At 74.3% G+C, this 56,900-nt stretch carries 52 protein-coding genes, 2 tRNA genes and 1 riboswitch (2 of these 55 only partly in view); of the genes, 21 read left to right on the top strand and 33 right to left on the bottom strand.

Annotation, left to right across the window (positions count from 1 at the left end; translation table 11 throughout):
• From NL142_RS07650 to msrA, 4 genes are all read right to left on the bottom strand, one after another.
• Positions 1 to 518, bottom strand: the 5' portion of a protein-coding gene (locus NL142_RS07650; protein ID WP_435081545.1) for a MarR family winged helix-turn-helix transcriptional regulator. 46 nt of this gene lie to the left of the window's left edge; only the first 518 of its 564 coding nucleotides appear in the window; the start codon lies at positions 516 to 518; the stop codon falls past the left edge of the window.
• Positions 515 to 895: a hypothetical protein gene (locus NL142_RS07645; RefSeq protein WP_435081544.1), complete on the bottom strand. Its 381-nt coding sequence runs from the start codon at positions 893 to 895 to the stop codon at positions 515 to 517. The genes NL142_RS07650 and NL142_RS07645 overlap by 4 nt, the downstream gene beginning before the upstream one ends.
• Before the next feature lie 131 nt (positions 896 to 1,026).
• On the bottom strand, positions 1,027 to 1,251 hold the full coding sequence (locus NL142_RS07640; RefSeq protein WP_227267253.1) for a hypothetical protein: 225 nt from the start codon (positions 1,249 to 1,251) through the stop codon (positions 1,027 to 1,029).
• Between the two features lie 106 nt (positions 1,252 to 1,357).
• A complete protein-coding gene (gene msrA, locus NL142_RS07635) occupies positions 1,358 to 1,885 on the bottom strand; it encodes a peptide-methionine (S)-S-oxide reductase MsrA (protein ID WP_104236452.1) in 528 nt (175 codons plus the stop codon).
• Between the two features lie 170 nt (positions 1,886 to 2,055).
• Here msrA and NL142_RS07630 point away from each other — a divergent pair, with 170 nt between their 5' ends.
• Both NL142_RS07630 and NL142_RS07625 read left to right on the top strand, forming a co-directional pair.
• The gene (locus tag NL142_RS07630) at positions 2,056 to 2,292 is read left to right on the top strand and encodes a hypothetical protein (RefSeq protein WP_194682697.1); all 237 of its coding nucleotides are present in this window, start codon (positions 2,056 to 2,058) and stop codon (positions 2,290 to 2,292) included.
• 83 nt (positions 2,293 to 2,375) lie between these two features.
• Entirely contained in the window at positions 2,376 to 3,083 is a 708-nt protein-coding gene (locus tag NL142_RS07625) for a hypothetical protein (protein ID WP_435081543.1), read from the top strand.
• A 76-nt stretch (positions 3,084 to 3,159) separates the two neighbouring features.
• Here the strand turns inward: NL142_RS07625 and nadE are convergent, their stop codons facing one another.
• The 4 genes from nadE to NL142_RS07605 form a co-directional block, all read right to left on the bottom strand.
• Entirely contained in the window at positions 3,160 to 3,981 is an 822-nt protein-coding gene (nadE, locus tag NL142_RS07620; RefSeq protein WP_435081542.1) for an NAD(+) synthase, read from the bottom strand.
• Between the two features lie 40 nt (positions 3,982 to 4,021).
• Positions 4,022 to 4,094 (bottom strand) — tRNA-Arg (locus NL142_RS07615).
• Between the two features lie 14 nt (positions 4,095 to 4,108).
• Positions 4,109 to 4,420, bottom strand: coding sequence for a thioredoxin family protein (locus NL142_RS07610; protein WP_308726664.1), 312 nt, complete (start codon positions 4,418 to 4,420; stop codon positions 4,109 to 4,111).
• Between the two features lie 53 nt (positions 4,421 to 4,473).
• Positions 4,474 to 4,689 carry an SCO4848 family membrane protein gene (locus tag NL142_RS07605; protein ID WP_012038127.1) on the bottom strand — a complete coding sequence of 72 codons (216 nt, stop codon included), beginning with the start codon at positions 4,687 to 4,689 and terminating at the stop codon, positions 4,474 to 4,476.
• A 56-nt stretch (positions 4,690 to 4,745) separates the two neighbouring features.
• Between NL142_RS07605 and orn the strand changes: the two genes are divergently transcribed.
• The 3 genes from orn (at position 4,746) to NL142_RS07590 (ending at position 5,983) form a co-directional block, all read left to right on the top strand.
• Positions 4,746 to 5,366, top strand: coding sequence for an oligoribonuclease (gene orn, locus NL142_RS07600; RefSeq protein ID WP_194682701.1), 621 nt, complete (start codon positions 4,746 to 4,748; stop codon positions 5,364 to 5,366).
• Between the two features lie 44 nt (positions 5,367 to 5,410).
• A tRNA-His gene (locus NL142_RS07595) sits at positions 5,411 to 5,486 on the top strand.
• Positions 5,487 to 5,632: 146 nt separating this feature from the next.
• On the top strand, positions 5,633 to 5,983 hold the full coding sequence (locus NL142_RS07590) for a metallopeptidase family protein (RefSeq protein ID WP_043587918.1): 351 nt from the start codon (positions 5,633 to 5,635) through the stop codon (positions 5,981 to 5,983).
• A gap of 107 nt (positions 5,984 to 6,090) precedes the next feature.
• Here the strand turns inward: NL142_RS07590 and NL142_RS07585 are convergent, their stop codons facing one another.
• The 6 genes from NL142_RS07585 to NL142_RS07560 all read right to left on the bottom strand — a co-directional run bounded on the left by NL142_RS07585 (position 6,091) and on the right by NL142_RS07560 (position 10,514).
• A complete protein-coding gene (locus NL142_RS07585; RefSeq protein ID WP_012038124.1) occupies positions 6,091 to 6,363 on the bottom strand; it encodes a hypothetical protein in 273 nt (90 codons plus the stop codon).
• Between the two features lie 9 nt (positions 6,364 to 6,372).
• Positions 6,373 to 6,921, bottom strand: coding sequence for a nucleoside/nucleotide kinase family protein (locus NL142_RS07580; protein ID WP_435081541.1), 549 nt, complete (start codon positions 6,919 to 6,921; stop codon positions 6,373 to 6,375).
• On the bottom strand, positions 6,911 to 7,705 hold the full coding sequence (locus tag NL142_RS07575; protein WP_435081540.1) for an energy-coupling factor transporter transmembrane component T family protein: 795 nt from the start codon (positions 7,703 to 7,705) through the stop codon (positions 6,911 to 6,913). Before NL142_RS07575 ends, NL142_RS07580 begins: the two co-directional genes overlap by 11 nt.
• A complete protein-coding gene (locus NL142_RS07570) occupies positions 7,702 to 9,264 on the bottom strand; it encodes an ABC transporter ATP-binding protein (RefSeq protein ID WP_435081539.1) in 1,563 nt (520 codons plus the stop codon). The genes NL142_RS07575 and NL142_RS07570 overlap by 4 nt, the downstream gene beginning before the upstream one ends.
• A gap of 2 nt (positions 9,265 to 9,266) precedes the next feature.
• Positions 9,267 to 9,920 (bottom strand): ECF transporter S component, encoded by a 654-nt coding sequence (locus tag NL142_RS07565; protein WP_435081538.1) that lies wholly within the window; start codon positions 9,918 to 9,920, stop codon positions 9,267 to 9,269.
• Positions 9,921 to 9,955: 35 nt separating this feature from the next.
• Positions 9,956 to 10,056: riboswitch (TPP riboswitch) on the bottom strand.
• 125 nt (positions 10,057 to 10,181) lie between these two features.
• Complete coding sequence (locus NL142_RS07560; protein WP_043587919.1) at positions 10,182 to 10,514, bottom strand: hypothetical protein; 333 nt, start codon at positions 10,512 to 10,514, stop codon at positions 10,182 to 10,184.
• Between the two features lie 206 nt (positions 10,515 to 10,720).
• On the opposite strand from NL142_RS07560, the gene glgX reads away from it, so the two are divergent.
• From glgX to NL142_RS07540, 4 genes are all read left to right on the top strand, one after another.
• Positions 10,721 to 12,925, top strand: a complete 2,205-nt coding sequence (glgX, locus tag NL142_RS07555; RefSeq protein ID WP_194682707.1) for a glycogen debranching protein GlgX — start codon at positions 10,721 to 10,723, stop codon at positions 12,923 to 12,925.
• Positions 12,922 to 15,273, top strand: a complete 2,352-nt coding sequence (gene treY / locus NL142_RS07550) for a malto-oligosyltrehalose synthase (protein ID WP_435081537.1) — start codon at positions 12,922 to 12,924, stop codon at positions 15,271 to 15,273. Before glgX ends, treY begins: the two co-directional genes overlap by 4 nt.
• Complete coding sequence (gene treZ, locus NL142_RS07545) at positions 15,270 to 17,072, top strand: malto-oligosyltrehalose trehalohydrolase (RefSeq protein WP_435081536.1); 1,803 nt, start codon at positions 15,270 to 15,272, stop codon at positions 17,070 to 17,072. Before treY ends, treZ begins: the two co-directional genes overlap by 4 nt.
• Before the next feature lie 136 nt (positions 17,073 to 17,208).
• Positions 17,209 to 18,522, top strand: coding sequence for a UDP-glucose dehydrogenase family protein (locus tag NL142_RS07540; protein WP_194682710.1), 1,314 nt, complete (start codon positions 17,209 to 17,211; stop codon positions 18,520 to 18,522).
• A gap of 48 nt (positions 18,523 to 18,570) precedes the next feature.
• Here the strand turns inward: NL142_RS07540 and NL142_RS07535 are convergent, their stop codons facing one another.
• The 6 genes from NL142_RS07535 to NL142_RS07510 all read right to left on the bottom strand — a co-directional run bounded on the left by NL142_RS07535 (position 18,571) and on the right by NL142_RS07510 (position 23,546).
• Positions 18,571 to 19,089 carry a hypothetical protein gene (locus tag NL142_RS07535; RefSeq protein WP_435081535.1) on the bottom strand — a complete coding sequence of 173 codons (519 nt, stop codon included), beginning with the start codon at positions 19,087 to 19,089 and terminating at the stop codon, positions 18,571 to 18,573.
• An 11-nt stretch (positions 19,090 to 19,100) separates the two neighbouring features.
• Entirely contained in the window at positions 19,101 to 20,393 is a 1,293-nt protein-coding gene (locus NL142_RS07530; RefSeq protein WP_435081534.1) for a DNA polymerase IV, read from the bottom strand.
• Positions 20,394 to 20,475: 82 nt separating this feature from the next.
• A complete protein-coding gene (locus tag NL142_RS07525) occupies positions 20,476 to 21,468 on the bottom strand; it encodes an oxygenase MpaB family protein (RefSeq protein WP_435081533.1) in 993 nt (330 codons plus the stop codon).
• Between the two features lie 122 nt (positions 21,469 to 21,590).
• Positions 21,591 to 22,124 (bottom strand): DUF1697 domain-containing protein, encoded by a 534-nt coding sequence (locus NL142_RS07520; protein WP_435081532.1) that lies wholly within the window; start codon positions 22,122 to 22,124, stop codon positions 21,591 to 21,593.
• A 64-nt stretch (positions 22,125 to 22,188) separates the two neighbouring features.
• Positions 22,189 to 22,965: an FAD-binding oxidoreductase gene (locus tag NL142_RS07515; RefSeq protein ID WP_435081531.1), complete on the bottom strand. Its 777-nt coding sequence runs from the start codon at positions 22,963 to 22,965 to the stop codon at positions 22,189 to 22,191.
• Entirely contained in the window at positions 22,932 to 23,546 is a 615-nt protein-coding gene (locus NL142_RS07510; protein ID WP_435081530.1) for a sulfite oxidase-like oxidoreductase, read from the bottom strand. Before NL142_RS07510 ends, NL142_RS07515 begins: the two co-directional genes overlap by 34 nt.
• Before the next feature lie 76 nt (positions 23,547 to 23,622).
• On the opposite strand from NL142_RS07510, the gene NL142_RS07505 reads away from it, so the two are divergent.
• Entirely contained in the window at positions 23,623 to 24,129 is a 507-nt protein-coding gene (locus NL142_RS07505) for a metallophosphoesterase family protein (protein ID WP_194682715.1), read from the top strand.
• A 15-nt stretch (positions 24,130 to 24,144) separates the two neighbouring features.
• Here NL142_RS07505 and NL142_RS07500 read toward each other — a convergent pair whose 3' ends face one another.
• Both NL142_RS07500 and NL142_RS07495 read right to left on the bottom strand, forming a co-directional pair.
• The gene (locus NL142_RS07500; protein WP_308726666.1) at positions 24,145 to 25,350 is read right to left on the bottom strand and encodes a M20/M25/M40 family metallo-hydrolase; all 1,206 of its coding nucleotides are present in this window, start codon (positions 25,348 to 25,350) and stop codon (positions 24,145 to 24,147) included.
• Entirely contained in the window at positions 25,347 to 25,700 is a 354-nt protein-coding gene (locus NL142_RS07495; protein ID WP_194682716.1) for a hypothetical protein, read from the bottom strand. Before NL142_RS07495 ends, NL142_RS07500 begins: the two co-directional genes overlap by 4 nt.
• Positions 25,701 to 25,821: 121 nt before the next feature.
• On the opposite strand from NL142_RS07495, the gene NL142_RS07490 reads away from it, so the two are divergent.
• The 6 genes from NL142_RS07490 to NL142_RS07465 all read left to right on the top strand — a co-directional run bounded on the left by NL142_RS07490 (position 25,822) and on the right by NL142_RS07465 (position 33,362).
• Positions 25,822 to 26,751 (top strand): oxidoreductase, encoded by a 930-nt coding sequence (locus NL142_RS07490; RefSeq protein WP_435081529.1) that lies wholly within the window; start codon positions 25,822 to 25,824, stop codon positions 26,749 to 26,751.
• A 63-nt stretch (positions 26,752 to 26,814) separates the two neighbouring features.
• On the top strand, positions 26,815 to 28,503 hold the full coding sequence (locus NL142_RS07485; protein ID WP_435081528.1) for a long-chain-fatty-acid--CoA ligase: 1,689 nt from the start codon (positions 26,815 to 26,817) through the stop codon (positions 28,501 to 28,503).
• Positions 28,504 to 28,600: 97 nt separating this feature from the next.
• The gene (locus NL142_RS07480) at positions 28,601 to 29,599 is read left to right on the top strand and encodes an SDR family oxidoreductase (protein WP_435081527.1); all 999 of its coding nucleotides are present in this window, start codon (positions 28,601 to 28,603) and stop codon (positions 29,597 to 29,599) included.
• A gap of 9 nt (positions 29,600 to 29,608) precedes the next feature.
• Positions 29,609 to 31,057: a phytoene desaturase family protein gene (locus NL142_RS07475; protein WP_435081526.1), complete on the top strand. Its 1,449-nt coding sequence runs from the start codon at positions 29,609 to 29,611 to the stop codon at positions 31,055 to 31,057.
• A 73-nt stretch (positions 31,058 to 31,130) separates the two neighbouring features.
• On the top strand, positions 31,131 to 31,577 hold the full coding sequence (locus NL142_RS07470; RefSeq protein WP_435081525.1) for an SRPBCC family protein: 447 nt from the start codon (positions 31,131 to 31,133) through the stop codon (positions 31,575 to 31,577).
• 96 nt (positions 31,578 to 31,673) lie between these two features.
• A complete protein-coding gene (locus NL142_RS07465) occupies positions 31,674 to 33,362 on the top strand; it encodes a long-chain-fatty-acid--CoA ligase (protein ID WP_435081524.1) in 1,689 nt (562 codons plus the stop codon).
• 30 nt (positions 33,363 to 33,392) lie between these two features.
• Here the strand turns inward: NL142_RS07465 and NL142_RS07460 are convergent, their stop codons facing one another.
• Positions 33,393 to 34,010, bottom strand: a complete 618-nt coding sequence (locus NL142_RS07460; protein WP_435081523.1) for a hypothetical protein — start codon at positions 34,008 to 34,010, stop codon at positions 33,393 to 33,395.
• Between the two features lie 126 nt (positions 34,011 to 34,136).
• On the bottom strand, positions 34,137 to 34,826 hold the full coding sequence (locus NL142_RS07455; protein WP_435081584.1) for a DedA family protein: 690 nt from the start codon (positions 34,824 to 34,826) through the stop codon (positions 34,137 to 34,139).
• A gap of 202 nt (positions 34,827 to 35,028) precedes the next feature.
• On the opposite strand from NL142_RS07455, the gene NL142_RS07450 reads away from it, so the two are divergent.
• Positions 35,029 to 36,678: a hypothetical protein gene (locus NL142_RS07450; RefSeq protein WP_435081522.1), complete on the top strand. Its 1,650-nt coding sequence runs from the start codon at positions 35,029 to 35,031 to the stop codon at positions 36,676 to 36,678.
• Between the two features lie 27 nt (positions 36,679 to 36,705).
• On the opposite strand, the gene NL142_RS07445 is transcribed toward NL142_RS07450, so the two are convergent.
• The 4 genes from NL142_RS07445 to gatC are packed head-to-tail and all read right to left on the bottom strand — an operon-like array spanning position 36,706 to position 41,783.
• A complete protein-coding gene (locus NL142_RS07445) occupies positions 36,706 to 38,343 on the bottom strand; it encodes an ABC-F family ATP-binding cassette domain-containing protein (protein WP_435081521.1) in 1,638 nt (545 codons plus the stop codon).
• The gene (gene gatB / locus NL142_RS07440; protein ID WP_435081520.1) at positions 38,340 to 39,842 is read right to left on the bottom strand and encodes an Asp-tRNA(Asn)/Glu-tRNA(Gln) amidotransferase subunit GatB; all 1,503 of its coding nucleotides are present in this window, start codon (positions 39,840 to 39,842) and stop codon (positions 38,340 to 38,342) included. The genes NL142_RS07445 and gatB overlap by 4 nt, the downstream gene beginning before the upstream one ends.
• Positions 39,842 to 41,392: an Asp-tRNA(Asn)/Glu-tRNA(Gln) amidotransferase subunit GatA gene (gatA, locus tag NL142_RS07435; protein WP_435081519.1), complete on the bottom strand. Its 1,551-nt coding sequence runs from the start codon at positions 41,390 to 41,392 to the stop codon at positions 39,842 to 39,844. Before gatA ends, gatB begins: the two co-directional genes overlap by 1 nt.
• Before the next feature lie 7 nt (positions 41,393 to 41,399).
• On the bottom strand, positions 41,400 to 41,783 hold the full coding sequence (gatC, locus tag NL142_RS07430) for an Asp-tRNA(Asn)/Glu-tRNA(Gln) amidotransferase subunit GatC (protein WP_194682728.1): 384 nt from the start codon (positions 41,781 to 41,783) through the stop codon (positions 41,400 to 41,402).
• Between the two features lie 56 nt (positions 41,784 to 41,839).
• Between gatC and NL142_RS07425 the strand changes: the two genes are divergently transcribed.
• Complete coding sequence (locus tag NL142_RS07425; RefSeq protein WP_234424505.1) at positions 41,840 to 42,286, top strand: META domain-containing protein; 447 nt, start codon at positions 41,840 to 41,842, stop codon at positions 42,284 to 42,286.
• A gap of 70 nt (positions 42,287 to 42,356) precedes the next feature.
• Here the strand turns inward: NL142_RS07425 and NL142_RS07420 are convergent, their stop codons facing one another.
• From NL142_RS07420 to NL142_RS07405, 4 genes are all read right to left on the bottom strand, one after another.
• On the bottom strand, positions 42,357 to 43,739 hold the full coding sequence (locus tag NL142_RS07420; protein WP_435081518.1) for an alpha/beta hydrolase: 1,383 nt from the start codon (positions 43,737 to 43,739) through the stop codon (positions 42,357 to 42,359).
• 113 nt (positions 43,740 to 43,852) lie between these two features.
• Positions 43,853 to 46,450: an NAD-dependent DNA ligase LigA gene (gene ligA, locus NL142_RS07415; protein WP_435081517.1), complete on the bottom strand. Its 2,598-nt coding sequence runs from the start codon at positions 46,448 to 46,450 to the stop codon at positions 43,853 to 43,855.
• A gap of 7 nt (positions 46,451 to 46,457) precedes the next feature.
• Positions 46,458 to 47,648, bottom strand: coding sequence for a tRNA 2-thiouridine(34) synthase MnmA (gene mnmA, locus NL142_RS07410; protein WP_435081516.1), 1,191 nt, complete (start codon positions 47,646 to 47,648; stop codon positions 46,458 to 46,460).
• A complete protein-coding gene (locus tag NL142_RS07405) occupies positions 47,645 to 48,850 on the bottom strand; it encodes a cysteine desulfurase family protein (protein WP_435081515.1) in 1,206 nt (401 codons plus the stop codon). The genes mnmA and NL142_RS07405 overlap by 4 nt, the downstream gene beginning before the upstream one ends.
• Positions 48,851 to 48,869: 19 nt before the next feature.
• Here NL142_RS07405 and NL142_RS07400 point away from each other — a divergent pair, with 19 nt between their 5' ends.
• Both NL142_RS07400 and NL142_RS07395 read left to right on the top strand, forming a co-directional pair.
• Positions 48,870 to 50,927 carry a glycogen debranching protein gene (locus tag NL142_RS07400; RefSeq protein ID WP_435081514.1) on the top strand — a complete coding sequence of 686 codons (2,058 nt, stop codon included), beginning with the start codon at positions 48,870 to 48,872 and terminating at the stop codon, positions 50,925 to 50,927.
• A 177-nt stretch (positions 50,928 to 51,104) separates the two neighbouring features.
• Entirely contained in the window at positions 51,105 to 52,439 is a 1,335-nt protein-coding gene (locus tag NL142_RS07395; RefSeq protein WP_435081513.1) for an SGNH/GDSL hydrolase family protein, read from the top strand.
• Positions 52,440 to 52,491: 52 nt separating this feature from the next.
• Here the strand turns inward: NL142_RS07395 and glgP are convergent, their stop codons facing one another.
• The gene (gene glgP, locus NL142_RS07390; RefSeq protein ID WP_435081512.1) at positions 52,492 to 55,047 is read right to left on the bottom strand and encodes an alpha-glucan family phosphorylase; all 2,556 of its coding nucleotides are present in this window, start codon (positions 55,045 to 55,047) and stop codon (positions 52,492 to 52,494) included.
• Positions 55,048 to 55,647: 600 nt separating this feature from the next.
• On the opposite strand from glgP, the gene NL142_RS07385 reads away from it, so the two are divergent.
• Positions 55,648 to 56,900 carry the 5' portion of an alpha-1,4-glucan--maltose-1-phosphate maltosyltransferase gene (locus NL142_RS07385; protein ID WP_435081583.1) on the top strand. The gene runs 886 nt beyond the window's last position, so only the first 1,253 of its 2,139 coding nucleotides appear in the window; its start codon is at positions 55,648 to 55,650; its stop codon lies beyond the right edge, outside the window.

Here is a 56,900-nt window from a genome sequence, read left to right as displayed (position 1 = left end):
GGTGCCGGCGGGATGGCGAGCTCGTCGGCCCGGACGCCCACCTGGCCGTCGTCATGGGGGGATGCGCTCATGCTCGTGAGGATATCCCGCGCGATGGTCTCCAGCTGCGCGGTCTGCTCGTCGGTCAGCGGATCGAACACCGAGCGGAGCACCTCATCCGCGTGACCCGGTGCGGCGGCCTCCAGCGTCGCCCGGCCCTCGTCGGTGAGCTCCGCGAGCAGGCTCCTGCCGTCGTGCGGCGACCGCGTGCGGCGGACCCAGCGCAGCTGCTCCAGCCGCGTGACGGCGTGCGAGGTGCGGCTCGCCGATGCCTGGAGCGCCCGGGCGAGGACGCTCATGGGGAGCGCGCCGCCCTCCGCCTCGGAGAGCCGGACGAGGATCATGTAGTACGCGTGCGGCATGCCCGAGTGCCGGAGGAGCTGCCGCTCGATGCGCTCGCTGACGTTGTTCAGCGCGACGATGACCGTCCGCCAGGCGCGCTGCTGATCCGGCTCGAGCCACCGGGGGGATCCGCTCATGGTGCGATCCTAGGCTCCTCGGCCTGCGTGCCGACGGCGACGGTCCGGCGTCGGGCGAGCACCGCGTCCGCCGCGAGCTCGACCGCGTCGTCCTCGGGCCGGATGGCTCGACGAGGCTCCAGGTGACCCAGGACGATCACCTCATCCCCGACCGCCAGACGCCGCACGGTGCGGGACGAGCCGGCCCCCGTGCACACCACGAGGACGGCTCCGTGCTCCGGGCCGCGGACGGCGCCGGATCCGACGAGGAGGCTCGCGGCCTCCCAGCCCTCCGCCGTGCGGATGCACCGCGGCCGCCGCGCGACCAGACCGTGCAGCGCGACGCCCGTCCCGCTCCCGCCGCCGCCGCGCTCCTGCGACCTGCTCTCGTCGACCACCGGGCCGCCCCTCCCCGCGACCTCGTGACCGCGGGCCCAGGATGCGCCACAGGGGGCGCCGCGCAGGCGCACGGTGCGATCAGCGCGCGCGACACGTCAGCGCGGGCGCCTGGGGAGGAGACGGACGGGGCTCAGTGCTCCGAGAAGCGGAGGTCGTCGTCCCGGCCGGCACGGAGGGCCGCCTTCGCGATCTCCAGCGTCGGGTAGGTGCCCGCGACCACGCCGCGGTGCAGCGACCGCACCTCGTAGCCGTCGTCGTGGGAGTGGATGGAGGCGAGCGCCCCCGTGGCCCCGAAGGCCACCCAGGTCTTGCCCGCCGTGCGCGGGAGTCCGGTCGTGCTCGTGCTCGTCGTCATCGACATCGTCGTCGCCTCTCCTGGCCGGGCCTCGTCGCCCGGACGTGCCGATGGTACGCCGACGCCCCGCGGCCGTACAGGCCGCGGGGCGTCGACGAGGGGTGGATCAGGCGGCGCGCACGTACTGCGCGAACGACTTCCGCACCTTGTTCACCTTGGGCACGGCGACCGCGTTGCAGTAGCCCTGTCCCGGGTTCTTGGCGAAGAAGTCCTGGTGGTAGTCCTCCGCGTCGTGCCACGTGCCGAGCGGCTCGATCGTCGTGACGGGCGTACCGTCCCACAGCTCGCCCGCGCGGGAGATCGCGTCGCGGAACAGCTGTTCCTGCTCGGCGTCCGCGGGGAACATGGCCGACCGGTACTGGGTGCCGACGTCGGCGCCCTGTCGGTTGAGCTGCCGCGGGTCGTGCAGCGTGAAGAACACGTCGAGGATGACGTCGGCGGGGATGACCTCCTCGTCGAAGACCACCTTCACCGCCTCGGCGTGCCCGGTCGCGCCCGTGCACACGGCGTCGTAGGAGGGGTGGGCGGTGTGGCCGCCGATGTATCCGGAGATGACGTCCTGGACGCCGTCGAGCGTGCGGTAGACCGCATCGAGGCACCAGAAGCAGCCGCCGGCGAGGATGAATGTCTGCATGAGAGATGAACCTACTTCCCGTCGACGCGCGCGAGGTCCGCGGTGGTCGACATGGGAGGGAACCGTCACCGGACGGATCCCATTCCGCGCCTCCGCGATGTCGGTGGTCGCCCGTAGCTTCGGGGACATCGAGACATCGCCGGGCCGGCGGCGCACGGACGGAGGACACCATGCCCAGCATCACCTACACACCCCTGGCCCGCTCGGCCGTGCAGGTCCGCGAGCTGCACGACGGGCTGCTGCGCGTCACCCGTCCGGACGGCGCGGTCCTCGGCTACGTCGAGCGCATGCACGAGCCGCAGGGCGAGCGCTTCCGCGCCAAGCGGCTCCGGCGCGATGCGCAGGGGTTCCTGCCGCTCGGCGACTTCTGGTCGCTGCAGGACGCGGTCGACTGCCTGCGGTTCTGACCGGCTGCCGCCCGTGAGCAGGTGCGGCGACGCGCCCGCCCGGCCTCCCGGATCGGGCCCGGGGCGCGGGGTACGGTCGCCGCATGCAGTGGTGGAATGATCTCCTCGATGCCCTCGCGTCCGAGCGGGGCACGCAGCTCCTCTCCGGCGTCGTCGTCCCCTTCGTCGCCATCGTGGTCGCCGGCGTGCTCGCCGCCGTCATCGCGCGCGGCGCCACGCAGCGGATCCTCACGCGGCACGACCGCGAGGTGAAGGCGGCAGCCATCGGCGTCCTCGTGGACGCGGCGCGTCAGGCCTCCGTCTGGGACGGCCTCACGGCGCAGGAGCGCGTGCTCGCCGACCGCGCGGCGGGCGAGGCCGACATCCGCATCCGCCTCCTGCCGGTCAAGGGCGCCGCCACGGCCGCCACCTGGGCCGCGCACGAGATCACCGAGTTCAAGCGCGGCAGCGGCAGCTTCGGCTTCCAGTTCGACGCGCAGCTCGCCGAGTTCCGCGACCGCATGGTCGAGTGGCAGCACCACCCGGGTCGCGCGCGCAAGATCTTCCAGGGGGACATCTCGCGCTGGCAGTTCGAGGACGACCAGCCCGCCGACACGACCGCCGGGACCCGCACCGCGGCGCGCCCGGAGGAGCCGACCGCCGTCGCTCCCGTGCCGGTGCCGTGGCGCAGCGGATCCGACGACCAGCCCGCCGCCGAGCGCCGCGTCGAGTCCCCCGACGAGCAGTACAGCCCGCCCGTGCCCTCGTCGTCGGCCGCGAACTCGCGCGCCGCGGAGGCCGACCGGCGCTGACCGTCACCCCGCGTCACGCGACGACGCCCCGCACCTCCTGGGAGGTGCGGGGCGTCGTCGTCGGATCAGGCTGCGATCACTTCCACCAGTCGTCGAACATGCTCGCGGGCACGCGCCGCTTGTGCTCCGTGCTCGCGTAGCGCGCCTCGATCGCCTCGGCCACCTCGTCGTCGACGTCGCGGCCCTCGAGGAAGTCGTCGATGTCGGCGTAGGTGAGGCCGAGGTTGGCCTCGTCGGTCTGGCCGGGGGTGTCGTCGAGGAGGTCCGCCGTGGGCGCCTTGAGATAGAGCCGCTCCGGCGCCCCCAGGTGCTCGAGCAGCGCGCGCCCCTGGCGCTTGGTGAGGCCCGTGAGCGGGAGGACGTCCGCGCCGCCGTCGCCGTACTTCGTGAAGAAGCCCGTGACCGCCTCCGCCGCGTGGTCCGTGCCGATCACCAGCAGGCGCGCCTGTCCGGCCAGCGCGTACTGGGCGACCATGCGCGAGCGCGCCTTGACGTTGCCCTTGGTGAAGTCGGTCATCGCGTGCCCGGCCGCGTCGGCGTACTCCGCCTGGAAGCCGTCGACGGCGCGCTTGATGTCGAAGACGACGCTGGCCTTCGGCTGGATGAAGGTGAGCGCCAGCTGCGCGTCCTCCTCGTCGGCCTGCACGCCGTACGGCAGGCGGACGGCGATGAACTCGGCGAGGAGCCCCTCGGCCGCGAGCTCCTCGATCGCGAGCTGGGCCAGGCGCCCGGCGAGGGACGAATCCTGCCCGCCGCTCACGCCGAGGACGAAGCCCTCCGCGCCGGTGGACCTGAGGTAGGCCTTGAGGAAGTCGACGCGCTTCCGGACCTCGTCGGCGGGATCGATGGTCGGGCGCACCTCGAGGGCGGCGATGATCTGTGACTGGATGTCGCGCATGCGTCGAATCTACGGCCGATCCCGCGCTTCCGACAGTCGGTCCCCCCGGCGCGACTCGAACGCGCAACCGTCGGATTAGAAGGCCGATGCTCTATCCATTGAGCTACAGGGGGTCGAGACGAGGGTACTACGCGGGGTCCGGACGCCCCGAGGGGCCCGAGGGGCCGGCCGGCGCCGGCCCGTCCATGGCCCGCACGACCGCCTGCAGCACCTGCGGCGCGGTCGGCACGCCCTCGGCGCGGAGCACCTGCCGGTCTCCTGCCCGCACGAGGATCGTCGGCGTCGACCGGATGCGCTCCGCCTCGGCCAGATCCGGATGCGCCGCGACGTCGAGCTCCTCCACCGGGAGCCAGGGCAGGAGGCGCTGGACGTCCGCGAGGACCCGCCGGGTCGCCTGGCACGGGACGCAGAAGAGCGAGGTGAACATGACGACGCGCACAGTCTCCGCTCCCGCGGGCGCGGCGTCCGCCGCTGGCGCGCCCTCGCCGGGCGTCAGGAGAGGAACGCCGCGACGGCGGCGACGATCGACACGAGGGCGAGGAGCAGCGAGACCGAGACCAGCACGAGGTGCACGGTGAAGAACGGCGTGCGGGACCCGTCGGCGGCTCGGGCACGGGGATCCTTCGCGACGCGCTTGAGGAACTGCGGCCAGACGACGACGTTCCAGACGCCGTTGACGATGAGGAGGACGGCGAGGAGGGTGATCACTCCCCCATGGTAGGCGGCGCATCGGGGCCGCCCCGGCCCGCCGATAGGATCGGGGGATGGGCAACAACGCGGACCGGCTGGTGTGGATCGACTGCGAGATGACGGGGCTCGACCTCGCGATCGACGAGCTGGTGGAGGTCGCGGTGGTCGTCACCGACTTCGACCTCGTGCCCGTCGACGACGGCTTCACGATCGTGATCAACCCCGATCCCGCGGCGCTCGCCAACATGGGCGAGTTCGTCACCGAGATGCACCGCTCCTCGGGGCTGCTCGAGGAGATCCCGGCGGGCGTGAGCCTGGCCGACGCCGAGTTCGCGGTGCTCGAGTACCTGCTGCAGCACGTGCCGAACGGCGGCAAGGCCCCCATCGCGGGCAACACCATCGGCACCGACCGCGCGTTCCTCGCGAAGTACATGCCCCGCGTCGACGCGCACCTCCACTACCGCAGCGTCGACGTCTCCTCCATCAAGGTGCTCGCCAAGGAGTGGTTCCCCCGGATCTACTTCAACTCCCCCGCGAAGAACGGCGGACACCGCGCCCTCGCCGACATCCTCGAGTCGATCCGCGAGCTGGAGTACTACCGGCGCGCGGCGTTCGTCCCGGCGCCGGGACCCGCCACTGACGACGTGCAGGCCATCTCCGCGGACGTGACGTCCGCGTGGGCTCCGCGGCTGTAGTATCCTCTTCCATGGCCGTCCGCGAGAGCGGGATCGGCCGCATGGTGGGCGTAGCTCAGTTGGCAGAGCGCTGGCTTGTGGAGCCGGAAGTCGCGGGTTCGAGCCCCGTCGTCCACCCCACCGGGAAGGGCCGGGATCCGAGAGGGTCCCGGCCCTTTCGTCGTCTCACCCTCCGTCGTCTCCCCCTCCGTCGTCTCCTCCGGCCCGCATGGCCGGGCCTCGCCGCGACCGGGCTCCGCCGCATGCGCGTGTGCGAGGCTGGATCCGTGCTGCACTGCGAACCCGACGACTTCGAGCGACTGGTCGTCGACGAGCTCGACGCGCTGCCGGACGAGATGGTCGACGGGCTCGACAACGTCGTCTTCGTCGTCGAGGACCGGCCCGAGGACGGCTCGCTCGACCTGCTCGGCCTCTACGACGGCGTCGCCATGACGGAGCGCGGGCAGTACGGGTTCGGCGAGATGCCGGACCGCATCGTCGTCTACCGCGAGCCGCACCTGCACGAGGCGGAGGACCTGGACGCGCTGCGCGACCTCGTGCACGTCACGCTCGTGCACGAGATCGCGCACTTCCACGGCATCGACGACGACCGGCTGCACGAGCTCGGCTGGGCCTGAGGCCCCGAACCTGAGGCCCCGAAGCGGCCCGGACGCACGACGACCCCGGCTGCCGCATCGCGGTCCGGGGTCGTGGGGAGGCGCTCAGGCGCCGGGCGTGCCGGGTGTCAGAGCTCGAGGGACTCGTCGTCGCCCTCGCCGAGGACGTCGTCGCTGCCGTCGGCCACGTACGTGTAGGTGACCCGCTGCTCGCCCGCGACCTCGGACACCTCGCCCGCGCGGTACTGGAAGAGCGACTCCTTGCCCTCCACTGCCGACATCGTGCTGATGGTCTCGTCGTGCTGGCCGTCGACGAGGACGCGGGTCTCGGTGGTGCCCTCGAGGGGGCCGTCGGCGAAGACGGCGAGGTAGCGGACGTCGGACGGTGCGGAATCGGTCATGGCATCAGGCTACCCGGCCGCCGTGACGGCGTCCGTGCGGACGACGACGTCGGCCAAGGCCCGCGGATCCTCCCGGTCGACGTGCGCGAGCCACTGCGCGTCCCAGCGCTCCCACTCGACGGCGAAGGACTCGCCGTCGCGCGCGATGGCGCGGGCCCGGCGCACGGCGTCGTCGGCCTCGACCCAGATGCGGCGCGTGGCGAGGCCCGCGGCGATGCGCGTCAGGGATCCGCAGCCCTCGACCACGAGCGGGCGTGCCGGGTCGAGGTCGTGCCACTCCGCGGGCGCGTCGGAGGCCCAGTCCCAGCGGCGCCACCGGGGGCGTCCGCCGTGATGCATCTCCTGCAGCACGTGGCGCTCGAGGTGCCGGGACGCCGCCTCGAGGCCGTCCCAGCCGGGGTAGACGTCGTCGAGCCGCAGGAGCTGCGCTCCCGGCGGCAGCCCCGCGTCCGGCTCGCCGTCGCGGACGAGGACGTCGGCGAGGGTCGACTTGCCGGAGCCGGACGGGCCGTCGACGAGGACCAGCGCCGGGCGACGCTCCCCCGCGTCAGGCCGCAACGGAGCCCCACGTCCCGGCGGCGACGGCGGCCGTCACCGCGCAGGCGGCCACGAGCACGGCGACGGTCACGACGAGCACCTCGCGCCGACCGACGACGCTGGGCCTGGCCCACGTGCGCGCAATGGAGCCGCCGAACCCGCGGGCCTCCATCGCGGTGGCCAGCTTGCTGCCGCGGCGGATCGAGAGAACGAGGAGCGCGAAGGCCTGCCCGGCGAACCGGCGGATGCGGCCGCGGTCGGCGACGCCCCGTGCGCGCCGGGCGAGCTCGAGCGAGCGCCAGTCGTCGAGGAGGAGGCCGACGAGCCGGACGCCCGCGAGCGCTCCGAGGACGAACCGGGACGGCAGGCGCGCGACCTGGGCCAGGCCGTCGGCGAGGTCCGTGGGATCCACGTCCGTGAAGAGCACGAGCGACGCGACGCCGATCGCCAGCACGCGCAGCGTGGTCGCCACCGCGAGCAGCACCGAGCCCTCGCTGACGACAACGAGCAGGAACTGCGCGTACACCTCGCCGGACGTGCGTCCGTAGAGCAGGATCGTGAGGCCCGCACCGGGGGCCGCGATCCAGATCGGGATCCCTCGGACGAGGAGGGCGAGCGGCCGGATCCCCGCGAACGGCAGGAGGAGCAGCTCGAGCAGCAGCGCCGCGCCCGCGGAGACCACGTCGAGGCTCAGCACGAGGACCAGGGTCAGCACGAGGGCGGCTGCGAGGCGCGCGACGGGGTTGACGGCGGCGAGGCCGGTGGCGCGAGCGGTGGGGGCGACGACGGACGGGGCGGCGCTCATCGCACGACCTCCAGGCGGGCCGCCCGGCCGGAGGCGGCGTCGAGGAGGAGGACGTCGTCCGCCAGCGCGCGGACGAGGTCGGCGTCGTGCGTGACGGCGAGGACCCCGACGCCGTCGCGGTCGACGAGGTCGGCGAGGAGCGCGACGAGCTCGGCCCAGGTGCGGGCGTCCTGCCCGAACGTCGGCTCGTCGAGGACGAGGAGGCGCGGCGCGGTCGCGAGGGCGGTCGCCACCGACAGGCGTCGCTTCTCCCCGCCGGAGAGGGTGAAGGGGTTCGCCTGCGCGAGGCAGTCGAGTCGCAGGCGCACGAGCAGCTCGTCGACGCGGCGGGCGGCGTCGGCGGGATCCATGCCCACCGCACGCGGCCCCACCTCGAGCTCGGCGCGCACGGTGCCGGCGAGGAACTGGTGCTCCGGATCCTGGAACACAGTTCCGATGCGCGCCGCGAGCTCGCGCGAGCGCCAGGCGGCGGGATCCGCGCCGAGGCCGTCGGCGAGGGCCGGCTCGGCGAGGAGCCGGCCGGACAGCGCGGGCAGCAGGCCGCCGAGCGTGAGCGCGAGCGTGCTCTTGCCGCCGCCGTTCGGGCCGGTGAGGGCGGTGACGCGGCCGGACGCGAGCGCGACGCCGATCCCGTCGGCGACCGCGGTGCCGCGCGCGCCGCCCCTGCCGATCGTGAGGCCGTCCGCGCGGAGGAGCGGCGCGGACGCGGCACGCTCCCGGCCGGGCGCGGCGGGCTCTCGTCCCGGCACCCAGACGCCCGCGGCCGCGAGGGACGCACCCTGGTCGCGGAGGACGTCGTCCGGCGTGCCGTCGGCGAGGATCCCGCCGTCCGCTCCGAGCACGACGACCCGGTCGACGAGGTCCTGCCACACGGCGACCCGGTGCTCGATGACGACGAGGGTGGCGCCGCTCCGCTCGACCACGGACTCGACGGCGCGCCGCACCTCCCCGACGCCCTCGGGGTCGAGGTTGGCGGTCGGCTCGTCGAGGAGGAGGAGCCCGGGCCGCATCGCGAGGACGCCGGCGAGGGCGAGGCGCTGCTTCTGCCCGCCGGAGAGCGCGGTGGTCGAGCGGTCGAGGGCGACGTCGAGCCCGACGGCGTCGAGCGCGGCGCGGACGCGGATCCAGATCTCGTCGCGCGGGACGCCGAGGTTCTCGCAGCCGAACGCGACGTCGTCGCCGACGCGGGAGAGGATCACCTGCGCGTCCGGATCCTGCAGCACGAGCCCCGCGCGGCCCCGGCGGGCGGCCGGATCCTGCCCGTCGACGAGGAGGCTGCCGCGGGTCTCCCCCTCGTCGTCGCCGCCGAGGACACCCGCGAGGGCGTGCATGAGCGTCGTCTTCCCCGCGCCGGACGCTCCGAGGAGCAGCACCCGCTCCCCCGGCTCGATGACCAGGTCGACGTCGCGGACCGCCCAGGCGCTCCGGCCCGCGTGCCGCCAGCCCCAGCCCTCGGCCCGGACGGACGCTCCGCCCGCCGCGTCGGCCGTCGCCTCGGGTCCGGCGAGCGGGACGTGCGAGGCGGCGACCGACGGCGTGCGACGGCCCGGCCGCCGCACGGTCAGACGCGGGCCGCGGTGTCGCGGCCCGAGGCGAAGCGCGAGAGAGCGCCGGTGCGGGCGAGCGCCCGGGCGACGAGCCACGAGAGCAGCCCGGCGATGACCGCGCCCGAGACGAGCGCGGCGACCGTGTAGATCGTGGCGAAGAGCGGGGTGGATCCCGGGTAGTAGGTGATGAGGTCGGTGATCGCCATGCCGAGCCCGGCTCCCATGCCCGCGAGCACGGCGACGTAGGCGCGCCAGTTCGCGTAGAGGAAGACGAGGAGCACGAGCTCCGCGCCGAGGCCCTGCGTGAGGCCGGAGAGGAGCGTGCCGACGCCCCACACGTTGCCGACCAGCATGGAGACGAACGCGGCGAGCAGCTCGCCGTAGAGGGCGGCGCCGGGCTTGCGGATCACGATGCCCGTGAGGACGCCCGCGAAAAGCCAGCCGCCGCCGGCCAGCGCCTGGAGGCCGGGGAGCAGCGGCTGGAAGAAGCCGCCGACCGGCACGGACGCCGTGTTCCAGATGACGAAGACGAGGCCGGAGGCGACGCCGAGGACGCTGGCCACGACGATGTCGATGACGCGCCAGCGGGCGCGCAGGCCGGAGCGGGGCGCGCGGGCGCCGGCGTCGGCGGGGACGGCGGATGCCGTGGACGAGGGTGATGCGGTCATTGGACGTGCCCTTCGGATGAGTGGAAGAGGGCACGGGTGCGAGATGGAAGCCTCCCTGCGCTGGCATGATCCAGATCAGGTTCGACGGTCGAAGACTGGGTGTCTTCCTCTCAGCCCGGCTCACCGGACTCCCGTGTTCGAGGCGATCCTAGCGCGCGGTCGACGCGCCCGGGACGCGGGCTCGGGATGCGGCCCGCCCCGGACGCACGGGAGCGCGGGCGCCCGAGGGCACCCGCGCTCCGCGGTGGTCGTGCGAGCCGACTACCTCAGCGTCTTGATGAGCTTGACGAGGACCTTGCCGGAGATCCAGATGACGGGCGTGGCCACCGCGAGCAGCGCGATGACGTTGGGCTGGAACCGTACCTCGCCGTCGGTGGCGATGTACGCGCCGATGGGCCAGGTGGCGCCGCCGCCCCCGCCGCCGCCGGCGACGTTGCCGTCGGAGTCGGGGAGGTCGCTGCCCCCGCCGAATCCGTACCAGGCGAAGGCCACGGGCACGATGGTCGAGCCGTCGATGTCGAGGGGGTCGCCGTAGACCGTCCCCACTCCGGCGTTCTTCACGTTCTCTGCGAGCTGTGCGACGAGGTTGGTCATGCGTCCCACCGTACCCCGCGGCGCCCCGAGGATGCCGGGCGATCCGCGTCCTCGCGGTAACCTCGCCCCTGGTGCGTCGCTGCGTCGCATCCGGCCTCCTGCCGTCGCGGCCCACGCTGATCCACCGCCTGCCCCGCCCCCGACGGACCCCGCGCACGCACGCCCGCGCGCCGTCGGCGGACGAGTCGACCCAACTGGAGGACCACTTGCACACCTGGCCCGGAAACCCCTACCCGCTCGGCGCGACCTTCGACGGGAGCGGCACGAACTTCGCGCTCTTCAGCGAGATCGCCGAGCGCGTGCAGCTGTGCCTCATCGAGGAGGACGGCACCGAGACCCGCGTGGACGTGACGGAGGTCGACGCGCACGTCTGGCACTGCTACCTCCCGCACGTGCAGCCGGGTCAGCGCTACGGCTACCGGGTCACCGGTCCCTACGAGCCGGAGAACGGGCACCGGTCGAACCCCGCGAAGCTGCTGCTGGATCCCTACGCCAAGGCCACGTGCGGCGAGTTCGACTGGGACCCGTCGCTGTTCGCGTACGAGTTCGGCGACCCGTCGAGCCGCAACGACGAGGACTCGGGACCGCACATGATGCTCGGCGTCGTGGTCAACCCGTTCTTCGACTGGGACGGCGACCGCCTCCCCCGCACCCCGTACAGCGAGACCGTCGTGTACGAGGCGCACGTGAAGGGGCTCACGCAGCTGAACCCCCGGATACCCGAGGAGCTGCGCGGCACGTACGCGGGCATCGCGCACCCCGCCGTCATCGACCACCTGCAGAAGCTCGGCATCACCGCCATCGAGCTCATGCCCGTGCACCAGTTCGTGCAGGACAACACGCTCCTGGAGAAGGGCCTCCGCAACTACTGGGGCTACAACACGATCGGCTTCTTCGCGCCGCACAACGCCTACTCGTCCACTGGCGAGCTCGGCCAGCAGGTGCAGGAGTTCAAGTCCATGGTGCGCGCGCTCCACGCCGCCGGCATCGAGGTCATCCTCGACGTGGTCTACAACCACACGGCGGAGGGCAACCACCTCGGGCCGACGCTCTCCTTCAAGGGCATCGACAACCAGGCCTACTACCGACTCATGGAGGACGACCCCACCTACTACATGGACTACACGGGCACGGGGAACTCGCTCAACGTGCGCCACCCGCACGCGCTGCAGCTGATCATGGACTCGCTGCGCTACTGGGTCACCGAGATGCACGTCGACGGGTTCCGCTTCGACCTGGCCTCGGCGCTCGCGCGCGAGTTCTACGACGTCGACAAGCTCGCCACCTTCTTCGAGCTCGTGCAGCAGGATCCGGTGGTGTCGCAGGTCAAGCTCATCGCCGAGCCCTGGGACGTGGGCCCCGGCGGCTACCAGGTGGGCAACTTCCCGCCGCAGTGGACCGAGTGGAACGGCAAGTACCGCGACACCGTCCGCGACTTCTGGCGCGGCGAGGCCTCCTCGCTCGGCGAGTTCGCGGCGCGCATCACGGGATCCGCCGACCTCTACGAGCACTCGGGGCGCCGGCCGGTGGCGTCGATCAACTTCATCACCGCGCACGACGGCTTCACGATCGCCGACCTCGTCTCCTACAACGAGAAGCACAACGAGGCCAACGGCGAGGACAACAATGACGGCGAGAGCCACAACCGCTCCTGGAACATGGGCGTGGAGGGGCCGACCGACGACCCGACCATCGCCACCCTGCGGGGGCGCCAGCAGCGGAACATGCTCGCGACCATGATCCTGTCGCAGGGCGTGCCGATGATCCTGCACGGCGACGAGCTCGGCCGCACGCAGCAGGGCAACAACAACACGTACGCGCAGGACAACGAGATCAGCTGGGTGCACTGGGACCAGGCCGACCAGCCGCTCGTCGAGTTCACCGCGTCCGTCGTGCGACTCCGCAAGGAGCACCCGACGTTCCGTCGCGGGCGCTTCTTCGACGGACGGCCCGTGCGCCGCGGCGAGGGCGAGCCGCTGCCCGACATCGTGTGGCTGGACGCGGACGCGACGCCGATGGTGGACGACGACTGGGAGTCGGGCCTCCGCGCGATCGGCATGTTCCTCAACGGCAACGGGATCCGCGGACGCGACCGCCGCGGCGAGGACATCTACGACACGCACTTCCTCCTCTACTTCAACGCGCACGACGAGCCCGTGTCCTTCACGCTCCCGTCGGACGAGTACGCGGACGCGTGGGAGACCGTGATCGACACCGCGGGCGTCGGAGCCGACTCGACGGCCCTCCGCGCGAGTAGCGTCGTGGACGTGGCGGCCAAGGCGCTCGTGGTGCTGCGCGCCTACACCGAGCCCGAGGTGGAGCCCGACCACTCGGTCGCGGCGAGCCTCGCCGTACTCACCCACGCGCAGGCCGACCGGCCGGCCGCAGACCCAAGGAGCGACATCAGTTGAGAACCCCCATCTCCACCTACCGGTTCCAGGTGCGGGAGTCGTTCGACCTCGCCGCCGTGGCCGAGCAGCTGCCGTACGTGAAGGACCTCGGCGCGGACTGGGTGTACCTCAGCCCGATCCTCGCGGCCGAGCCGGGATCCGACCACGGCTACGACGTGGTCGACCACTCGCAGGTGGACCCGTCCCGCGGCGGCGCGGCGGGGCTGAAGCAGGTCGCGGATCGCGCGCACGAGCTGGGCCTCGGCGTGCTGGTGGACATCGTCCCGAACCACGTGGGCGTCGCGACCCCGGTGGAGAGCCTCTGGTGGTGGGACCTCCTCACGCACGGCACCGCGAGCCGCTACGCCGACGCGTTCGACGTGGACTGGGACTTCGGGCGGGGCAAGGTGCGGATCCCCGTGCTCGGCGACGGCGAGACCGAGCTCGACGAGCTGGAGCTCGTGCGCGGCGACGACGGCACCGTCGAGCTCCGCTACTACGACCAGCGCTTCCCCGTGGCGCCCGGCACGGCCGAGGACGACGCGAACGCGCGCACTGTGCATGAGCGCCAGTCCTACGAGCTGATCAACTGGCGTCGCGCCGACGCCGAGCTCAACTACCGCCGCTTCTTCGCGGTCAACACGCTCGCGGGCATCCGCGTCGAGCTGCCCCGGGTCTTCGAGGAGTCGCACGCGGAGATCTCGCGCTGGTTCCGCGAGGGCCTCGCCGACGGCCTCCGGGTCGACCACCCAGACGGTCTCCTCGACCCGAAGGGGTACCTCGACGACCTCGCGCGGATCACGGGCGGCGCGTACGTGCTCGTGGAGAAGATCCTCGAGCCCGGCGAGACGCTGCCCACCGACTGGGCGACCGCCGGCACCACCGGGTACGACGCCCTCGCCGAGATCGACCGCGTGCTCGTCGACCCCGACGGCCAGGTCGAGCTCGACCACCTCGAGGCGTCGCTGCGCGGCCTGCCGCAGGGCGAGCTCACCAGCTGGGCCGACATGATCCGCGGCACGAAGCGCGGGATCGCCGACGGGATCCTCCGCAGCGAGGTGCTCCGGCTCGAGCGCCTCGTGGAGGATGCGCCCGCCGACGCCGCCGACGCGCTCGCGGAGCTGCTCGCGACCTTCCCCGTCTACCGCAGCTACCTGCCGGGCGGGCTCCACCACCTCGAGGAGGCCGCAGAGGCCGCGCGCGCGAGCCGCCCCGACCTCGTCGCCACCATCGACGCGCTCTTGCCGCAGCTCGCGGATCCGTCCACGCTCGTGGCCCAGCGCTTCCAGCAGACGAGCGGCATGGTCATGGCGAAGGGCGTCGAGGACACCGCGTTCTACCGGTACTCGCGCCTGGTCTCGCTCAACGAGGTCGGCGCCGACCCGTCGATCTTCGCGATCGACGTCGACGACTTCCACGCGCGCCAGCAGGAGCGCCAGCGCATCGCGCCGCACGCGATGACCACGCTCTCCACGCACGACACCAAGCGCGGCGAGGACGTGCGCGCCCGCATCGACGTGCTCTCCGAGACGCCCGAGGCGTGGCGCGACGCGCTCGGCCAGCTCCGCGAGGTGGCCCCGACCGGCGATGGCCCGTTCGAGAACCTGCTCTGGCAGACGCTCGTCGGCACCTGGCCCGCGTCGCGCGAGCGCCTGCACGCGTACGCCGAGAAGGCGTCGCGCGAGGCCGGCGACTCGACCACGTGGACCGCGCCAGACGAGGCCTTCGAGGAGCGCATGCACGCGCTCGTCGACGCGGCCTTCGACGACCCGCGCGCCCGCACGATCGTCGCCGGGCTCTACGACCGGCTCTCCGGCCCGGGCTGGTCGAACTCGCTCGCGGCCAAGGCCATCCAGCTCACGGCCCCGGGAATGCCCGACGTCTACCAGGGCAGCGAGCTGTGGGAGACGAGCCTCGTGGATCCCGACAACCGCCGCGAGGTCGACTTCGGCATGCGCCGCGCCGCCCTCGACGCCGTGCTCAAGGGCGCGGAGCCCGCGATCGACGAGACGGGGGCCGCCAAGCTCCTCGTCACGGCACGCGCGCTCCGCCTCCGCCGCGAGCACCCGGAGCTGTTCACCGGCTACGAGCCCGTGCGCGCCACCGGCGACGCCGCCGCCCACGTGATCGCCTTCGACCGGGGCGGCGCGATCACCGTCGCGACCCGCCTGCCGGTCGGCCTCGAGACCGGCGGCGGATGGGGATCCACGTCCCTCACGCTGCCCGAGGGCGAGCTCGTCGACCACGTCAGCGGCCGGCGCCTCGACGGCGGGCGCGTGTCCGTCGCCGCGCTCCTCGCCGACTACCCGGTCGCGATCCTCGCGCCCGCATCCACCGCAGCCGACCTCACCCCCGGGAGCCGAGCATGACCGACGACCGCTTCGACATCTGGGCCCCGAAGGCCCGCACCCTCGCCCTCTCCGTGGGCGACGAGCGCCTGCCGCTCTCGCCCGTCGGCGACGGCTGGTGGACCCTCGACGCCGACCGCGCAGAGGCCCTGCCCTCCGGCGACCTCGACTACGGCTACCTCGTGGACGACGCGGACACGCCGCTGCCGGATCCGCGCTCGCGTCGCCAGCCCGAGGGCGTCCACGGCCGCTCGCGGACGTACGACCCGTCGTCGTTCGCGTGGACCGACCAGGCGTGGACCGGGCGCCAGCTCGCCGGCGCCGTCATCTACGAGATGCACGTCGGCACCTTCACGCCCGACGGCACGCTCGACTCCGCCATTGACCGGCTCGACCACCTGGTCGCGCTGGGCGTCGACCTCGTGGAGGTGCTGCCGGTCAACGGCTTCAACGGCACGCACAATTGGGGCTACGACGGGGTCCTCTGGTACACGGTGCAGGAGACGTACGGCGGACCCGAGGCCTACCAGCGCTTCGTCGACGCATGCCACGCGCGCGGCCTGGGCGTCGTGCAGGACGTCGTCTACAACCACCTCGGCCCGTCCGGCAACTACCTGCCCGTCTACGGCCCGTACCTCCACGAGGCGTCGGCGAACACGTGGGGATCCAGCCTCAACCTCGACGGCGAGGACTCCGGCCCCGTCCGCGAGTACATCATCGACAACGCGCTCATGTGGCTCGGCGACTACCACGTCGACGCGCTGCGCCTGGACGCGGTGCACGCGCTCGTGGACGACACGGCGACGCACCTCCTCGAGGAGCTCGCGGTGCAGGTGGACGTGCTGTCCGCGCACGTCGGGCGCCCGCTCACGCTCATCGCGGAGTCCGACCTCAACGACCCGAAGCTCATCACCTCGCGGGAGGCGCACGGCTACGGGCTCGACGCGCAGTGGAGCGACGACTTCCACCATGCCGTCCACGTCGCGCTCACGGGCGAGACCACCGGCTACTACGAGGACTTCGCATCGCTCGGGGCGCTCGCCAAGGTCATCACGCGCGGCTTCTTCCACGACGGCACGTGGTCGTCGTTCCGCGGACGGGTGCACGGGCGGCCGCTCGACACCGAGCGGATCCCGGCGCACCGCCTCGTGGTCGCGAACCAGAACCACGACCAGATCGGCAACCGCGCGACGGGAGACCGCCTCACGGCGACGCTCGACGAGGGCGGGCTCGCGCTGGCCGCGGTGCTCACGCTGACGTCGCCTTTCACGCCCATGCTCTTCATGGGCGAGGAGTGGGGCGCGATCACGCCGTGGCAGTTCTTCACGTCGCACCCCGAGCACGACCTCGGCGAGGCGACCGCGAAGGGGCGCATCGCGGAGTTCGCGAAGATGGGCTGGGACGAGTCGGTCGTGCCGAACCCGCAGGACCTCTCCACGTTCCAGGACTCCAAGCTCGACTGGTCGGAGCTCTACGGCGCCGCGGCAGCCGACTCGCAGCACGCCCGCCTCTTCGCGCTCTACTCCGAGCTGATCCGCCTGCGCCGCGCCCACCCCGACCTCACCGACCCCCGGTTCGCCGAGGTCGAGGTCGAGGTGCACGAGGAGGCGCGCCTGCTCGTGATGGACCGCGGCGAGCTGTCCATCGTCGTCAACCTGTCCGACGAGGAGCGGCGCGTGCCCGTCGTGGGCGAGCGCCCCGCGCTGCTGCTCGCGACGGCACCGGGCGTCGCGCTCGGCGACGACGAGGTCGTCCTGCCCGCGCGATCCGCCGCGATCCTCGGTCCGGTCGCGGACTCGGCGGAGGCGCTGCTGGCCTGATCCACCGCGCCAGGGGCGGGGACCGACGCGGCGCACGAGCGCACGTCGGGCCCCGCCCCTGGCGCGTCACATCACCGTGATACGGTGCCGACGCCGCGGCCCGGCGGCCCTCCCCTCGACGCGAAGGAACTCCCCCGTGCGCATCTCCGTCATCGGCTGCGGCTACCTCGGCACCGTCCACGCCGCGTGCATGAGCCGCCTCGGGCACGACGTGGTCGCCATCGACGTGGACGCCGCTAAGATCGCGTCGCTGCAGACCGGCGTCGCCCCGTTCTTCGAGCCGGGCCTGCCGGACCTCCTCACCGAGCAGCTGGCGACCGGCCGCCTCCGCTTCACCACCGACACGGCCGAGGCCGCCGGATCCCGCGTGCACTTCATCGCCGTCGGCACGCCGCAGAAGCGCGGCGAGAACGCGGCCGACCTGACCTACGTCGACGCCGCGGTGGACGCGCTCATCCCCCACCTCGCGCCGGGCGACGTCGTGGCGGGCAAGTCCACCGTGCCCGTGGGCACCGCGCGGCGGCTCGCGGAGCGCATCGAGGCAGGCGTCCCCGGCGCGATCCTCATGTGGAACCCGGAGTTCCTGCGCGAGGGCTTCGCGGTCGAGGACACGCTCACGCCCGACCGCTTCGTCTACGGCCTGCCCTCGGGCGACGCCGGCGAGGCCGCGCGCACCGCGCTCGACGAGGTCTACGCCGCAGCGCTCTCGACCGGCACGGCACGGGTCACGACCGACTACGAGACTGCCGAGCTCGTGAAGGTCTCCGCCAACGCGTTCCTCGCCACCAAGATCTCCTTCATCAACGCGATGGCGGAGGTGTGCGAGGCCACGGGCGCCGACGTCACGCAGCTGGCGGACGCCATCGGGTACGACGACCGCATCGGTCGCCGCTTCCTCAACGCCGGCATCGGCTTCGGCGGCGGCTGCCTGCCCAAGGACATCCGCGCCTTCATGGCGCGCGCGGGCGAGCTCGGCGCCGACCAGGCGCTCACGTTCCTGCGCGAGGTCGACTCCATCAACATGCGCCGACGCGTGCGCGCCGTCGACGTGGCGCGCGAGGTGTGCGGCGGATCCCTGCTCGGCCGCAACATCGCCGTGCTGGGCCTCGCCTTCAAGCCCGAGTCGGACGACGTACGCGACTCCCCTGCGCTCAGCATCTCCGCGCAGCTGCAGCTGCAGGGCGCGCGCGTGCTCGCGACGGATCCGTACGCCAACGAGAACTCGCGCCGTCGCTTCCCGGAGCTCACCTACGTCGACACGTGGCAGGAGGCGGCGCGCGACGCGGACGCCGTCATGGTGCTCACCGAGTGGAAGCAGTACCGGGCCATCGACCCCGCGGAGCTCAAGGCCATCGTGACGACGCCCGTCATCGTCGACGGCCGCAACTGCCTGGATCCCGTCGCGTGGCGCGCCGCCGGGTGGCGCTACCGCGGCATGGGCCGGCCCTAGGCGTCCGGCGCCGCCACGCGACCGGGTCCGAGGCGGCGCCTGCGCGGGTCAGCGCGGGGTGGTGGCCGCGATGCCGAAGAGCGTGCCGCCCGCGACGACGATCGAGAGCACGAACGCGACGGGGATGAGCAGGAGCAGGCCGTTGAGGATGAGGCCCGTGATGGCGAAGCCCCGGCCGGCCGGCTCCTTCCTGATGCCGATGATGCCGAACACGAGCCCGATGAGCGGGCAGAGGAACGTCCAGAAGAAGAAGACCGAGACGAGACCCAGGATCATCGACGTGAGGCTGAGGCCCTTGGGCGGCGCGGCCGCGTAGACCGGCTGGCCCCAGGCGACCGCCGCCGGGGAGGGCGGGACCGGCGCCGGCGCGAGGCCGTAGGGGGCGGCGGCCGGATGGGCGGCGGCAGGCGGGATCGGGGCCGGAGGGGTCAGGGCCGGAGGGGCCGGGGCCGGCGAGTAGGCGGGCGGAGTGGTCGCAGCCGGCGGCGTGGCGGCCGGCGGCGTCGGCGCCGCTCCCTCCGCCGCGGGGCTGTGGTCGTCGGATGCGGGCGCGGCGGGATCGGTCATGGTGGTCCTCGTCAGTCGGGCGGGTGTCCGGGGAGGGTACCGCGCGCGGCCGCCTCCGTGCGCGGATCCGACACGGTGGCCCCCTTCGCCCCGGGCTTCCGCAGGAGCGACGCCGGGCCGATGGCGCCGCGGCCGAACCGCGCGGCCGCCTGGTCGACCGTGCGCTCGGCCTCGCGCCAGCCCTCGTCCGCGTCCCAGAGCGCGACGGCGCGGTTGTCGGCGTCGTCGAGCTGCTCGGCGCGCACGCCCACCAGACGGATCCGGTCACCGGGTCGGGCGACCTGCTCGTAGACGTCGCGGATCTCGTCGTAGATGCGGCGCGCGACGTCGGTGGGCTCCGACAGGGTGCGGGATCGCGTGATGGTGCGGAAGTCGGAGTAGCGGAGCTTGAGCGAGACGGTGCGCGCAGTGAGCCCCGCGCGCCGCAGCCGCTCGGCCACGCGCGTGGCCTGGCCGAGGAGCTCGCGGCGGACGATCTCGGGATCCGTCACGTCGTCGTGGAACGTGTTCTCGTGCCCCATGCTCTTCTCCTCGCGGTGCGTGCTGACGCGCCGAGGATCCCGTCCCCAGGAGAGGTCGTGCAGCCGGGCGCCCGCCGACTCGCCGAGCATCGACTGCAGGGCGGGAAGCGGGGTGTCGGCGATGTCGGCGACCGTGCGGAGCCCGCGCCGGAGGAGGGCCTCCTCGGTCGTCTTCCCCACGCCCCAGAGCGCGCCGACCGGCAGCGCGTGCAGGAACGGCAGGGTCTCGGCGGCGGGGATGACGAGCAGGCCGTCGGGCTTGCAGCGCGTGCTCGCGAGCTTGGCGACGAACTTCGTGGAGGCCGCGCCGACCGAGCAGGTGAGGCCGGTCTCGGAATGGACGCGGCGGCGGATCATCGCGCCGATCTCGGCCGGCGAGCCGAAGAGGCCGCGCGCGCCCGCCACGTCGAGGAACGCCTCGTCGATGCTCAGCGGCTCGACGAGCGGCGTGACGTCGCGGAAGATGCCCATGACCACGCGTGACCAGTGCGCGTACTTCTCCATGTGGCCGCCGATGACCGTGGCCTGCGGGCAGAGGCGGAGCGCCTGCGCCATCGGCATGGCCGAGCGGACGCCGAAGCGCCTGGCCTCGTAGGTGGCGCTCGTGACCACTCCGCGACCCGACGACCCGCCGACGATGACCGGTGTGCCGCGGAGCTCCGGCCGCTCGAGCAGCTCGACGGCGGCGAAGAACGCGTCCATGTCGATGTGCAGGATGGTCGCCTCGGAGTCGTCCGCGCTCGCGTCGGACGTGCGCCTCGTCGATCCGTCCTGCCTGCTCATGTCGTCCCCACGCTAGCCCGGGCCGCCGACATCGGCCGCGCGAGCCGGGCTGCGACGGGTGCCTGCTCGAGGACGGGCTGGGTCAGGCCGCGGGCTGCGCGCGGTGCCCGGCGTCGTCGCCGCGACCGGGGCACGGCTCCGCCGCGCTGTCGGGCGTCGAGGCGTTCGACCCGCCCTCCAGCCGCGCGATGCGCTTGAGCGCCGCCTCGTGGCTGGTGGACTGCTCGCCCATCACGCGCCCGGCGACGCCGAGCATCACCCGGGTCGACGCGAGCGCGGGGAGCGGGAAGGGGCCGAACGAGGCCTTGTCGAGCCCGAGGAGCTCGCGGTACCGCGGCTCGAGGGAGGCGACGGCGCCCGCGAACAGCACGCGGTAGGCCGGCAGCATGGAGGCGCGGAGCGGGGGCTCGCGGAGGAAGGAGATCGTCTCGCGCGTGCGCTCGTCGGCGCGGAGGAGGCCCTGGTCGTGGAACGCGTCGATCTGTGCGTGCAGCTCGGCGTGCGAGCGCGGCGGCGCCTCGACGCCCATGAGCTCGCCCGCCTTCGCCCACTCGGCCACGTACCGGTCGGGCCCGCCCGGGATCGGCGGCCCCCACTGCATGTGCGTGCTGAGGAACGCGTCGGTGAAGACCATGTGCACCCAGGCGAGCAGGTCGGGGTCGTTCGCGCTGTAGGGGCGCTCGACGCCGTGGCCGTCGACGTAGGTGCCCTGCACCTTGCGGTGGTAGCCGCGGACGCGCCGGCTGACGTCGACGGCGGTGTCCCGATCGCCGAACGAGGTGGTGATGACCCAGCGCACGGTGCCGGCGAGCCGGCCGAGCGGATCCTCGCGGTAGCGCGACCAGTCGTGGACCCCGGCCATGGCGCCCGGGTGCAGCGTCTGCATGAGGAGGGCGCGGATCCCCGCGACGAGCGTCGGCATCCCGCCATGCACGGCCCAGACCGCGGAGCCGGGCCCGAACCAGCCGGCGTCCTCGCCGTCCTCCAGGTCCTGGATCCACTGGGGTCGCCCCTCGGAGTCCGCGGAGAACGTCTCCAGGATGTGGGACTTCCAGCGCTCCGCGAATCTGCTCACGTGATCGAACCTATCCCTCTGCCCGCGCCGTGAGGAGGCCGCGGCGCCCCCGATGCGGGCCGGATCCCCTCGGGTGCCCGAGCATCACCCCCGTACTGGGGGACGCGTGCCGGGCACGCGCGTCACGCGTCGAGCAGCGCCACCAGCGCGGCGACGGTGCGGGCGTTCCTGGCGGTGACGGACGCCCCGAGCCCGCGCCAGAACGCCGGGGGCACGCGCGACGCCGAGACGCCGTCGGGGTGCCAGGAGTACACGGCCTCGTGGCCGACCTCGACCAGGTCGGGTGCGATGTCGGCGGCGGGCGGCGGCGCGGGCAGCGGGTCCAGCGGCCGGTCGAGGAACGAGACGAGGAGGCGGGACGCGTCGTCGGCGACCGGGCCGAACGGGATGCCGGCCGCGATGCGCCTGAAGTCGTCGGCGGGCACGAGGTGGACGTCCGCGGTCACGCCCGTGGCGAGCCGCACGGCGTCCTCGATCGCCACCGCGGCGCCCCGGCCGACCGGCCGCTCGTGGTCGACGACGGCGTTCCCGCTCCGCAGGTGGGTGCGGACGCGCAGGTAGCCGAGGCCGTCGAGCGCCGCGGTCAGCTCCGCCATGGGCACCTGCTTGGCCCGCCCGACGTTGATCCCGCGCAGCAGAACGACCGATCGCTCCATGCGGCACCCGCTCCCCGCGGCTCCGTCGCCGTCCGCCCCAGTGTGGCCCGGCGGGACGCCGCCGTCACTCCCCCGACGGGCCGAACTGCTCGATGCGGATCGCGTCGCGGCCGACCCCGGCGTCGAGCAGCAGGCGCGTCGCCCCGCCCGCGAAGGCGGTGGATCCGCACACGAAGGCCACCTCCGCGCCGGCGACGAGCCCCGCGACCTCGTCGGAGCGGAGGCGCCCGAACCCGCGCGCGCCACGCCGCTCCCGGGTCGTGACGATGAGGGCGCCCGCGTCCTCGAGCTCCGCGCGGCACGGGACGTCGGCCGCGGTGCGCGCCGAGACGGCCACGCGGACGAGGTGCGGCACGTCGAGGTGCCGCGCGTGGCGGACCATCGCCACGAGCGGGACCGCGCCGGTCCCGCCCCCGAGCGCGACGGCCGGGGTCGCGCCGTCCCAGAGGAAGAAGCCGCCGATGGGCAGGCGCATCTCGATCTCGTCGCCGACCCGGGCGACGTCGGCGAAGAAGCCGCTCACCTCGCCGTCCTCGTAGCGCTCCATCAGCAGCTCGACGCCCTCCTCGTGCGGGGCGGACAGGATCGAGTACGAGCGCTGCGCGGTGTAGCCGTCCGCCGCGCGCAGCCGCACGACGCAGTGCTGGCCGGGCAGGTACGGGATCCGGTCGGGCACGTCGAAGCGCAGCAGGACGGTCGTAGGCGTCGGGTGCTCGAGCGCCGTGATCGTCGCCGTCCGCCACTCGCCGCCGACGGACGCGGGGACGGCGGGCTCGCGCGCAGGCCCGATCCCGGGCGCCGCGGCGCTCAGCGGTCGCCCTGGTAGCGCTGCTCGCGCCACGGGTCGCCGCGGTCGTGGTACCCGTTGCGCTCCCAGAAGCCCTGCTGGTCGCGGTCGAGGAGCGTGAGGCGGGCGATCCACTTGGCGCTCTTCCAGAAGTAGAGGTGCGGCACGAGGAGCCGCGCGGGTCCGCCGTGGTCTGCCGTGAGCGGGCGTCCGTCGGCCTCCCACGCGATCCACGCCCGCCCGCCGCGGAGGTCCTCCAGCGGGAGGTTGGTGGTGTAGCCGGAGTGCGAGGTCGCGAGGACGAAGCGCGCCTCCGGGAGCGGGCCCGCGGCGTCGAGCAGGGTGTCGACGCTGACGCCCGCGAACCGCGTGTCGAGCCGGGTCCACGTGGTGACGCAGTGGATGTCGCCCGCGTACTCGGACCGCGGCAGCGCGTGCGCCTCGTCCCAGTTCCAGGTGGTCGGGCGCTCGACGAGGCCGTCGACGGCGATCGACCATCGCGACTCCGGCAGGTTCGGCACGGCCTCGGCGGTGAGGACGGGCCAGCCGCCCTGGGTGTCGTACTGGCCGGGCGGGAGGCGGCCGGTCGGGCCCTTCCGCGGGCGGCCGACGAAGCCGCGGGTGATGCCGGTCATGGGCGCCTCCTCGAGGGGCGATGGGTGGGTGTCCGTCCATCATGCCGCGCCGGTCGGGCCGCGTAGCGTGGAGCGGGTGACCGCATCGCTCGTGATCCTCAGCGACACCCACCTCCCGAAGCGCGCGAAGGACCTGCCGCGGGCGCTCTGGCGGGCGGTCGACTCCGCCGACGTCGTGATCCACGCGGGCGACTGGGTCGACGAGGCCGCCCTCGACGCGCTCGAGGCGCGCTCCGCGCGGCTGCTCGCGTGCTGGGGGAACAACGACCCGGCGGGGCTGCGGGCTCGGCTGCCGGAGACGGCGCGCGCGGTGATCGAGGGGATCCGCTTCGCCGTCACGCACGAGACGGGCGCCTCCACGGGCCGTGAGCGGCGGATGGACGCGGCGTTCCCCGAGACCGACGTGCTCGTCTTCGGCCACAGCCACATCCCGTGGGACACCGTGACGCCCTCAGGGCTGCGCCTCCTCAACCCCGGCTCGCCCACCGACCGGCGCCGCCAGCCCGACTTCACGTGGATGACGGCGACGGCCGACGCGGGACGGCTCGACGTGGAGCTGCACCGGTCGGCGACGCGCGACTAGGAGGCCGGGCGGCGGCTAGTCGCCGTCGCTGCCGCAGAAGTCGAGGATCGCGCCCTCGAGCACGTCGGCCAGCTCCCGGATGGAGTCGACCTCGGCCCACTCCTCGTCGGCGTGCGCGCCGCCGCCCGTGACGCCCAGGAGGATGCACGGGATCCCGGCCTCGTGCACGAGGCCGGCGTCGGTCCAGAACGGCTCGCCGCGGTGCGGGACGGGCGATCCGGTGACACGCGCCCCGCTGTCGAGCACGGCGCGGGCGAGCGGCCCGTCGACGTCGGCCTCGAACGCCGCGCGGGCGACGAGCACCTCGAGGTCGACGTCCATCCCGGGTGCGCGGGCGGCGACCGAGTCGAGCGCCGTGCGCAGCTCGGCCTCGACGTCGGCCGTCGACTGGCCGGGGAGGAAGCGGCGCTCGATCGTGAGCACGCAGGAGTCGGCGACCGTCGCGGCGTCCGAGCCGCCGTGGATCCGGGAGACGCGCACGGCGCCCGTCCCGAGCAGTGGGTGGCGGTGTCCCGCGGAGAGGCGCTCGGCCAGCGCGTCGAGCTCGCGGAGCACGAGCCCCGCGTGCGCGATCGCGTCGACGCCCTGCTCCGGCATCGATCCATGGGCCGCGCGCCCGCGCAGGCGGATCTCGTACCAGCCGAAGCCGCGGTGGGCGACGATCGCCTCGGACTGGCTGGGCTCGGAGATCACGGCACCGTCGATGCGCGTGCCGTCGGCGGCGAGAGCACGGAGCGCCTCCTCGGTGCCGATGCTGGCGAACTCCTCGTCGGCGACGAGCGCGAGCACGACGTCGCCGCGCGTCCCGATCCGCCGGGCGCGGTCGGCGGCGACCATCATCGCGGCGAGGCCCGCCTTCATGTCGAAGGCGCCGCGGCCGAGGAGGCGTCCGTCCTCGATCCGCGGGAGCAGTCCGCCGCGCTCGGGGTCGCCGGGCGGCACGGTGTCGAGGTGCCCGTCCAGGAGGATCGTGCGGCCGCCGCCCGTGCCGCGCGCGGTCGCGAGGACGGTCGGACGACCCGGCGTCCCCTCGAGGACGCGGACGTCGAAGCCGCGGGCGCGGAGCCACGCGGCGACGTGCGCGGCGACGGCGGTCTCGCCCGCCGCCCCCGGCACGAGGTCGGGGTTGGTCGAGTCGATGCGGATCAGCTCGGCGGCGAGGTCCGCGGGATCCACGAGGCCCGCGGCGCCCGGGTCGGATCCCGGCACGGCGCCGCTCACGCGCGCGGCGGGAGGTCGTCGGCGGGCAGCGCGGGGACCGTATCGTCCGCGTCGTCCACCAGGCGCAGCGCGCTCTGCGGCACCACGACCCGTCGGCCGGCCGCGCCGTCGTCGTCCGAACCGAGCTCCACGACCCAGGCACGGCCGCGCGCGGTCGGCACGGGGCTGACGCTGCGCAGGCCGTCGGAGGCGGAGGCGACCACGAGGCCGACGGGCTCGCCGTCGAGCGCGGGGTCGCCCGTGGCGGCCGCGCCGTCGAGGATCACGACGACGGCGCCGACCCCGATCGCGTGCGAGCCGTCGCTCCCCCGCTCGCCCTCGGATCCGTCCCGGCCGCGTCTCATCCACATGCCCCGATCCTCCCATCGGCGGCCCCCGACGGCCTCTCGGCGCGCGGCCGGGCACCACCCGCACGGGCGACGCCCGGCCGACGTCGCTAGCGTGGGGATCCCACCCGCAAGAGGAGTCCGCGTGCCCCGTCCCACCGACATCATCATCAGCCCGCTCGACGGGAAGCGCGCCGTCGTCACCGGCGGCAACAGCGGCCTCGGCCTCGAGACCGCGCGCCGGCTCGCCGCGGCCGGCGCGTCCGTCGTCCTCACATCCCGCGACCCCGAGCGCGGCGAGGACGCGGCCGGCTCCATCCGCGACCGCCACCCCGGCGTCCACGTCGAGGTCGGATCCCTCGACCTCGCCGACCTCGCCTCCGTGCGCGCCTTCGCCGACCGCGAGATCGAGCGCGGGCCGATCGACATCCTCGTCGACAACGCCGGCGTCATGGCCCCGCCGGACCGGCGCGAGACCGCGGACGGCTTCGAGATCCAGCTCGGCACGAACCACCTCGGCCACTTCGCGCTGACCGGCCTGCTCCTGCCCGCGCTCCAGGCGGCCGACGCGCCGCGCGTGGTCGTCGTCTCGAGCCTCGCGCACTGGATGGGCCGCATCGCGTTCGGCGACCTCCAGTCCGAGCGCCGGTACAGCGCCTGGGCGGCCTACGGCCAGGCCAAGCTCGCGAACCTGCTGTTCATGCGGCGGCTGCAGACGCTCTCCGAGGAGCGCGGCTGGGGCCTCACGGCCGTCGCCGCCCACCCCGGCGTCACGTCGACGAACCTCGCCAAGAACGGCCCGGGATCCGGGCCCCAGGGCGTGATGAGCGACCTGGCCGCGAGGTTCGGGCCGGCCGCCCTGGGCCAGGACGTGCGCGTGGGCGCGCTCCCGCAGATCCAGGCCGCGACCGGCCTCGGCGTCCACCCGGGCGACTACTACGGTCCCGCGGGCCCAGGCGGGATGAGCGGCATGCCGCACCTGGCCGCGTCGAGCCCGTGGTCGAAGGACCCCGAGCTCGCCCGCCGCCTCTGGGACGCGTCCGAGCAGCTGACCGGGGTCGTCTACCCCGCGTAGCCCGCGACCGATGCACGCCGATGCGCCCGGGTTCCGCCCGGGCGCATTCCCTATGGTGGGGACATGAGCATCGACGCCGACCGCCCCTGGGTACGCAGCTACGCGGACGGGGTGTCGGCCGACATCCCGCCGGTCATCGGATCCCTGGTCGACATGGTCGAGCGCTCCATCCAGCGGCACGCGAAGGCCGTCGCCCTCGAGTTCTTCGGGCGCGAGACGACGTACCGCGAGATGGGCGACCAGATCTCCCGCGCCGCCGAGGGCCTCCGCCGCCTCGGCGTCCGCAAGGGCGACCGCGTCGCGCTCGTGCTGCCGAACTGCCCGCAGCACATCGTCGCCTTCTACGCCGTTCTGCGGCTCGGCGCGATCGTCGTCGAGCACAACCCGCTCTACACGCCCCGCGAGCTCCGCCACCAGTTCGAGGACCACGGCGCCCGCGTCGTCATCGCGTGGAACACGGTCGTCGGCACGATCCAGGACATGCCGCGCGACGTGCCCGTCGACACGATCGTCTCGGTCGACGTGCCCGCCGCGATGCCGCTCGCGACGCGCCTCAAGCTCCGCCTCCCGGTGCCCGCCGCCCGCCGCGCCCGCGCCGCGATCACCACGCCCGTGAAGGACACCGTCACGTGGGAGACGCTGGTCGACCACCGCCGCATCGCCGCATCCCGCCCCAAGCCCGAGCTCGACGACGTCGCGATCCTCCAGTACACGAGCGGCACGACGGCGAGCCCCAAGGGCGCGATCCTCACGCACAGGAACCTGCACGCGAACGCCATGCAGGGCCGCGCTTGGGTGCCCGGCCTCGCGGACGGCGGCGAGACCGTCTACGGCGTGCTGCCGATGTTCCACGCCTACGGCCTCACGCTCTGCCTCACGTTCGCCATGGCGATCGGGGCCCGCCTCGTGCTCTTCCCGAAGTTCGACGTGGACCTCGTGCTCGCCGCCGCGCGGAAGCACCCGCCGACGTTCCTGCCCGCCGTGCCGCCCATCTACGAGCGGCTGGCGCGCGCCGCGAAGGAGAAGGGGGTCGACCTCACGGGCGTGCGGTTCGCGATCTCCGGCGCCATGAACCTGCCCGTCTCCACGGTCGAGCTGTGGGAGGGCCTCACGGGCGGCTACCTCGTGGAGGGCTACGGCCTCACGGAGACGTCGCCCGTGGCGCTCGGCAACCCCATCGGCCCGTCGCGGCGGCCCGGCACCGTGGGCGTCCCGTTCCCGAGCACCGAGGTGCGCGTCGTGGATCCCGAGGACCCGATGGTCGACCGCGCCCCCGGCGAGGAGGGCGAGCTGCTCATCCGCGGGCCGCAGGTCTTCCAGGGCTACTGGCGCCGCCCCGACGAGACGCGCGCGGCGCTCCTCGACGGCGGCTGGTTCCGGACGGGCGACATCGTGCGCGTCGACGCCGAGGGCTTCACGACCATCGTCGACCGGATGAAGGAGCTCATCATCACGGGCGGCTTCAACGTCTCCCCCAGCGAAGTCGAGGACGTCGTGCGCGGCGCGCCGGGCGTGCAGGGCGTCGCCGTCGTCGGGCTGCCCTCGGCGGACGGCGGCGAGGACGTCACGGCAGCGGTCGTCCTGGATCCGGGCGCGACGCTCGACGAGGCCGCCATCCGCGCGTACTGCCGCGCCCACCTCACCGCCTACAAGGTCCCCCGTCGCGTGATCCAGGTGGACGCGCTGCCCACCTCGCTCATCGGCAAGGTGCTCCGCCGCCAGGTGCGCGAGGAGCTGCAGCGCGAAGGCTGACCGCCGCCTGGCAGGACGGGCCCCTGGCCGGGTCGGCGGACGCGACGGTCCTACGGTGGAGGAGCACGTTTCGTGCACCAACCATCGAAGGAGCCACATGACTCGAGGCATCGCCGTCGTCACCGGAGGATCGGCCGGACTGGGCCGCGCGACCGTGAGGGAGCTCGCGGACCGGGGCTGGGACGTCGCCGTCCTCGCGCGCGGCGAGGACGGTCTCGCGGGCGCCGTCGCCGACATCGAGGCGCGCGGCCGCCGCGGCCTCGGCATCTCCACCGACGTCGCCGACCGCCTGGCCGTCGAGGCCGCCGCCGACCGCGTCGAGGACGAGCTCGGCCCCATCGACCTGTGGGTCAACGACGCCATGGTGGGTGTGTTCGGCGAGTTCCTCACCACGGATCCGGCCGACTTCGAGCGCGCCACGGCCGTCAACTACTTCGGGTTCGTCAACGGCACGCGCGCCGCGCTCAGCCGCATGGTGCCGCGCGACCGCGGCCACGTGATCCAGGTGGGCTCCGCGCTCGCCCACCGCGGGATCCCGCTCCAGGCCGCGTACTGCGCCGCCAAGCACGCCGTGCAGGGCTTCACGGAGTCGGTGACGACAGAGCTGATCCACAACGAGAGCAAGGTCACGATCTCCACCGTGGACATGCCCGCGCTCAACACGATCCAGTTCAACTGGGTCAAGTCGCAGCTGCCGCACCACCCGCAGCCCGTGCCGCCGATCTTCGAGCCCGAGGTGGGCGCGCAGGCCATCGCCGCCGTCGCCGAGAAGCCGAAGCGCCGCAACTGGGTCGGCGAGCCGACCGTGATGACGGTGCTCGGGAACCGCTTCGTCGCGAACTGGCTCGACGGGTACCTCGCGAAGACGGGCTACAGCGGCCAGCAGGCCGAGGACAAGACGCAGCCCATGCTGACGACCAACCTCTACACGCCGACGGCGGGCGATCAGGGCGCGCGCGGCATCTTCAGCGACCGCGCGCGCATGATGAGCCCGCAGGTCTGGATCATCCGCAACCGCGCGAAGACCGTCGCGATCGGCGCGGGTGCCCTCCTGTCGGGCATCATCGCCGGCACCGCCGCGCTGCGTCGCCGATAGCCTCGACGCATGGGTGACATCGACGCGATCGTGGTCGGATCCGGACCGAACGGGCTGGCCGCGGCCGTGACGATGGCCCGCGCGGGCCTCCGGGTCGAGGTGCACGAACGGGCCGACACGATCGGCGGCGGCAGCCGCACGGCCGAGCTCACGCTCCCCGGCTTCCACCACGACATCTGCTCCGCCGTGCACCCGATGGCGCTGGCCTCCGGCTTCTTCCGCGCGTTCCAGCTCGACCGGCGCATCGACCTCGTCGTGCCCGAGATCTCCTACGCGCACCCGCTCGACGACGGCGTCTCGGGCATCGCCTACCGCGACATCGACCGCACGGCCGACGCGCTCGGGGTGGACGGCCCGGCGTGGCGGCAGCTGATGGGACCGCTCGCCGCATCCGCCGACCGGGTCGCCCAGTTCACGAACGGCCCGCTGCTCCAGGTCCCGCGGCATCCGCCGACCGCCATCCGCCTCGGCCTCCGCGCGCTCGAGCAGGGCTCGCCCGCCTGGAACGCGCGCTTCCGCGGCGACGTGGCGCCCGCCATGTTCACGGGGGTCGCCGCCCACGCCATCCAGACCATGCCGAGCGTCTCGACGGCCGCCGCCGCGCTCAGCCTCGGTGCCTACGCCCACGCGCGCGGCTGGCCGGTGCCGATCGGCGGGAGCCAGTCCATCGTCGACGCCCTGGTCGCCGACCTGCGCGCCCACGGCGGCGAGGTCGTCACGGGATCCGAGGTCCGGACCCTGCGCGAGCTACCCCCCGCCCGCGCCGTGCTCCTCGACACCAGCGCCCGGGCCCTCTCGCGCATCGCGAGCGACCGGCTGCCCGCGCGCTACCTCCGCGCCCTCCGCCGCTTCCGCTACGGCAACGCGGCGTCCAAGGTCGACTTCGCGCTCTCCGGACCGGTGCCGTGGACCGACCCCGAGCTCCGGAAGGCGGGCACGCTGCACGTCGGCGGCACCCGGGCCGAGATCCAGCGCGCCGAGAGGGATGTCGCCGCCGGCCGCCACAGCGACGACCCGTACGTGCTCGTCGCCCAGCCCTCCATCGACGACCCGGGCCGCGCGCCCGCCGGGAAGCACGTGCTGTGGGCCTACACGCACGTGCCGGCGGGATCCACCGTCGACCAGACCGAGGCCATCACGCGGCAGATCGAGCGCTTCGCGCCGGGCTTCCGCGACCTGATCCTCGCCTCCTCCAGCATCGATGCCGTGGGCATGGAGGAGCACGACCCCAACTACATCGGCGGCGACATCGCCGCGGGCGCCGCGAGCGTGTGGCAGCTGCTGGCGCGTCCGGTGCTGTCGCCGGATCCATGGCGCACCCCGGCCCGCGGCGTCTACCTGGCCTCGAGCTCGGCGACGCCCGGGCCCGGCGTGCACGGGATGGCCGGGTACCAGGCCGCTAGGAGCGCGCTGCGGCACGAATTCGGCATCGAGCGCGGGCCGGATCTCTCGCTGTAGCAGGGCGCCCCGGCGGGCGTCGAGCCCCGCCGGTCGATTACGCGAGCCTGGACACGCGCACCAGACTGGACGCATGTCCGTCACCCGCCGCCGCATGAAGTGCTCCCCCGCCGACGTCGCCGAGGTGGTCGCCGACGGCTGGCTGTTCCCCGCGTGGGTCGTCGGCGCCTCCCGGATGCGGGCCGTCGACGACGCGTGGCCCGCGGTCGGCGCGCAGCTGCACCACTCGTTCGGCTCCTGGCCCGTCCTCATCGACGACGAGACCACGATGCTCGCGTGGGATCCGCCGCGCCGCATGGTCATGCAGCCGAAGGGCTGGCCGATCGGCGAGGCGCGCGTGACCCTCGAGGTGCGCACTCTCCCCGACGGCTGCGAGGTGCGGATGACCGAGGAGGCCGTCCGCGGGCCGGGTCGCCTCGTCCCGGCGCCCGTGATGGACCTGCTGCTGCACGCGCGCAACGTGGAGACGCTGCGCCGGCTCGCGTACCTGGCCGAGGGGCGGCACGCCGGCCGAGGCTGATCGCCGCGACGACCGCGGGTGCGGCGCCGCCGGCATCCCCGCACGGTCGCCTCGGCGTCACCGGCGACGACACGCACGCGGCCTAGGGTGGGAGGGGTGACCACCCCCACCGACCGGCCCTGGCTGGCCAGCTACGCGCCCGACGTCCCTCACGAGATCGACCTGCCGCAGGGATCGCTCGTCGACATCGTCGACCAGTCCGTGCTGCGCTTCCCCGGCGGCACCGCGCTCGACTTCCTCGGGGCGGAGACGAGCTACCGGGATCTCGGCGAGCAGATCGCGCGCGCCGCCCAGGGGCTCGCCGACGCGGGCGTGCGCGCGGGCGACCCCGTCGCCATCGTCCTGCCGAACTGCCCGCAGCACGTCGTCGCGTTCTACGCGGTGCTGCGCCTGGGCGCGGTGGTCGTCGAGCACAACCCGCTCTACACGCCGCGCGAGCTGCAGCACCAGTTCGAGGACCACGGCGCGCGCACCGTCATCGCGTGGGACAAGTCGGTCGCGACCATCCAGGCGCTGCCCGACGGCGCGCGGCCGGAGCGCATCGTCTCGGTCGACGTGACGCGGGCCATGCCGACGCGCACCCGGCTGCTCCTCCGCCTCCCGGTCCCGAAGGCCCGCGCGGCCCGCGCCGCGATCGCCGCGAAGGTCACCGGCACGATCACCTGGGAGCGGATCTCCGCCGCCGCGCCCATGCCCGTCGACCACCCGCGCCCGGCGGCGACCGACCTCGCGGTGATCCAGTACACGAGCGGCACGACGGGTGCGCCGAAGGGCGCCGAGCTCACGCACCTCAACCTCAGCGCGAACGCCGCCCAGTCCCGCGCGTGGGTCCCCACGGTGTCCCGCGGCACGAGCGTCGTGTACGCCGTGCTGCCCATGTTCCACGCGTACGGGCTGACCCTCTGCCTCACCTTCGCGATGAGCATGGGATCCCGCCTGGTGCTGTTCCCCCGCTTCGAGCCCGACCTCGTGCTCCAGGCGATCCGCCGCCACCCGCCGACGTTCCTGCCCGCGGTGCCGCCCATCTACAAGCGGCTGCGCGAGGCCGCCGAGTCGGAGGGCGTGTCGCTCGCCGGCATCTCGATCTCCATCTCCGGCGCGATGGCGCTGCCCGAGTCGGTCGTCGTGCCGTGGGAGGAGCAGACCGGCGGCTGGCTCGTCGAGGGCTACGGCCTCTCGGAGTGCTCGCCCGTGCTGATGGCGAACCCGGTCGGCGACACGCGTCGCGCCGGGACGGTCGGGCTGCCGCTGCCGAACACGGAGGTGCGCGTCGTGGATCCCGAGGACCCGACGGTCGACCGGCCCGCGGGCGAGCCCGGCGAGCTCCTCGTGCGCGGACCCCAGGTGTTCCGCGGGTACCACGGCCGGCCCGACGAGACAGCCGCCGTGCTGCTCGAGGGCGGCTGGTTCCGCACGGGCGACGTGGTGACGATCGACGAGGACGGCTTCGTCCGCATCGCCGACCGGATCAAGGAGCTCATCATCACCGGCGGGTTCAACGTCTCGCCGAGCGAGGTCGAGGACGCCGTCCGCGAGCTCGACGGCGTGCGGGACGCGGCCGTGGTCGGGATCCCGCGCGACGGCGGCGACGAGGAGGTCGTGGCCGCCGTGGTGCTCGAGGAGGGCGCGACGCTCGACGAGCAGGCCGCGCGGACGACGCTGCGCGCGGAGCTCGCGGCCTACAAGGTGCCGCGGCGGATCGTGGTGCTCGACGAGCTGCCGACGTCGCTCCTCGGCAAGGTGCTGCGCCGGAAGGTGCGCGAGGGGATCGTCGAGGCGCGCTAGGCGCCCGGCCCGCGGCGACGCGGCAACGGGCTAGAAGAAGTCGCCGCCCCCGAAGTCCCCGCCGCCCATGTCGGCGCCGCCGCCGAAGTCGCCCGCACCGAAGTCGCCGCTGCCGAAGTCGCCGGCACCCGCGTCGGCACCGCCGTCGGCACCGTCCGCGCCGGCCTGGTCCTGGCCGACCGCGTCCGGGATGAGCGCCTGCGCGATGGCCGAGCCGACCACGACGCCGGCGATGGTGCCGAGCATGGATCCGGCGATCATGCCGCCCATGCCCATCCCGGCGCCTGCCCCGCCCGCGAGCCCGCCGCGCGGCCCGAGGGTGCGCTCGAGCGTGCCGGGCGCGCGCATCTCCGAGCGCGTGGCGGAGCGGGCGAGGGACTCGGGGCGGTCGTCCACGGGCGCGTCGCCCTCGGCGGCGTCCGAGCTGAGCTGCCGGAAGAGGATCTCGCGCTGCTCCGAGGTGAGCTTCCGGAACGCCTCGAGGTGCACCTCCTCGATCCGCTCCGGCGGCGCGGTGCGGAGCAGGTAGCGGTAGCGCTCGACGGCGATCTCGTCGGCGCTGCGCTCGCGCGGGGTGCCGTTCGAGGATCGGTCGCGTCGTCCGTCGGGCTGCTCGTCGCGGCCCAGGAGCCTGTCCAGGAATCCCATGGTGGTGCCTCTCGCCGGGGCCGGATCGGCGGGTGTCGCCGACCGCATCAGCCTCCGGCCACCGTAGGGGGCGGGCCCGGGAGCCCCGTGGGAGGCGGGTGCGCATCGCCCGCGCGGGGCACGGCGTCAGCGGTCGTCCGCGCCCCTGCCCTGCTGGAGGCGGCGGCGCACGGCGCGTCCGACCAGCGCGAGCAGCAGGATCCCGAGCACGGCGTACACCGCGTAGTCGAGGTAGTGCGCGTACGCGTCGATCAGCTCGTACTGGCTGCCGAGGGCGGCGCCCAGCCCGATGAGGGCACCGTTCCAGAGGCCGCTGCCGGCGATCGTGTAGAAGCTGAACTGGCCGATGGGCATGCCGGCGGCACCGGCAGGCAGGGAGATCAGGCTGCGGACGCCGGGCACGAGACGGCCGAAGAGCACCGCCGAGCGGCCGTGGCGGTGGAACCAGGCCGCGGCCACCTCGAAGTCATGACGCTCCACGAGCGGAAGCTTCGCGAGCACGCGGATCGTCCGCTCCTCCCCCGCCTTCCGGCCGAGCCAGTAGAGGAGGAGGGCGCCGAGGTAAGCCCCGAGCGTGCTGGCGACGATCACGAGCACCAGGTTCATGCGTCCCGTGGCGGCGACGAAGCCGGCGAGCGGCAGCACCACCTCGCTCGGGATCGGCGGGAACACCGTCTCGACGAACGTCATGGCGCCGACGCCCGCCTCGCCGAGCGCCTCGATCACGCGGGCCGCGGCGCCCACGAGCCCGTCGAGGCCCTGGAGCGGATCCTCGCCCGACGCGGCGGGACGGACCCCGGCGATCGTCGTCGGCAGGAGGGTCGTCGGCAGGAGGGTCGTCGGCAGGAGGGTCGTCGGCAGGAGAGCGGTCACCCGGACACGGTACCGGGCGGCTCGCGTCGGGTCCCGGCGTCGACGCCTCGCGGATGTCCCGCGACGAACCGCCCCTGCGACCGGCCCTCGTGGACGCCCCCGCCGTGTTCGCCCGCCCCCGCCGGGGGTCGCGTAGCGTGGTCGGGTGCCGTCCTCGATCCCCCTCCCCCGGTCCATCCGCACCTCCGTCTCCCTCCTCGCCGCCGTCGGCCTCGTCGTCGGTCTCGGCGCCTGCACCGCCCAGCAGGACGCGCCCGGGATCCTCCGACCGGTGACCGCCGCGCCCGACGCGTCGCTCACCGTCGTGGGCCAGGCCGACGACTCGGACGCGTCCGTCGCCATGAGCGGGAGCCTCTTCCGCCAGGCGCCCGTGACGGTGCTGGCACCCGCCGGGGACGTCGCCGCGCAGGAGCTCGGCGCGGAGGCCGCGGTCGCGCTCGGCGCGCCGCTCCTCGTCCAGGGCCAGGGCGCGGAGTCCGAGATCGAGCGCCTGGGATCCTCGGGCGTGCTCGCCGTCGGCGACCTCGGGGACGACGCCACCTCCGCGCTGCCCGCGTCGACCACCGTCGTGCGGGCCGACCGGGCCTCGGACGTCGCCCGCCTCACGGGAGCCGACGTCGCGGACGCCACGGACCAGGATCCTTCCGCGGCCGTCTCGCGCGTGGCCGGGCTCGCCGCTCCCGACGGCGACGCGTCCTCGGCGGCCCCTCCCACCGGATCCGGCGACGACGCCCTGCCCGCCACCGCACCCGCGGCCGCCCTCACCGGCGCGCACACGCTCGCGACCGACGCCGCCTCCTCCCTCGCCGCGGTCGCGACGGCACGCGCGGCCGGCGTCGGCGTGACCGTCCTGCCCGAGGCCTCCCCGGATCCCCGAGCCTCCGCCGACGCGATCGCCGCGCTGCACGACGCGGCAGCGACGAGCACCATCGCCGTCGGGGCGGTCTACGCGGACGACGCCTCCCTCGAGGGTCGGATCCGCACCGCGGCCGCGGGCGACCAGCTCCCGGGCGGCGGCCAGCTCGTCCTGCCGGGCAAGCGCTACGTCGCGCTCTACGGCGCCGCCGGCACGGGCGCGCTCGGCGTGCTGGGCGAGCAGGGCCCCGCCGACGCCGTGGCGCGCGCGAAGGCGCAGGCCGCGGAGTACCAGCCGTACTCCGACGAGCCCGTGATCCCCATGTTCGAGCTCATCGCCACGGTGGCCGCGGGCGCGGCAGGCCCCGACGGCGACTACTCCTCCGAGGTCCCCGTCGAGACGCTGCAGCCGTGGATCGACGCGGCCCGCGACGCGGGGGTCTACGTCGTCATCGACCTGCAGCCCGGCCGCACCGACTTCCTCACGCAGGCGAAGCGCTACGAGCAGGTGCTCGCGCAGCCCGGCGTGGGCCTGGCGCTCGACCCCGAGTGGCGGCTCGGCGCGGACCAGGTGCCGCTGAAGCAGATCGGGAGCGTCTCCGCCGCGGAGGTGGACGCCACGACCGACTGGCTCGCGGGCGTCGTGCGCGAGAAGGGCCTCCCGCAGAAGATGCTCGTGCTGCACCAGTTCCGGCTCAGCATGATCCAGGACCGCGCATCCCTCGACATGGACCACCCGGAGCTCGCGATGCTCGTCCACGCGGACGGCCAGGGCGGCCAGCCCGACAAGCAGGCGACGTGGCGCGCCCTGCACGCCGACGCGCCCGCGGGGATGGCGTGGGGCTGGAAGAACTTCATCGACGAGGACAAGCCGATGCTCACGCCCGAGCAGACGATGCGCGAGGTCTCGCCCGTGCCGGACCTCGTCACCTACCAGTAGCGGCGGGGCCCGACCGGGCGCGGCCGGTCAGGACTCGGTGACGACGCCCGCGTCCACGTGCCAGTGCCGGTCGAGGCGCACGGCGTCGAGCATGCGGCGGTCGTGCGTGACGAGCAGGAGCGTGCCGTCGTAGGAGTCGAGCGCCTGCTCGAGCTGCTCGATGGCGGGCAGGTCCAAGTGGTTGGTCGGCTCGTCGAGCACGAGCAGGTTGACGCCGCGCGCCTGCAGGAGCGCGAGGCCCGCGCGCGTGCGCTCGCCGGGCGAGAGGCCCTCGACGGGACGCGTGACGTGGTCGGCGCGCAGCCCGAACTTGGCGAGCAGCGTGCGCACCTCGGCGGGCGACATGTCCGGCACCTGCTCGGCGAACGACTCGGCGAGGGGCAGCTCGGCGCGCAGCGACTGGCGGGCCTGGTCGATCTCGCCCACCTGCACGCTCCGGCCGGGCGAGGCGTCGCCCGCGTCGGGGGCGATGCGGCCGAGGATCAGCCCGAGCAGCGTCGACTTGCCTGCGCCGTTCGGGCCGGTGATCCCGATGCGGTCGCCGCCGTCCACCTGCACCGACACAGGGCCGAGGGTGAAGCCGCCGCGCGTGACGGTCGCCTCGCGCAGCGTCGCGACCACCGCGCTCGACCGAGGCGCCTGCCCGATGGTGAAGGCGAGCTCCCACTCCTTGCGCGGCTCCTCGACCTCCTCGAGGCGCGCGATGCGGCTCTCCATCTGGCGGACCTTCTGGCCCTGCTTCTCGCTGGACTCGGCCGCGGCCTTGCGGCGGATCTTGTCGTTGTCGGGCGACTTGCGCATCGCGTTGCGGACGCCCTGCGACGACCACTCGCGCTGCGTGCGGGCGCGGGAGACGAGATCCGCCTTGGTGTCGGCGAACTGCTCGTACGCCTCGCGGGCGTGCCTCCGGGCGACCTGGCGCTCCTCGAGGAACGCGTCGTAGCCGCCCTCGTAGACGCGGACGCTGTCCTGCGCCAGGTCGAGCTCGACCACGGTCGTGACGCAGCGCGCGAGGAACTCGCGGTCGTGCGAGACCAGCACGACGCCGCCGCGGAGGCCGCGGACGAACGACTCCAGGCGCGCGAGGCCGTCCAGGTCGAGGTCGTTGGTGGGCTCGTCGAGGAGCACGACGTCGAAGCGGCTGAGCAGCAGCGCGGCGAGGGCGACGCGCGCGGCCTGCCCGCCGGAGAGGCCGGCGGTGGGGAGCTCCGGGTCGAGGTCGAGCCCGAGCTCCGCGAGCGTCACGGGGAGGCGCTCGTCGAGGTCGGCCGCGCCGCTCGCCATCCAGCGGTCGAGCGCGGTGCCGTACGCGTCGTCGGCGCCGGGCGCGCCCTCGCCGAGCGCGACGGCGGTGCGATCCAGCTCGGCCGAGGCCTCGGCGCAGCCCGTGCGGCGGGCGACGTAGCCCGCGACGGTCTCCCCGGGGATCCGCTCGTGCTCCTGCGGCAGCCAGCCGATGAAGGCGTCGGCGGGCGACAGCAGCACGCGGCCGTCCTGCGGCGCGTCGACGCCGGCGAGGAGCCGGAGCAGCGTGCTCTTGCCTGCGCCGTTCGCGCCGACGAGGCCGACGACGTCCCCGGGCGCGACCGTGAGGTCGAGCCCGGAGAACAGCGTGCGGTGCCCGTGGCCTCCGGCGAGGCCGCGGGCGACGAGGGTCGCGGTCACGAGGCCTGCGCGCGCTCCAGCACGAGCTCGCGGACGCGGGCCGCGTCCGCCTGGCCGCGCATGGCCTTCATCACGGCGCCGATGACCGCGCCGGCCGCCTGCACCTTGCCGTCGCGGATCTTCGCGAGCACGTCGGGCTGCGCCTGGAGCGCCTCGTCGATGGCGGCGATGAGCGGGCCGTCGTCGGAGACCACGGCGAGCCCGCGGGCGTCCACGACCTCCTGCGCCGTGCCCTCGCCGTCGATGACGCCCTCGATCACGTCGCGCGCGAGGCGGTTCGTGAGCGTGCCGGCCTCGACCAGCTCGATGACGGACGCGACCTGCTCGGCCGTGATGAGCGTGGCCGCGTCCACGCCGCGCGCGTTGGCGATGCGGGCGATCTCGCCCGTCCACCACTTGCGCGCCGCCTGCGGGGCGGCCCCGGCCTCGACCGTGCCCACGAGCTCGGTGAGGAGCCCGGAGTTCACGACGTCCTGGAACTCGAGGTCGGTGAAGCCCCACTCGGCCTTGAGCCGGCGGCGACGGATCGCGGGGGCCTCGGGCAGGGCCGCGCGCAGCTCCTCGATCAGCTCGGCGCTCGGCTGCACGGGCAGCAGGTCGGGCTCCGGGAAGTAGCGGTAGTCGTCGGCGTCGCTCTTCGGGCGGCCGGCCGAGGTGCGGCCGGTGTCCTCGTGCCAGTGCCGCGTCTCCTGCGTGATCGTGCCGCCGGCGGCGAGGATGGCCGCCTGCCGCTGGATCTCGTAGCGGATGGCGCGCTCGACGCTGCGGAGCGAGTTGACGTTCTTCGTCTCCGTGCGGGTGCCGAGCTTCCCGGATCCACGCGGGCTCAGCGAGATGTTGGCGTCGCAGCGGAGGTTGCCGCGCTCCATCTTCGCGTCGGAGATGCCGAGCGCCACGACGATGTCGCGGATGGTCGACACGTACGCCTTCGCCAGCTCGGGCGCCTCCGCTTCGGCACCGTAGATGATGTCGGTGACGATCTCCACGAGCGGCACGCCGGCGCGGTTGTAGTCGACCAGCGAGTGGTCGGCGCCCTGGATCCGGCCCGTCGCGCCGCCCACGTGAGTGAGCTTCCCGGCGTCCTCCTCCATGTGCGCGCGCTCGATGGGCACCGTGACGATGCGGCCGTCGGGCATCTCCACCTCGACGGATCCGCGGAACGCGATGGGCTCGTCGAACTGGCTGATCTGGTAGTTCTTCGCGAGGTCCGGGTAGAAGTAGTTCTTCCGGGCGAAGCGCGAGCTGGGCGCGATCTCGCAGCCGAGCGCGAGGCCCAGGCTGATCGAGTGCTTCACGGCCTGCTCGTTCACGACCGGCAGCGAGCCCGGGAGACCGAGGTCGACGGGCGTGATGTTGGTGTTGGGCTCGCCGCCGAAGAAGTTCGGGGCGTCGGAGAACATCTTCGTGCGCGTGTTCAGCTCCACGTGCACCTCGAACCCGAGCACGGGCTCGAACATCTCGATGGCCTTCTCGTAGTCCATCAGCTCTGCCTTGGCCATCAGTGCGTGTCTCCGTCCAGGGTGGTGCGCGTCGCGGCGCGCGCGAGCTCGGGTGCCTGGGCGAGCAGCGGCCCGCCCCACCGCCGCTCGAGGATCCCCTCGAGCGCGGCGCCGACCGTGTAGAGGCGCGCGTCCTCACGGGCGGGCGCCATGAACTGGATCCCGACGGGCAGGCCGTCCTCGGGCGCGAGCCCGATGGGGAGGCCGATGCCGGGGACGCCCGCGAGGTTCGCGGGGATCGTCGTGAGGTCGTTGAGGTACATGGCCAGCGGGTCGTCGAGCTTCTCGCCGAGCTTGAACGCCGTGGTGGGCGCCGACGGCGTGACCAGCACGTCGACCTGCTGGAACGCGGCGTCGAAGTCGCGCTGGATGAGCGTGCGCACCTTCTGCGCGCTGCCGTAGTAGGCGTCGTAGTAGCCGGCGCTCAGCGCGTAGGTGCCGAGGATGATGCGGCGCTTGACCTCGGGGCCGAAGCCGGCCTCGCGGGTCGCCGCCATGACGTCCTCGACGGTGCCGCCGCCGGGCGGGTTCACGCGGAGGCCGAAGCGCACCGAGTCGAACTTCGCCAGGTTGCTCGACGCCTCCGCGGGGAGGATCAGGTAGTAGGCCGCGATGGCGTGCTCGAAGTTCGGCGCGCTCACCTCGACGATCTCGGCGCCGGCCCGCTCGAGCAGGTCGAGCGCCTCGCGGAAGCGCTGCGTGACGCCGGCCTGGAAGCCCTCGCCGTCGAGCTGCTTCACGACGCCGATGCGGAGGCCCTTCACGGATCCCTCGCGCTGGCCGGCGCGCGCGGCCTCGGCGAACGAGGGCCACGCGTCGGTCAGCGACGTGGAGTCGCGCGGGTCGTGCCCGCCGATGACGTCGTGCACGAGCGCCGAGTCGAGCACGGTGCGGGAGACGGGCCCGACCTGGTCGAGGCTCGAGGCGAGCGCGATGGCGCCGTAGCGGCTGACGCCGCCGTAGGTGGGCTTGACGCCGACGGATCCCGTGACGGCGGCGGGCTGGCGGATGGAGCCGCCGGTGTCGGAGCCGAGCGCGACGGGCGCCTCGAACGCGGCGACCGCGGCCGCGGATCCTCCGCCCGAGCCGCCGGGGATGCGGTCGAGGTCCCACGGGTTGTGCGTGGCGCCGAACGCGGAGTGCTCGGTGGAGGAGCCCATCGCGAACTCGTCCATGTTGGTCTTGCCGAGCGGCACGAGGCCCGCGGCGCGGAGGCGCTGGACGACGGTGGCGTCGTAGGGCGGGGTCCAGCCCTCGAGCATGCGCGAGCCCGCGGTGGACGGCATGTCGATGGTGCAGAGCACGTCCTTGATGGCGATGGGGACGCCCGCGAGCGGCCCGAGGGCGGCGCCGTCGGCGCGCTGGGCGTCGATCTCGGCGGCGCGCCCGAGCGCGCGCTCACCGGAGACGTGGAGGAACGCGTGGACGTCGCCGTCGACGTGGTCGATGCGGTCGAGGTGCGCGCGCACGGCGTCGACGCTCGAGACGTCGCGGGAGGCGAGGCGGTCGGCGAGGTCGGCGGCGCTGAGGCGCGTGAGGTCGTCTGTCATGGTGCTCCTACTGCTCTTCGCCGAGGATCGCGGACACCTTGAAGCGGGATCCGTCGTGCTCGGGTGCGCCCGCGAGCGCCTGGGCGGTGGTCAGCGTCTCGCCCGGCACGTCGGGCCGGTAGACGTTCACGAGCGGGATCGGGTGGCTCGTGGCCGGGACATCCGGTCCCGCGACCGCGGTGACCTTCGCGACCGACTCGACGATGAGGCCGAGCTCGGTCGTGAGCGTGTCGATCTCCTCCGGGCTCAGGCGGATGCGCGCGAGGCCCGCGAGGTGCTCCACCTGCTCCCGGCTGATCTGCTCCGTGGGGGTCGGCGCCTGCGGGTTCGGCGCCTGGGGGGTCTCGTCCCCGCTGGTCGCGTCGGCGGGCTCGGGCCGGGTGTCGGGCATGCGTCTCCAAAGGACTGTGTGCGGGGGTACCGGGAGATTCTATTAGCGTGACCCCCATGCCCACCGCAGCCCGGATCCCCTCCCGCCGCCGATCCCGGCGCCCCCGCGGGGCCGCGGTCGCCGCCCTCGCCGCGGTCGCCCTGGTGCCGCTCGCCGGATGCGCGCCCGTGAGCGACGTGCGCGGCAACTGGCACCTGGTCGCGGGATCCGACTCCGCGGGCGACCTCGGCGTCGGCGACACGCTCATCACGATGCGCGTCGGCGGCGGCGAGGTCAGCGGACGCGGACCCTGCAACGACTACTCCGGCCGGATGGCCGAGCGGGGCGACGGGATGCTCAGCGCGGTGGCACCCGGCACGCTCCCGTGCGAGGACGGCGGCCTCGAGGCCCGCTACTTCCAGGACCTCGCCGTCGTCTCGTCGATGCAGGTGGACGACGGCCACCTCGTCGCCACGGGTCCGGACGACGTGCGGCTGGAGTACGCCGAGCGCAGCCGCGGCTGACCGTCGCCGGGTCCGATGCGTGCGGGCCGATGCGTGCGGCCCGCTGCGATCGGCGTGCTGCGTGCGGCCGCTACCTGCCGCTGGCGTCCGAGAGGACGTCGTGCGCGACCGGCCGGTCGATCCCGATGAGCGCGAGGTTCCGGAAGGACTCCGTGCCCCGGTCGAAGTAGCTGTTGTGCCCGACGACGCCCGCGAGGGATCCGTCGGCCGAGACGCCCGAGGCCGCGCCCGTGCCGGCCACGCCGAAGTGCTCGGCGCCGAACGACGCGCTGCCCGGGTCCGACCCGAAGTACGAGGACCCGACCACCGGATCCCACGGCGCCTCGCCCACGAACACGCGGCCGACCGGCACGTCGAGCTCCGCGGCGTCGCGGACGGCGCCGCCCGGGGACCCGACCATGGCGAGGGCGTCGACGGACGCCCGTCCGCTCGAGAGCGCGAGCAGCGCCGCCGTCGACCCGTAGGAGTGCGCGATCACGGCGAGGTACGGCGGGTCGTCGCGGCGCAGGCCCTGGATGCCCTGGATCGCGTCCTCCAGGTACTGGGCGCCCTCGTCCGCGAGGTCGAGGGATCCGATGCCCAGGAGGTCGGGCGTGCGGTAGCCGATCCACGAGATGGTCGCGACGCCGGCCCCGCCCGGCTCCGCTCCCGCGCGAGCGCCGAGGAGCGTCGTCTGCTGCTGCTGGAGGCGCGCGGCGACGTCCGTCCAGTCGACCAGGCGGTCGGTCACGGAGTAGAACATGCCGGGCACGACGATCGAGACGTACGCCGCCGTGTCGAGGTCGCCCAGCACGACGCCGGCGCGTCCCGGCCACGTCGTGTCGAGCGTGAGCAGCGACCGCGCGGGCCCGCCCGCCTCGGGCTCCAGCGCGCGACGCACCTCGGCGAGCATGTCCATGTCCCGCCCGAGCTCCTGCTGCGCACCGCGCCCCGGCGTCGTGGCGGCCCGGGCGTGCAGCTCGCGCTCGCGCTGGTCGAGGAGGCGGCGGTTGGCGGCGTCGCGCTCGATCACGGGGATCCCCTCCAGGTTGCCCACGAGCTCGGGGATCCCCTCCGCCAGCTCGAGCCGCTCCGCCTGGGCGAGGCCCGACCACCAGGCGGCGACGCCGGACACGGAGGGCGGACGGCGGATGAGATCCCGGATCGTCGCCGGGATGGCGCGGGCGAGCCGCCGGAGCTCGGGCACGTCGAGCGCGGGAAGCGCGCCCAGGAGCGCGATGGGGGCCGTGTCGCGGAGCGCCCGGTCGGAGACGTCCTCGTCACGGAGCTGCTGGATCACGCGCGCGGGGCTCGGCAGGTGCGCGCCCGTGGTCGGATCCGCCGCGTCCGGCCCGGCGAGGACCGCGGGCGGACGCGTCGCCGCGACGGTAGGGGCCGCGGGTGCCACGAGCGCCCCGACCAGCGCGCATGCGATGGCCGAGGCGGTGAGCAGCGCGCGCACGCGAGTCGTCACGGTTCAGATCCCCCAGAATGCGGCGTGGGGAGGGCCGGCGCCCGAGGTCGGCGCGCCCCGCGCCGACGCGTGGCTCCATGGTAACGGCGCGGGGTGTCGGGCGGGAGGCCCGATCAGGGGGTCTCTGCGCCGCCGCCCGGCCCGGGGGCGCCCGGCTCCGGGTCGGCTGCGGCGTCCGCGTCGACGTCCGCGGCGGACGCGACATCCGCGGCGGCCGGCGCCTTCCGCTTCCGCGTGCGCTTCGGCTTCACCTCCGCGGTCGCGACCTCGGCCGCCTCGCCGACCGCCGGGGCCCCGGCCGCATCGGCCGCCGGATCCGCATCGGCCGCCGGATCCGCATCGGCCGCCGGATCCGCGTCGGGCACCGGGTCCGCGTCCGGCACCGGATCCGCGTCCGGCAGCGCGATGGCGTCGGGCCCCTGCTCCACGAGCAGGCGGAACTCGGCCGCGTCGATGATCCGCACGCCGAGCGCCTCTGCCTTCCCGAGCTTGGATCCCGCGCCGGGACCCGCGGCGACGTAGTGGGTCTTCTTGCTGACGCTGGACCCGGCCTTGCCGCCCGCCGCCATGATCGCCTCGAGCGCGCCCTCGCGCGTGTAGCCCTCGAGCGACCCGGTGGCCACGACCGTGAGCCCGGCGAGCACGCCGCCTGCCGCGGCCGCCGCGCCCGGACCCGGGTGGCCGGGGACCGCCGTGACCACGCCCGCCTTCTCCCAGCGGTCGACGATCTCGCGGTGCCAGTCGACCTCGAACCAGTCGAGCAGCGCGTCGGCGATGATGCCGCCCACGCCGTCGACCGCGGCCAGCTCCTCGCGGCTCGCGGAGCGGATGGCGTCGAGCGAGCCGAACCAGCCGGCCAGCGCGCGCGCGGCGACCGGGCCGACGTGGCGGATGCTGAGGGCCACGAGGATGCGCCACAGGTCCTGGGTCTTCGCCTTGTCGAGGTTCTCGAGCAGCACCTCGGCGGACTTCGAGGGCACGCTGTCCTCGTCGCCCCACGGCGCGGCCGGATCGAACGCGCCGTCCCGCTTCGGGGCGCGCTTGCGCCGGAACGGCGTGACGCGCTTCGCCTCGCCGGTCTTCTCGTCGACCTTGACCATGCCCGTCTCGGCGTCGCGGACGACCACGGTGATGGGCACGAGGTCGGCCATCGTGAGCTCGAACAAGCCGGCCTCGGTCTCGAGCGGCGGATCCTCCGGCTCGAGCGGCTGCGTCAGCGCGGCCGCCGCGACCTCGCCCAGGCCCTCGATGTCCAGCGCGCCGCGCGACGCCACGTGCTCGACGCGGCCGCGCACCTGCGCCGGGCAGCTGCGCGCGTTCGGGCAGCGGAGGTCGATGTCGCCCTCCTTGGCAGGCCTCAGCGGCGTCTGGCACTCCGGGCAGAGCGTGGGCATGACGAACTCGCGCTCGGATCCGTCGCGCAGCTCGACGACCGGGCCGAGGACCTCGGGGATGACGTCGCCGGCCTTGCGCAGCACGACCGTATCGCCGATGAGCACGCCCTTGGCCTTGACGACCTGCTGGTTGTGCAGCGTGGCCTGGCGCACCTCGGATCCGGCGACCTCGACCTTCTCCATGACCGCGAACGGCGTGGCGCGACCCGTGCGGCCGACGCTCACGACGATGTCGAGGAGCGTCGTGTTGACCTCCTCGGGCGGGTACTTGTAGGCGGTCGCCCACCGCGGCGCACGGCTGGTGGCACCGAGCTCCTCGTGCAACCCCAGGTCGTCGACCTTGACGACGATGCCGTCGATCTGGTGCTCGACCTCGGCGCGGTGCGCGCCGTGCCGCCGCACGAACTCCGTGACCTCGGCGATGTCGTCGAACACGCGGAAGTGCGTGGAGATGGGGAGGCCCCAGCCGGCCAGCAGCCCGTAGACCTCCGACTGCGCGGACACGTGCGCGTCGCGCTCGAGCTCCCGGACGGGCCACGCGCCGATGCCGTGCACGAGCATGCGGAGCCGGCGGATGCGCGCGCGCATGAGCTCGAGGCGGGCGGGGCTCTTGCCCTCCTCCTTCTGGCGCAGGGATCCCGCGGCGGCGTTGCGGGGGTTGGCGAACACGCGCTCCCCCACCTCCAGCTGCCGGGCGTTGAGCTCGTCGAACTCCGCGACGGGGAAGAAGATCTCGCCGCGCACCTCGACGAGCGGCGGGTGGCCGGATCCGGCGAGCCGCTCCGGGACCGTGCCCATGGTGAGGACGTTCTGCGTGACGTCCTCGCCGACGACGCCGTCGCCGCGCGTGGCGGCGGTGACGAGCACGCCGTGCTCGTAGCGGAGGTTGATGGCGAGCCCGTCGATCTTGAGCTCCGAGAGGTAGCGGACCCGCCCGCTGCCGGCGTCGCGCTCGACCTTGGCCGCCCACTCGGCCAGCTCCTCCTCGCTGAAGACGTTGTCGAGGCTGAGCATGCGCTCGGCGTGCGTCACGGGCGCGAAGAGCGTCGTCTCGGCGCGTCCGCCGACCGTCTGCGTGGGGCTGTCCTGGCTGCGGAGCGTCGGGTGCGCCTCCTCGAGGGCGCGCAGCTCGCGCTCGAGCGCGTCGTACTCCGCGTCCGACACGGTGCCCCCTGCCGCGCCGTAGTACGCGTCGCGGTGGCGCTCGATCTCGGTGCGGAGGGCATCCACCCGGGCGGAGGCTGCCTCGAGCTCGGCGGGCGTGGCGACGGGTACGGGGTCGGCGGCCTGGTCGGATCCGGTCGTCGTGTCGTTCATGTGACGCTCACTCCCCCGCGATCGCGCCGGCGAGGGCGGGGGCGAGGGCGGCGGCGGCCAGGGCGGCGTCGCGCATCGGCGGCCGGGCGTCGTCCACGGCGCTCACGGTGCGGTCGATGGTGACCTGGCCGAGCACGCGCGTGCCGGCGTAGACGACCGCGGTCTGCCCGGGGGCGACGCCGTGCAGGGGCTCTCTCGGGGTGATCACGAGCTGCATGCTGCCATCGACCACCGACACCGACGCCCGCGCGGGCACGGGGTCCGCGTGCGCGCGGATCTGCACGTCGCAGTCGAACGGCTGGTCCGGCCGCGTCGGAGGGGTGCCGGCCCAGGTGTAGGAGGATCCGGCGATCTCGCGGATCGCCAGCGCCTCCTGCGGGCCGACCACGACGGTGTTGTCCTTGGGCCGGATCTCCAGCACGAACCGCGGCCGCCCGTCGGGAGCCGGCGTGCCGATCGCGAGGCCCTTGCGCTGCCCGACGGTGAACGCCGCGGCGCCCTGGTGCGTGCCGATCGCGTTCCCCTCGCCGTCGAGGATGTCGCCCGGCTCGGCGCCCACGCGGTCGGCGAGCCAGCCGCGCGTGTCGCCGTCGGGGATGAAGCAGATGTCGTGGCTGTCGGGCTTCTGCGCGACCTGGATCCCGCGGGCCTGGGCCTCCGCGCGCACCTCGGCCTTGGAGGGCGTCGACCCCAGCGGGAAGTAGGAGTGCGCGATCTGCTCGGCCGTGAGCACGCCCAGCACGTACGACTGGTCCTTGGCCCACGCGGCCGCGCGGTGCAGCTCGGGCTGCCCGTCCGGTCCCTCGATCACGTCCGCGTAGTGCCCGGTGCAGACGGCGTCGAAGCCGAGGTCGAGCGCCTTCTCCAGGACCGCGGCGAACTTGATCCGCTCGTTGCAGCGCATGCACGGGTTGGGGGTGCGGCCCGCCTGGTACTCGGCCACGAAGTCGTCGACCACGTCGGCCGCGAAGCGCTCGGAGAAGTCCCACACGTAGAACGGGATGCCCAGCAGGTCGGCGGCGCGGCGCGCGTCCATCGAGTCCTCGATGGTGCAGCAGCCGCGGGATCCGGTGCGCAGCGTGCCCGGCATGCGACTGAGGGCGAGGTGCACGCCCGTCACGTCGTGCCCGGCCTCGACGGCCCGGGCAGCGGCCACGGCGGAGTCGACTCCGCCACTCATCGCTGCGAGGATCTTCACTCCGCGAGCCTACGCGCCGCGCGACCCGCGAGGCCCGCCCGGGAGGCGCGCGCGACGGCGTCGGGCAAGGCGGCCAGGAGCGCGTCGACGTCGGCGTCCGTCGTGGTGCGGCCGAGCGTGAAGCGGAGCGCGCCGCGGGCCTCGCCATCCGGGATGCCCATGCCGAGCAGCACGTGCGAGACCTCGGGCACGCCGGCCTGGCACGCGGATCCGGTGCTCACCGAGACGCCGGCCATGTCGAGCAGGAGCAGGAGCGAGTCGCCCTGGCAGCCGGCGAAGGTGAGGTGCGCGTTGCCGGGGAGGCGGCCGGCGGGATCCGGGTCGCCGCGGAGCACGGCGCCGGGCACGTCGCGGAGCACGGACTCGACCAGGCGGTCGCGGAGCCGCGCCACGCGCACCGCCTCGGCATCGAGCTCCGCGACGGCGAGGGTGACGGCCGCCGCGAACGCGACCGCGGACGCGGCGTCCTGCGTGCCGGAGCGCACCTGCCGCTGCTGGCCGCCGCCGTGGATCTGCGGGTCCACCGTCGCCTGCCGCGCGAGCACGAGCGCGCCGCTGCCGACGGGCCCGCCGACCTTGTGCGCCGAGACGCTGACGGCATGGACGCCCGCGTCGCGCCAGCGCCGGAACGGGACGGGCATGTGGCCGAGCGCGGCGACCGCGTCGACGTGCACGGGCACGCCGTGCGCCCGCGCGAGGGCGGCGAGCTCCTCGACGGGCTGGATCGTGCCGACCTCGTTGCTCGCCGCGAGGAGCGTGAGCAGGGAGACGGATCCGGGATCCGCGGCGAGCGCGTCCGCGACCGCATCGACGTCGATCCGCCCGATCTCGTCGATCGGCAGCCGCTCCACGACGGCGCCGCGCCGCTCGAGCCACTCGACCGTGTCGACCGTGGCGTGGTGCTCGCCGTCGGGCACGAGGATCCGCGTGCGCCGGGGGTCGTCCGCGACGCGCGCGCCGTGCAGCCCCTTGATCCCGAGGTTCACCGACTCCGTGCCGCCGGACGTGAGCACGACCTCCACCGGGTCCGCGTCGAGCGCGCGGGCGATGCCCTCGCGCGCCTCCTCGAGCACGCGCCGGGCCTCCTGGCCGTGCGAGTGGATGGAGGACGGGTTGCCCACCAGGGTCAGCGCCCCGGCGAGCGCCGCGATCGCCTCCGGCCGCATGGGGGTCGTCGCGGCGTGGTCGAGGTAGACCGTCATGCCCCCTACCCTAGGTCGCATGCAGCGCCCCGGACCGCCCGTGCCCCTGGGGCTGACGCTCCATGACCAGGGCGGCACGCTGCGCGTCGTGAGCCACGGCGCGTCCGCCGTGGAGCTCACCGTCTCGGCCGTCGGCGACCCGCGCCGCGTGGTCGAGGTCGTGGCGATGGAGCGGGGCGACGAGGGCGTCTGGACCGGATCCAGCTCACGGCTCGTCCCCGGAACCGCCTACTCGGTGCGCGTCGACGGCGACCCGGCACCCGGCGACTCCTTCGACCCGACGCGGCACCTGCTCGACCCCTATGCGGGCGGCCTCGTGCAGGTCGGTCCCGCCGCGTGGCGCTCGGTCGTGACGAGCGAGGTGCCCGCCGAGGAGCGCGCCGCCCGCCGTGCCGCGCGACCGGTCGTGCCGCGCGACCGCCAGGTGCTCTACGAGCTCCACGTGCGCGGCTTCACCAAGCTCGACGAGCGGCTGCCCGAGGAGCTGCGCGGCACGTACGCGGGACTCGGGCACCCGGCGACCGTCGAGCGCCTGGCCGACCTCGGGATCACGACGGTCGAGCTCCTGCCCGTGCACGCCTCCACGAGCGAGGAGCGGCTGCGCGCGCAGGGCCGCATCAACCACTGGGGCTACAACACGCTCGCCTACCTCGCGCCGCACGCGCCCTACGCCACCCGTGCCGCGCGCGACGCCGGGGCCGACGCGGTCGCCGCGGAGTTCCGCGGCATGGTCGACGCGCTGCACGCCGCCGGGATCCAGGTCGTGCTCGACGTGGTCTACAACCACACCGCCGAGGAGGGCGCCGACGGGCCGGTCACGAGCCTCCGTGGCATCGACGGCTCGCGGTACTACCGGCACACGCCGGACGGGACGCCCATCGACGTGACGGGCTGCGGCAACACGGTCGACCTGTCCCGGCCCGACGCGCAGCGCCTGGTGCTCGACTCGCTCGAGCACTGGTCCGACGTCATGGGCGTCGACGGCTTCCGCTTCGACCTCGCCGTGACCCTCGGCCGCGACGAGCGCGTCGACTTCGACCCCGCGCACCCGCTGCTGCGCGCCATCGTCGAGGACGAGGCGCTCGACGGCCTCCTCATGATCGCCGAGCCGTGGGACGTGGGCATGGGCGGCTGGCGCACGGGCGGGTTCGGATCCGGCTGGAGCGAGTGGAACGACGGCTACCGCGACGTCGTGCGCGACTTCTGGCTCGCGGACGTGGCCGAGTCCCGGCGCACCGGCCGCGCCCCGAACGGAGTGGGGGCGCTCGCGTCCTGCCTCGCGGGGTCATCGGGCACCTTCGCCGCCGAGCGCGGCCCGCTCGCCTCCGTCTCCTTCGTCACCGCGCATGACGGCTTCACGCTCGCGGACCTCACCTCCTACGACCGCAAGCACAACAGCGGCAACGGCGAGTCCAACCGCGACGGCACGGACGCGAACCGGTCCTGGAACCACGGCGTGGAGGGGCCGACGCGCGACGCCGCGATCCTCGCGGCCCGCCGCCGCACGTCGCGCAACCTCCTCGGCACGCTGCTCGTGTCCGCGGGCATCCCCATGATCACGATGGGCGACGACCGTGGCCGCACCCAGCGCGGCAACAACAACGGCTACTGCCTCGACAACGCGGCGACCTGGATGCGCTGGGACGAGGACGCGTGGCGGATGGACCTGCACGCGACCACGCGGCACCTCATCCGCATCCGGCGGGAGAACCCGGCGCTCCGGCCCGTCCGATACGCCGAGCCCGACGCGCACGTGCCGAGCGCGTCCGTCCTCGCCTGGCGCGACGCCGGCGGCGCGCCCATGACCGAGGCGGCCTGGGAGTCGACGGGCACCCGCACGCTGCAGTGGATCACCACATCCACCCCCGATACGGAGGACCCGAACACGGTGCTCGTCGTGGTCCACGGGCAGGAGTCCCGCGCGGAGGTGACGCTGCCGGAGCACGACGGGGTGACGCGCTGGCGGCTCCTGTGGTCGAGCGAGTGGGAGCGGCCCGAAGTCGTGGCGACGGAGGACGCGCCCGGCGACCGGGTCGAGGTCGACGGTCCGGCGCTGCGGATCTACCGCGCCAGCTGACGCGACCCTCCCGGCGTCCGGGGCCCCGCGCCGGGCTGCGGCGCGCACGGGCGCCACGCGAAGTCCCGGACGGGGGCCGCGCCGGGTTCGCGTCGCGCGGCGCTCGTGTGCTCTCCTGGAGGCGCCCGCACGATCCGCCGCGCACCGCCGCGCCCAGAACCTCCGAGGACGCCGCACATGACCGACGAGTCCCCCGCACCGCCCGGCGACCGCTCCCCCGACGCGCCGCCCGTGGCCCGCCCGACCGATCGACGCCGCACCATCACCCGCCGCGCGCTCGTCGCCGGCGGCGGCCTGGCCGCGCTGTCCGCCGTGGCCGCCGTCGCGGGCTGCACCACGACGCCCCGGCCCGCCCCGCCCACGGGCGGCGCCACCGCCACCCCGACCCCGGATCCCGGGGATCCGGCCGCGCCCGAGGTCACCGCATCCGGCGGCCCGCCGATCGACCCCATGACCTACGCCCCCGACGACGCGCTCGCCGGCTTCTACGCGCTGCGGGAGCAGGTGCGGGAACGCCGCCTGACCATCGGCGTGCTCGGCGACAGCATCACCGAGGGCCAGGGCGCCACCACGCTCCAGCACGCCTACCCCGCCCAGCTCCGCGACCGGCTTCGCGGCGCGCTCCCCTCGGGCGCGCGCGGCGGACTCGACTACATCGCGTCCCGACACCAGATCACGGTGCCGGCCGACCAGGGCTTCGCGTTCGCCGGGACGCCCGCCGCGGGCGGCCGGCACGGCTGGGGGCGGCGCGTGGTGATGCTCACCGAGGCGTCGGGTCCCGGCACGTACACCGCGCGCATGACCTCGGCTCGGGTGTGCTGGTGGGCGCCCGGCCTCGATGCCGCCATCACCGTGCAGGTCGACGACGGCGAGCCCGAGACGGTGCGCGCCGACGTCGGCGGATCCCTCACCTGGACGAGCCCGCCCATGGACTCCGCCGAGCACGCGATCACGGTGGCGTGGGCCGGCGGCAAGCCCGAGCTCGAGGGCGCCTGGCTCTTCGACGGCGACGAGGACCGCGGCGTCCACGTCATCGAGGGCGGCAACTCCGGGTCGCAGCTCTGGCAGCTGTCGGAGAAGGCGCGTCCGGACGGCGTGAGCACGTGGATCCGCTCGGCCCCGCGCTTCGAGCTCGACCTCTGGATGCCCGAGCACCTCATCAACGACGTGGTCGTCCGCACGCCCGAGCAGGTGCGCTCGGACGCGGCCGTGCTCATCGAGCTGATCCGCACCACGAGCGAGGCGCCCATCCTGTTCACGCCGCCGTACGAGCGGACGACGCTGCCGATCCGCGGCACGACCTGGGCGGACTACATCGGCGCGCTGCGGGACGCGGCATCGGCGGATCCGCTGGCGGACGTGTTCGAGATCGGCGCGTACATCCCCCGCATGGTCGGCGAGGGCGCGTCCGACCCCTACGGCTGGATGGGCCCGGACAACCACCCGAACGACCGCGGGTACGCCAGGTTCGCCGAGGTGCTCGCTGCGAAGCTCTCCGCCACCCCGGCCTGAGAAGGCGGGGCGGCGGGGAGCCGGGCGGGCCCGAGCGCGCCGCCCGGCCGCGTCAGCTCGCGACCGCGACCAGCCCCGGCTCCGCGCTCGACGCCAGCAGCTCGTGCCGCGGCACGACGCGCACGGTGTACCCGAACGGCCCCGCGGTCGTGAGCCGCACGGTGCCCGCGTACTCCTGCTGCCCGCCGGATCCGCCCACGGGCTCGAGCGCGTGCCGCGTGACGTCCGTCAGCACGTCGCCCTCGCCTGTCCGCCCGTGCACGACCTCCACCGTCACGTCGCCCGCGCCGAGGCCACCGAGCGCGACCCACGCGCGCACGCGCAGCTCGTCGCCGACCTGGGCCTGGTGCTCGACGCCCTCCGACTCGACGTGCGCGACCTGCACCGACGGCCACGCGGCGACGACGCGTCCGCGCCACGCCGCCAGCTCGCGGGCCCGGGCGGATCCGTCGGCCGCGACGACCGCCTGCGCCCGGCCGGCCGGCACGTACAGCCGCTCGACGTACTGCCGCACCATGCGATCGGCGCTGAGCTCGGGCGACAGCGTCCGGAGGGTGTGCCGGATGTCGTGCACCCAGCCGACGGGTACGCCGTCGGCGTCGCGGTCGTAGAAGCGCGGCGCGATGCGGTTCTCGATGAGGTCGTAGAGCGCGGTCGCCTCCATCGCGTCGCGCTCGGCGCCGTCGTGCGCGCGGTCGGCCGACGGGATCGCCCAGCCGTTGCCGCCGTCGAAGTACTCGTTCCACCAGCCGTCGAGGATCGACAGGTTGAGCGCGCCGTTGAGCGCGGCCTTCATGCCGGACGTGCCGCACGCCTCGAGCGGGCGCAGCGGGTTGTTGAGCCACACGTCGGTGCCCGGGTAGAGCAGCTGCGCCATCCCGATGTCGTAGTCGGGCAGGAAGACGAGGCGGCCGCGGATCCCCGGCTCGGCCGCGAATCGCACCAGCTCCTGGATGAGGCGCTTGCCCTCGTCGTCCGCCGGATGCGACTTGCCCGCGACCACGATCTGCACGGGCCGCTCCAGGTCGGTCAGGATCCGGCGGAGGCGCTCCCGGTCGTGGAGCATGAGCGTGAGGCGCTTGTAGGTCGGCACGCGCCGGGCGAACCCGATGGTGAGGACCTCGGGGTCGAGCACGTCCTCGAGCCACGCCGGCTCGACGGCGCCCGGGTTCTGCTCGCGCCAGGCGCGCACGACGCGGCGACGGGCGTCCTCGACGAGCTGGCGGCGCATCCGGCCGCGCACGTCCCAGAGGTCGCCGTCGCTCACGGCCGTCGACGACCAGTCGGCCGCCGTGGTGTCCCACGTGCCGAGGCGCTCGCGCGCGAGCGACATGAGCATCGGATCCGTCCACGTCGGCGCGTGCACGCCGTTCGTGACGCTCGTGATCGGCACCTCGTCGGTGTCGAAGCCCGGCCAGAGCCCGGCGAACATGCCGCGGCTGACCTCGCCGTGCAGCTGCGAGACGCCGTTGGCGCGCTGCGCGAGGCGGAGGCCCATGAGCGCCATGTTGAACACGTCCGGGGATCCGCCGTCGTGGAGCTCCGCGCCGAGCGCCAGCACGCGCTCCGGCGGCACCCCGGGCAGCAGCCGCTCCGTGACGTGCTCGCGCACGAGGCCGACGTCGAACCGGTCGATCCCCGCGGGCACGGGCGTGTGCGTCGTGAACACGGTGCCCGCGCGCACCACCTGCAGCGCCTCGTCGAAGTCGAGCCCGTCGGCCATGAGCGTCGAGATCCGCTCGACGCCGAGGAAGCCGGCGTGGCCCTCGTTGGTGTGGAAGACCCGTGGGACGGGCGCACCGGTGACGCGGGCGTGCGCGGCGATCGCCCGCACGCCGCCGATGCCGAGCAGCAGCTCCTGGTGCAGCCGGTGCTCGCCGCCGCCGCCGTAGAGCCGGTCGGTGACGCCGCGGAGGTCGTCGTCGTTCTCGGGCACGTCGGTGTCGAGGAGGAGCAGCGGGATGCGTCCGACGCGCGCCTGCCAGATCCGGGCGTGCAGCGTGCGGTCGGCGGGCAGCTCGAGGGCGACGTGGACGGGCGCGCCGTCGGAGTCGCGCAGCACCTGGAGCGGCAGGCCGTCGGGGTCGAAGACGGGGTAGGTCTCCTGCTGCCAGCCGTCGGAGGAGATCCCCTGGCGGAAGTAGCCGGAGCGGTAGAAGAGGCCGACGCCCACGAGCGGCACCCCGAGGTCGGACGCGCTCTTCAGGTGGTCGCCCGCGAGGATCCCGAGGCCGCCCGAGTACTGCGGCAGCGCGGCGGCGATGCCGAACTCGGGCGAGAAGTAGCCGATCGCCTCGGGCACGTCGCCCTCCAGCTGCTGGTACCAGCGCGGCTCGCGGACGTACGCGCGGAGGTCCGCCCGCTGCTCCTCGGCCCAGGCCACGAACCCCTCGTCGCCTGCGAGCTCGCGCAGCCGCTCCTGGTCGACCGCGCCGAGCAGCGCGACCGGATCATGGCCCGTCCCCTCCCACAGCTCGGGGCTCACGTGCGCGAACACGCGTCGGGTGGGCTCGTACCAGGACCATCTCAGGTTCCCGGCGAGCTCGTCCAGCGCGGACAGCTCCTCCGGGAGGACGGCACGGACGGTGAATCTGCGGATGGCCTTCACGGGACTCCCTCGGACCGGACGGCGGCGGGCTGGCCCGCGCGGATGGCTCCCGAGCCTAGGGCCGCGGGGTGGCAGGCACCAGGGTCCCGCCGGCGCGTGGAGGCTCCGTGGACGCCTGCCGGACGGACGGTGACGGGCGGGCGTCGGGCATCCGCACGGCGCCCGCCACCGCCGCGGCGAGCGACAGCCGGACGGCGCACGGGCTACGGTCGAACAGTGACCACACCCCAGGACGGACCCGATCCCCTCCCCCGCCCGGTGCGCGGCCGTGCAGCGCGCAAGGCCGCCAAGGCCCAGAAGCTCCAGGACGCCCAGAAGCCGCCCGAGCCCCGCCTCCCGATGATCCCGGAGGCTCCCGCGCAGGAGGCGCCCGCGCCCGCCGCGTCGGAGCCGCAGCCGCCCGTGATCCCGCCGGTGCCCGCGGAACCGCAGCCGCCCGTGGCACCGCAGGCGCCCGCGGAGCCGCAGGCGCCCGTGGCACCGCAGATGCCCGCTGCCCCGGAGCCCGCTCTCGCCGCCGCGGCCGCGGAGCCGACGCCGACGCCGACGCGCGATCCGGCGCCCGCCGCCCCCGTCGAGCCCGCTGCGCCGGTCGCATCCATGCCGGAGCCCGTCGCATCGGCGCCGTCCGCTCCCCGCCATGCCGCGCCGGTCGCCGGGCCGACGCCCACCGCGTCGCCGACGCAGCCCGCGGAGCCGACGCCCGCCGCCGAGCACGAGCCCGACGCATACGTCCCCGTCATCGGCCGCATCCCGATCCTGTCGCTCACCCCGCAGATCGAGGACGACCTCTGGCCCGCGAAGAGCTTCGTCCACGACGTGGTGCCCTTCGGCGCGACGATCTTCCGCGAGGGCCACGACCTCATCGACGCCGACGTGCTCCTCACCGACCCGACCGGCGCGGTCACCGCGCACCGCATGTCCCTCGACGCCACGAAGCCCGGCCTCGACCGCTGGATCACGACGGCCCAGCTCGAGACGCAGGGCGTCTGGACCTGGCGCGTGAGCGCGTGGTCGGACGACTTCGGCACGTGGCTGCACAACGCGGAGATCAAGGTGCCCGCTGGCCTCGACGTCGACGTGATGCTCGCCCTCGGCGCCGAGGCGCTCGAGCGCGCCGCCGCCGACGAGACCCGCGACGCCGCCGACCGCGACGTGCTCCGCGCCGCCCTCGCCGGCATCTCCGACGCCGACGCCGCACCCGACGCGCGCCTCGCCGCCGCCACGACCCCCGGTGTCCTCGCGGCGATCGACCGCGTCCCCCTCCGCAGCCTCGTCACGCTCTCCCCCGAGCGCACCATCGTGGTCGAGCGCGAGCGCGCCGCCGTCGGATCCTGGTACGAGTTCTTCCCCCGCTCCGAGGGCGCGGTCGAGCACGAGGACGGATCCTGGACGAGCGGCACCTTCGTCACCGCCGCCCGCCGGCTCCCCGCGATCCGCGACATGGGCTTCGACGTGGTCTACATCCCGCCGGTGCACCCCATCGGCCGCACCAACCGCAAGGGCCCGAACAACACCCTCACCGCGGGCCCGCACGACCCCGGCTCGCCCTACGGCATCGGCTCCGAGGACGGCGGCCACGACTCCATCCACCCCGAGCTCGGCACGGCGGAGGACTTCCGCGCGTTCGTCCAGGCGGTCGCCGAGCACGGCATGGAGCTCGCGATCGACATCGCGCTCCAGGCCTCGCCCGACCACCCCTGGGTCACGACGCACCCGGAGCTGTTCACGACGCTCCCCGACGGCTCGATCGCCTTCGCGGAGAACCCGCCGAAGAAGTACCAGGACATCTACCCGCTGAACTTCGACAACGACCCGGAAGGGTCGTACCGCGAGATGCTCCGCGTCATGCG

Origin of the sequence: Clavibacter quasicaliforniensis, from assembly GCF_051201715.1 — a bacterium.
Lineage (GTDB): Bacteria > Actinomycetota > Actinomycetes > Actinomycetales > Microbacteriaceae > Clavibacter > Clavibacter seminis.
This window is presented reverse-complemented; position numbering and strand designations above follow the sequence as displayed.

Coding starts and splice junctions, on each gene's coding strand:
- NL142_RS07640 (WP_227267253.1), bottom strand. CDS start 1,251: ATGACGACGAGCACGAGCACGACCGGACTCCCGCGCACGGCGGGCAAG.
- msrA (WP_104236452.1), bottom strand. CDS start 1,885: ATGCAGACATTCATCCTCGCCGGCGGCTGCTTCTGGTGCCTCGATGCG.
- NL142_RS07630 (WP_194682697.1), top strand. CDS start 2,056: ATGCCCAGCATCACCTACACACCCCTGGCCCGCTCGGCCGTGCAGGTC.
- NL142_RS07625 (WP_435081543.1), top strand. CDS start 2,376: ATGCAGTGGTGGAATGATCTCCTCGATGCCCTCGCGTCCGAGCGGGGC.
- nadE (WP_435081542.1), bottom strand. CDS start 3,981: ATGCGCGACATCCAGTCACAGATCATCGCCGCCCTCGAGGTGCGCCCG.
- orn (WP_194682701.1), top strand. CDS start 4,746: ATGGGCAACAACGCGGACCGGCTGGTGTGGATCGACTGCGAGATGACG.
- NL142_RS07585 (WP_012038124.1), bottom strand. CDS start 6,363: ATGACCGATTCCGCACCGTCCGACGTCCGCTACCTCGCCGTCTTCGCC.
- NL142_RS07575 (WP_435081540.1), bottom strand. CDS start 7,705: ATGAGCGCCGCCCCGTCCGTCGTCGCCCCCACCGCTCGCGCCACCGGC.
- NL142_RS07565 (WP_435081538.1), bottom strand. CDS start 9,920: ATGACCGCATCACCCTCGTCCACGGCATCCGCCGTCCCCGCCGACGCC.
- NL142_RS07560 (WP_043587919.1), bottom strand. CDS start 10,514: ATGACCAACCTCGTCGCACAGCTCGCAGAGAACGTGAAGAACGCCGGA.
- treZ (WP_435081536.1), top strand. CDS start 15,270: ATGACCGACGACCGCTTCGACATCTGGGCCCCGAAGGCCCGCACCCTC.
- NL142_RS07535 (WP_435081535.1), bottom strand. CDS start 19,089: ATGACCGATCCCGCCGCGCCCGCATCCGACGACCACAGCCCCGCGGCG.
- NL142_RS07530 (WP_435081534.1), bottom strand. CDS start 20,393: ATGAGCAGGCAGGACGGATCGACGAGGCGCACGTCCGACGCGAGCGCG.
- NL142_RS07520 (WP_435081532.1), bottom strand. CDS start 22,124: ATGGAGCGATCGGTCGTTCTGCTGCGCGGGATCAACGTCGGGCGGGCC.
- NL142_RS07510 (WP_435081530.1), bottom strand. CDS start 23,546: ATGACCGGCATCACCCGCGGCTTCGTCGGCCGCCCGCGGAAGGGCCCG.
- NL142_RS07495 (WP_194682716.1), bottom strand. CDS start 25,700: ATGTGGATGAGACGCGGCCGGGACGGATCCGAGGGCGAGCGGGGGAGC.
- NL142_RS07485 (WP_435081528.1), top strand. CDS start 26,815: ATGAGCATCGACGCCGACCGCCCCTGGGTACGCAGCTACGCGGACGGG.
- NL142_RS07480 (WP_435081527.1), top strand. CDS start 28,601: ATGACTCGAGGCATCGCCGTCGTCACCGGAGGATCGGCCGGACTGGGC.
- NL142_RS07475 (WP_435081526.1), top strand. CDS start 29,609: ATGGGTGACATCGACGCGATCGTGGTCGGATCCGGACCGAACGGGCTG.
- NL142_RS07470 (WP_435081525.1), top strand. CDS start 31,131: ATGTCCGTCACCCGCCGCCGCATGAAGTGCTCCCCCGCCGACGTCGCC.
- NL142_RS07460 (WP_435081523.1), bottom strand. CDS start 34,010: ATGGGATTCCTGGACAGGCTCCTGGGCCGCGACGAGCAGCCCGACGGA.
- gatB (WP_435081520.1), bottom strand. CDS start 39,842: ATGGCCAAGGCAGAGCTGATGGACTACGAGAAGGCCATCGAGATGTTC.
- gatA (WP_435081519.1), bottom strand. CDS start 41,392: ATGACAGACGACCTCACGCGCCTCAGCGCCGCCGACCTCGCCGACCGC.
- gatC (WP_194682728.1), bottom strand. CDS start 41,783: ATGCCCGACACCCGGCCCGAGCCCGCCGACGCGACCAGCGGGGACGAG.
- NL142_RS07425 (WP_234424505.1), top strand. CDS start 41,840: ATGCCCACCGCAGCCCGGATCCCCTCCCGCCGCCGATCCCGGCGCCCC.
- ligA (WP_435081517.1), bottom strand. CDS start 46,450: ATGAACGACACGACGACCGGATCCGACCAGGCCGCCGACCCCGTACCC.
- NL142_RS07405 (WP_435081515.1), bottom strand. CDS start 48,850: ATGACGGTCTACCTCGACCACGCCGCGACGACCCCCATGCGGCCGGAG.
- NL142_RS07400 (WP_435081514.1), top strand. CDS start 48,870: ATGCAGCGCCCCGGACCGCCCGTGCCCCTGGGGCTGACGCTCCATGAC.
- NL142_RS07395 (WP_435081513.1), top strand. CDS start 51,105: ATGACCGACGAGTCCCCCGCACCGCCCGGCGACCGCTCCCCCGACGCG.